This is a genomic window from Saccharopolyspora sp. 6V, from assembly GCF_020176785.1.
In the GTDB taxonomy this organism is placed as follows: Bacteria; Actinomycetota; Actinomycetes; order Mycobacteriales; family Pseudonocardiaceae; genus Saccharopolyspora_C; species Saccharopolyspora_C gregorii.
In genome coordinates this window covers 7,231-64,731 of record NZ_JAIUKB010000064.1, presented here as the reverse complement: position 1 = coordinate 64,731, position 57,501 = coordinate 7,231, and the positions used below count along the sequence as shown (strand labels likewise).

Sequence of the window (57,501 nt, the reverse complement as noted above, 5' to 3'; positions counted from 1 at the left end):
GAGCAGGTCGCCCGCGTTCCACTCGTCGAGTTGGTGCTCGCGGTGCGCGCGTTCCAGCTCGCGCAGTTCGGAGGCGACCGCGCGCACCGCGAAGTGGTGCCGGTAGGCGATGCGCCCCGACGCGGCGACCGAGCCGACCGGGATCGCCACGGCCAGCACCGAGACCGCCACCGGTGGTGCGAGCAGCACGATCCCGGAGATCGAGAGTCCGGCGAGGGCCACGTTCCCCGGACAGGTCCAGATCAGCAGGAGTCGTTGCAGGATGCGCGCTCGGTAGAGCTGTTCGGACAGCTCGCTGATGCGGCGCTCCCAGTCCTGCGGCTGGGTTTCCCCGGCGATGACCCCGCCCCCAATGATGCCCGTGCCCGCGTCCCAACGCTCCATCACATCGATCCTTCCGGCGTCACTGTGATCGAAGTAGTTCCCCAAGTACGACGACAATCGACCGGTCGGGTGATAGCTGATTGGGCTGATCGGCCTACACCCTGTTGCGCCATGTGATCACTGCAGGTCGGCCGGGAGGAATCTTCGCCGAAACCTGCCAGTGATAACAGCCGATGGCGCAAGTACTCAGTCGCCGCGACTACTCGCCCCGGATCGGGGCTCTCCACTGTGGCAGCGCACCCGTCCGGCCCAACCACGTGGGCCACGGTCGGCGCATCGCACCTGCCTGCTATGGGGCGCGGGGGCGCGTGCCGGGGGATTCCCCGGTGTCGCGGCGGCCGGTGTCGCAGGTGGTCCGGGGTGGCGCGGCGGAGCGGTGCGCGTGGTGCTCGGACCCGTTCGGATCCTGGTCTCGTCCGGTCTCGGCACGTATTTCGGGGCGCGGTTCGCGCATGGCTTTTCCGGGAGTTCCGAACGGGAGGTGGTGCCCGTCCGCGCGTCCCTCGCGCGGGCGGGGCCGATTCTGCCGGATTCGCCGTTCCGGCAGTTCAGTTCGGTGTGGCGGAATGCCCGAGGGCGGGCGGGACGATCTCCGCGGGCTTTCGTCGAATGCGCAATTCGGCGGCCGGTGGCGGGAATGGGTGGTCCCGCGCATTCCGGGAATGGACTGCTGCCGGGGGCCCGGGAAAGCCGGTCGCGGTCACGGCGGGCGCGCGGTCGCGGAGCCGACGGGGGAGGACGAAGAAAAGACCGCAGGTCCACCGGGGTGGTCCTGCGGTCTTCTCGGCGAGCCGCCTGAGGGAATCGAACCCTCGACCTACGCATTACGAGTGCGTCGCTCTGGCCGACTGAGCTAAGGCGGCGTTGCGGAGCAAGTGTAGCGGGTGGCCGCGACGGCCCGGCGAAGGGGTTGGCGGCCCGGTCGTGCGTCACCGGTTGCGCTGAAATCGGGCGTCACTCGGACGGGAGCCCGTCGTTGAGAGATTCGGTGACGCTCGTCACCACTTCTTCTAGGGAAGGCAGGTCGGATGCGATCAGCTCGACCGCTGCGTCGTTTCGCCGCCGCCACGACGGTGTCGCTGGCCGTCGCCGGGCTGAGCCTGCCCGCAGCGTTCGCGCAGACCACGCCGGTGCCGACGCCGGTGGACCCGGACCAGCCCCCGGCTTCCGAGGGGCCGGCCCAGCCGGGCCCGATCACGGCCGAGGTGGGCACCGGGATCGGCGTGCTGCGGGTGCTGCCCGGCGCGGTGCCGGGAGAGACGATCTTCGACGATCCCGCGTACGAGGACGCGCTGCGCAAGCAGGCGCTGCTCGAACTCGGGCTCGGGCTGGCGAAGTCGACGGCGAACTCCGAGGCGTACCTGGCCACCGAGCGCTCGACCGCCGAGGCCTCGCCGTTCGGCGCCGCGATCGGCGGGTACGCGCCGCAGGTACCGGGCGCGTCGGTCGCGCAGACCGCGGTGCCGGACCACGCCGAGCCGACGACCACCGGCGTGCAGCCGCCGCCGTCCCCGGCGGACGCGCTGGTGAAGCTGGGGCTGCTGGAGGGCAGCGCGCACGCCAGGTGGGACGAGCGGCTCGGACCGTGCGTCTCGCCGATCTCGGAGGCGAGCAGTTCGCTGGCGAGCCTGTCGGCGGTGAACGTGCTGCCCGCGCTGCCGGACACCCCGCAGCAGGACGGCGACCAGCACGCGGCGCTCGCGGGCGCCCCGGGGTCGCCCGCCCGGCTCGGCGGTCTGCTCTCCGGTGGGGGACCGACCGAATCGGGCGCGGGTTCGCTGGTGCACGTGCCGGACGCGGTGCGTGCGCACTCCAAGATCGAACTGGTCGACGTGCCGGGCTCGGCGGGCAAGGCGGTGCGGTCCACCTCCACGATGCGGCTGGCGAGCGTGCGGTTGCTGTCCGGCACGCCGCAGGAGCTGCGGGTCGACGTGGTGAGCGAGCCGACGCTGACCGTCACCGCCACCGGTGATCCGGCCACGTCCACCGTGGACTACGAGGCCCCGGTGCTGCGGGTGACCCAGGGCGGGCGGGAACTCGCGGAGCTCGACGCGGCGAACCCGCAGGCGGACCTGCCGATCGGGCTGCCGGGCGTGCCGGGCGAGCTGCCGGTCGTCGGTCCGGCGGTGAACGACCGCGTGCTCGACCTCGGGGTGCTGCGGCTGAGCATCGGCGAGCTCACCCAGGAGGCGAACGGCACCGAGCTGCGCGCCGGTGCGCGGATGTTCGACCTGAAGCTGCTGCCGGGCACGGCGCTCGGCATGCCGGACGCGGCGCTGGCGGAGGTCTCCTTCGGCGAGCAGACGGCCCGCGCCGGGGCACCGGCGGGCGGCGTGCACTGCGACGTGCCGCCGGCCCCCGCTCCCGAGCAGCCCGCGCCACCGGCGCAGGGCGCCGCCGCTCCGCCGCTGGCCAAGACCAGCGGTGCGTACTACACGATCCCGCTGTTCTGGACCGGGACGGGCCTGCTGCTGCTCGGTTCGGTGCTGGTGGCCGCGGTGCCGCGCCGCCAGGGGTGACCGCCGTCGTCCCCCGGCCCCGAACCGGGGGACGGCGACGGTGAGCCGCGGCTGCTCCTGCTGAGCTCGTGCGGCTCGGCCGGGTCCGGTGCGGGTGGCCTGCTCGGTGGAGCGGATCCGGGGCGCGGGCGGCGAGCAGCGCCCGCTTCGCCGGTCCGCGACGGGGCCGGGTCCGCGGGGGCGGCACCGCTCGGCCGGTCGTCCGGCGGCGTGGACCGCCCCCGGACGCGACGAAGGCCCTCCCCATCGGGAAGGGCCTTCGGGTTGCTCAGGGCGTCAGTGGTCGCCCTGCTCCTTGGCCCGCTCGTAGGACCGCTTGATCTCGGCTTCGGCCTCGGTGCGGCCGACCCAGGTGGCGCCTTCAACGCTCTTGCCGGGTTCGAGGTCCTTGTACACCTCGAAGAAGTGCTGGATCTCCAACCGGTAGAACTCCGCCAGGTGGTGGATGTCGCGCAGGTGCTCCTGGCGCGGGTCGTCGGAGGGGACGCAGATGACCTTGTCGTCGCCGCCCTTCTCGTCGCGCATCCGGAACATGCCGATCGCGCGCGCGGTGATCAAGCACCCTGGGAAGGTGGGCTCCTGCACCAGCACCAGCGCGTCCAGCGGGTCGCCGTCCTCACCGAGGGTGTCCTCGACGAAGCCGTAGTCGGCCGGGTACTGGGTGGCGGTGAACAACGTCCGGTCCAGCCGGATCCGGCCGGATTTGTGGTCCACCTCGTACTTGTTCCGGTTCCCCTTGGGGATCTCGATGGTGACGTCGAAGTCCACGCGGTTCCTCACTCGTTCTAGCCAGCTTGCTCGTCGAGACCGTGCCCGACCGTCCGGCCGCCGTTGCCAGGCCGGTCCCGCATCCCGGTCCCGTACATCGCCAGTGTCCTGACCTGCGATGATTTCGTCAGTCACCGCACGGCGTCACCCGAGGCCGAGCCGCAGGCTCACACGTCGGAGTGGCCGCCCGTGATGCGGCACGACCACGTCTAGTGTGGACCACGGCCGCGCGCCGAGCCCCACCGCAGTGCGGCAGCTCGCATCTGGCAGTCTTGCGCACCGTCGAGGAGGAAGCCCGTGCCCGAACCCCACCGCCTCAGGGGTGAGGTGTCCGAGCCCGATGCTGCCGAGCAGTCCTCGAACGCTTCAGCAGCAGGTTCGCCGGGCGACGAGCGGGGCGGCAACGCCGAGCGGCCCGAGCGGCAGCGGCTCGCGGAGAGCGAGGCGGAGGGGTTCCCGGTCGAGGACCAGGAGGCCGCCCCTCCCGCGCGCGGGAACGAATCGGAGCCTTCCGGCGATGGACAGCCGGTGAAGGACGATCGAACCGACTCCACCAGCGATGACGGCGCGGGAACCGCGGAATCCGGTGGGAACGCGGAATCCGGTGGCACCGCGCGGGCCGGTACCGGTTCCGCCGCCGCGGAGGAGGAGCGGTCCGCGGCCGAGCCCGGATCGGACGGCGATGCGGCGGGGAGCGCTGTCGCCGGGGCGATGAGCGGGGATGCGGCTGCGGATTCCGCCGACACCTCCGCCGAAGCGGGCTCGACCGGCGCTGAGTCTGCCGACGCCGACACCGACGCCACCGCCACCGCCACCGCCGACGCCGATTCCGCTGACGCCGATTCCGCCGACTTCGATGGTGACTCCTCCGAGGGCGATGCGGCAGTCGGTGGGACCGACGCTTCGCGCACGCAGCGGGACGGGGCCGGAGCGAGGGGTTCCGGGCGGGGTGCCGCCGACTCGAAGCCGGGCGCGCTGGACCAGACCGTGACCGGGCGGCTGCCCGAGGGCGACGCGGAGGACGACGGATCGGGTCATGCCGGAACGGGTGGCCCGAGTTCGGCGGACGCCCGCTCGGCGGACGCCCGCTCGGCGGACGCCGGTTCGGATGGCGCCGAATCGGATGGCGCCGAATCGGATGGCGCCGAATCGGATGGCTCTCGCTCGGCGGGCGCTGGATCGGATGACGCTGGAACGGACGGCGCCGGATCGGACGGCGCTCGTCCGGTGGACGCCGGGTTGGACGGTGCGCGCTCGGCGGACCCCGGATCGGACGGCGCCGGATCGGACGATGCGGGAGCGAGCCGGGCGACCGGCGGCGCGAGTGGATCGGCTGCCGCGGACGCGGGCCCCGCGGCCGACGAGCAGGACTTCCCGACGCAGGACCCCGAGGAACAGGGGGAAGGCTCAGCGGAGCGGGACGAGGCCCCGGCCGGCGGCGACGGCTCGACCGCGACCGGCGCCGCGCCGGCGGACGGGACCGGCTCTGCCTCGGTGGACGGGACCGGTTCCGCCTCGGTGGACGGGACCGGCTCTGCCTCGGTGGACGGGTCCGGCGGCGCGCCGGGCACGGGTCCGGGATCGACCGTCCGCGGCTCCCTGCGCGGCGACGTCCAGGCCGAACCGAACTCGATCAGCTCCCGGCCGGTCGGCTTCGTCGGCTCGGTGGAGCCCGAGGCCGGGCGGGAAGCCGCCGCGCACGACTTCTCCGGCTGGCAGACGACCGGGTCCCAGGTGACCGGGCGGGTCTCCGGTGTGCTGGACACCGCGTTCCGCGGTGCGGTCCCGGGCGCGGCGTCCGCGCCCGGTTCGGCTGACGACCGTTCGGACGCGGAAGCGACGGGACCGGGAACTTCGGGCGCGTCGTCCGAGGAGCGGTCCGCGGACGCGGCGGCCGAGCCTTCGGGTGACCAGCTCGCGGGTGACCGGCCTTCGGCTGACCACCCTTCGGACGGCTCGGTTGCGGACGACCGCCCCTCGGGCGCTCGGGGTCCGACGGATCCGGGTTCCGCGGACGCGGACCCGACGGCGGAGTCGGCGACGGCGGAGTCGGCGGAGCGGTCGGCCGCGCAGGAGCGCGCCGCCGGGCACGGCTCGACGACCTCGGCGCAGCGCGGGACCGCCGCGGACACCGCCGACGAGACGGCGAACGCCGAGGACGGGAACACCGGAGACGGGAGCACCGGAGACGAGCGGACCGGCGCGGCAGCGGAGCAGGCGGCCCCCGCCGCGGAATCCGATGCGGAGAGCACTGGCGGTGCGACCCGGCCGAGCAGCGGGAGCTCGGCGAGCACCGCCGACGCGGACGGTCCCGCCGACGCGGACGGTCCCGCCGACGCGGACGGTCCCGCCGACTCGGCGACCGGCGCCACGGCCGCTGCTGATCCGGCCGGCTCCCCGGCCACCGCGGACGGCCGCACCGGTGAGGACGCTGCCGGGGACGCGGACGGGGTGGACGAGGACGCACCGGGCCGGACCGATCGTTCCGCCTCGGAGGACGGCTCGGACCGGCCCGCGAAGCGGGCATCCGAGGACTCGGCCCCGGACCACCGGACCACCGCCGAGCGCGCCACGGGCCGCCAGGACACCGACCACCGGACCACCAGCGACCGGACCACCGACGACCAGGCCACCGATCACTGGACCCAGGACGGCTGGACCGAGGGCCGCTGGACTCAGGACGGCTGGGCTGCGGACGCCGGGACCACGGGCGACCGGACCACCGACGAGCAGACCACCGGCGAGCAGACCGTCGGTGAGCAGAAGGCTGACGAGCAGACCTCCGACGAGCGGACCACCTCCGACGAGCGGACCACCTCTGACGAGCGGACGACCTCCGACGAGCGGACCACCTCTGACGAGCGGACGACCTCCGACGAGCGGACGACCTCTGACGAGTGGACCACCTCTGACGAGCAGGCCACCGACGAGCGGGCCACCGACGAGCGGACGACCGAGCGCGCCGCGCCGGACTTCGAGGTGGCCGACCCGGAGCAGGCCGCCGCCGTCAGCCGGGCGGAGCCGGCGGAGGACACCGAGGCCACCGGGCCGCAGCAGCCGGCGACCGCGGCTGAGCCCCGGCCCTCCGAGACCGAGGCCGAGGGCGCCGGCGCGGCGGTGGACGTGCCGCTGGACACCGCGGTGGCCGCGCAGGCCGAGCTCACCGAGGACGTCGAAGCCACCGGCCCGCAGCGGGCGGTGCCCGCGGAGGCGCCGAGCTCCGAGCAGGACTCCGGCCGGACGGGCACGACCGAGCGCTCCGCGCCCGCGACGGAACGCTTGGACCGCAGCGCCCTCGCCGACCGCTCGACGACCGCGGACCGCTCGACGACCGCGGACGCCGACCGCTCGACCACCGCCGACCGCCCGGACACCACCGACGCCCCGGCCGCTCCCGGCCATCCGGCATCCTCCGGCGGCCAGGCCACCGAACCGGCCGAGCGGACCACCGACGTCGACCGCGACGCGACGGCCGACCAGGACGCGGACGCCACCCGCGGTACCGCCCCGAGCACGGACCGGGATCCGACCGCCGACACCGGCCGGCTCCCCGCCGTCGAGGACGGGACCGCCCGCGTCGACCGCCGCCGGGCGGCCGAGGAGCGGACCCGCGACGAGTGGCCGACCGCCGAGCAGGCCCGGGTCGAGGCGGAGCCCGAGGAGGCCGCGGACGACCGGGACGAGCCCGTGGACTCGGCGTTCTCCGCCGATGCGGGCGCCGCCCCGCCGTCATCCACCGATCCCCGGCCGCACGTCGAGCAGCCGCCCGCGGTGGACTCCGCGTTCACCGCGGATGCCGGGACGCCGATCGGGCCGCCGCCCGCCGAGCAGACCCAGCAGTTCCGGCGGATCGACGACACCCAGCAGTTCAGCCTGGCCGACCTGGAGCAGGAGGCTCGACGCCGCGAGCAGCAGGCTCCGAAGCAATCGGACCAGCAGGCTCCGAAGCAGCCCGGCGAGCAGCACGCTCCGAAGCAGCCGGACCAGCAGCAGGCCGCGAAGCAGCCCGACCAGCAGCAGCGCCCCCAGCAGGGTCGGCAGCCCCAGGACCCGCAGCAGCAGGGCCGCACCGAACCCCCGCAGGACCGCCCCGCCGACCGGCCGCGCCCGCAGGCGTTCGACCAGGGTCCGCCGACCACCCGGATCCCGATCGTCCCGCCCGCGCCGCAGCAGCCGTCGCGCCCGGTGCCCGGCCCTTCGGACGCGGAGCGCACCCAGCAGTTCCGCCGCCCCGACTTCTCCGGCCCGTCGCCCGGCAGGCAGCAGGGGCAGCAACCTCCGCCGCCGCGCACCATCCCGGTCGCGCCGCACCGCCCACCGCAACAGCAGCAGCCCCCGCAGCCGCAACGGCACGCGCAGCCGCAACGGCACGCGCAGCCGCAGGACTTCGCCGTTCCCGCGCAGCCGCCGCGGCCCCAGGAGCAGGCCCAGCCCGCGGAACCGCACGAGGACGAGCGGTACGACGGCTACGAGGAGCACGAGGACGCTCCCGCCGAAGCGGCCCCGGCGCCGCGGCGCAGGCGCGCCACGGTGCTGCTGGCGGTGTTGACCGTGGTCGTGCTGGGCGCGGGTCTCGCGGTCGGCGTCCCGGCGTTGATCAACGGGATCAGCGCCGCCCAGCTGGCCGATCCGCCCGCTCCGGTGCGGCTGTCCCCGTCGATCCGCCCGGTCGGGATGGACGCGCCGGAGCCGAGCGGTTCCGGCATCGAGGCGGCGGTCAGCGGCCCGCTGGCGAACCCGGTGCTGGCGCCGGTCACCGGTGCGGTCGTCGACGTGCGGTCCGGGAAGACGCTGTGGGAGCGGCAGCAGGACACGCCGATGATGCCCGCCTCCACCGGCAAGTTGCTCACGACCAGCGCCGCGATGCTGGAGCTCGACCACGACGCCCGGTTCACCACCGAGGTGGTGCGCGGTTCCCAGCCCGGCAGCGTGGTGCTCGTCGGCGGCGGCGACCCGACGTTGTCGACGATGCCCGCGGGCCAGGAGTCGGTGTACCCGGGCGCGGGCCGCTTCGACGACCTCGCCGAGCAGGTGCGGGCGGCGACCGGCGGCCAGGTCACCTCGATCCAGGTGGACAACAGCCGCTACCGGGGGCCGACGATGGCCCCCGGCTGGCTGCCCGGGGACGTCGGCGACGGGATCATGGCGCCGATGGAGTCCGTGATGGCCGACGGCGGGCGCACCGGCGACCCGACCGAGGAGTACGACTCGCGGACCCAGAACCCCGCCGAGCAGGCCGGTCGGGAACTCGCGCAGCGGTTGGGCGTGCCCGCCTCCGCGGTGTCCGAGGGGACCGCGCCGCGCGGCGCCCAGCGGCTCGGTGCGGTGCGGTCGGCGACGATGCGCAAGCTCGTCGAGAGCACGCTGATCCACTCGGACAACGTGCTGGCCGAGGCGCTGGGCCGCGAAGTCGCGATCAAGACCGGGAAGGAACCGTCCTTCGCCGGTTCGGTGCAGGCGGTGCGCGAGGTGCTGCAGCGCAACGGCGTCGACCTCACGGGCGTGCAGATGTCCGACGGCAGCGGCCTGTCCACGGAGGACCGCATCCCGGCGAAGGTGCTGGCCGGGTTGATGGCCACCGCCGCTGAACCGGAGCGCGACGGCGGCCTGCCCGCCAAGAGCGCGAAGCTGCGCGCGCTGCTCACCGGCCTGCCCGTCGCGGGCGGCTCCGGCAGCCTCGCCGACCGCTACGGCGACGGCGCGGGCCGCGGCTGGGTCCGCGCGAAGACCGGCACCCTTGACGGGGCGAACAGCCTGTCCGGGACGATCCTCACCGAGGACGGCCGGCTGCTGGTGTTCGCGCTGATGTCCAACAGCACCAGCCCGCCGACGCAGGTCCGGCCCGCGCTCGACGAGGTCGTCGCGGCCGTCCAGCAGTGCGGTTGCCGCTGATCGCGGGCTCGCACCGGGCTCGGCCAGCGGTGTCGCCGCTCGTCGCGACCGGAGTACGGTCGATTCCGTGACTCCGCGATCCGCGACGCTGCCGCCCCGACCGCACGGCCGGGACGGCGCGCAGCGCTCGCTCGACTGGGACCTGGCGGCCGCGACCGCGGGCCGGTTGATGCGCAGCGGACCCGACGTCCCCCGCGAGGACGCGGTGCACGCGGTCCGCTCGCTGCGCCGGGCCGGGGTGGCCGCCGAAACGCACGTGCGGGAGCTGACCGGGCTCGGCCTGGACCTGCCGGTGCTCGAAGGCGACGTGGTGGATCGGCGGGAGTGGGTGCGGGCCGCCGCGCAGGGCCTCTCCGAGCTGACGGGCATCGCGCTGCGCTCCCGCGGCACCGGTTCCGGCGACGATCCGCTCGGCGGGCTGGGTGCCCGGGGCGCGGGCGTGCAGGCCGGGCTGGTGCTGTCGTACCTGGGCACGAAGGTCCTCGGGCAGTACGACCCGTTCCTGCCCAGCGAGCGCGGCACCCGGCCCGGGCGGCTGCTGCTGGTGGCGCCGAACATCGTGGCCGCGCAGCGGGCGCTGGACGTGCCCGCCGACGACTTCACGATGTGGGTGTGCCTGCACGAGTCGACGCACCGGTTGCAGTTCAACGCGGTGCCGTGGCTGCGGGACCACTTCGCGGACAGCCTCGGCATGCTGCTCTCGGACCTGGATTCCTCCCCCGGCGAGCTGCTGGGCAGGCTGCCCGCGATCGTGCGCGGGGTGCGCGCCGGGCCGGACGCGCGGTCCAGCCCCGGCGTGCTCGGTGTGGTCGAGCTGCTGCAGGGGCCGCGGCAGCGCGCCGCGCTGGACCGGATCCTGGCGCTGTCCACCCTGCTGGAGGGGCACGCGGACCACGTGATGGACGCGGTCGGGCCGAGCGTGGTGCCCAGTGTGGCCACCATCCGCCGCCGGTTCACCGAGCGCCGCCAGGGCGGCGGGGTGCTGGACCGGCTGCTGCGCAGCCTGCTCGGCGTGGACGCCAAGATGCGCCAGTACGCGCAGGGCGCGGCGTTCACCCGGTACGTCGTGGACCGGGTGGGGATGGACGGCTTCAACGCGGTGTGGACCTCCTCGGAGCACCTGCCGACCCGGGCGGAGACCACCGATCCCGCGTCCTGGCTGCGCCGCGTCCACGGCTGACCGCCGCACCTGGGCTGCCTCGGTTGACCGCCGGGATTTCGGATGGCCCGGCTGAGCGCCGGACCTGGGGCCTGATACCGGGACCACTGTTCGCGGGCGGGCCGTTGACCTGGGTCGTGGCGCGCCGCGGGGGCCGCCGAGAATGGGCCGGTGACTCCTGGCCGATCCGAGCGCGCCGCGGGGCCCGCGCTGCTGGCCGTGCGGACCGCGGCCCGCGACCTCCTCGCCGCCCACCCCGCGCTGCGGGACGCACCGCTGGTGGTGGCGTGCTCCGGCGGTGCCGACTCGTTGGCGCTCGCCGCCGCCACCGCCCACCTCGCCCGCGGCCGCGGCCTGCGGGTGTGCGCGCGGGTCGTCGACCACGGCCTGCAGCGGGGTTCCGCCGAGGTGGCCGAGCGGGCCGCCGCGCAGCTCGACGAGCTCGGCTACACCGACGTGCGGGTGCTGCCGGTGCAGGTCACCGGCGGCGGTGGGCCGGAAGCCGCCGCCCGCCGCGCCCGGTACGCGGCGCTGGACGCGGACCGTCCGGACGGGAGCGCGGTGCTGCTCGGGCACACCCGCGACGACCAGGCCGAAACGGTGCTGCTGGGCCTCGGCCGCGGTTCCGGCGCCCGCTCCATCGCCGGGATGCGCCCGTGGTCGCCGCCGTGGGCGCGGCCGCTGCTGGACGTGCCGCGGGGGACGACCGAGCGGGCGTGCGCCGAAGCCGGGCTGACGCCGTGGCAGGACCCGCACAACGGCGAGAGCCGGTTCACGCGTGTGCGGTTGCGCACAGCGGTCCTGCCGCTGCTGGAGGACGTCCTCAACGGCGGTGTCGCCGATGCGCTCGCCCGCACCGCGCGCCAGCTCCGGGAGGACGCCGACGCCCTCGACGAGGTCGCCGCGGCGGTCCGTGCGCAGGTCGAACGGGGTGCGGGCCTGGACGCGCGAGCCCTCGCCGAGCACCCGCCCGCGCTCCGGCGCCGGGTGCTGCGCGGCTGGTTGCTGGAACGCGGGGTCGCCGAGGTCTCGGACGCGCACCTGCGCGCGGCGGACGCGCTCGCGGGCGCGTGGCGCGGTCAGGGCCCGCACGCGCTTCCGGGCGGCTTTGTGCTCCGCCGGACGCATGGCACGCTTCAGGTGGAACGTGGTGGACGGGGAACCGCCGGTCGGGTGATCGGCGGGTGAACGTCCGTCCAACAGCGAAAGGGGAAGCCGGTCCGGTGTACGACGGCGACATCGCTTCAGTGCTCATCACCGAGCAGCAGATCCGCGACAAGACGGCCGAACTGGCCGAGCAGGTCGCCGAGGACTACCAGGACGCCCAAGGGGGCGACCTGCTGCTGGTGGGCGTGCTCAAGGGCGCGGTCATGTTCATGACCGACCTGGCCAGGGCGCTGCCGCGGCCCGCGCAGCTGGAGTTCATGGCGGTGAGCTCCTACGGCTCGTCCACCTCGTCCTCCGGCGTGGTGCGGATCTTGAAGGACCTGGACCGGGACATCGCGGGCAGGCACGTGCTGATCGTCGAGGACATCATCGACTCCGGTCTCACGCTGTCCTGGTTGCTGAAGAACCTGACCGCGCGCAACCCCGCCTCGCTGGAGGTGTGCACGCTGCTGCGCAAGCCGGACGCGGTCCAGGTGGACGTGCCGGTCCGCTACGTCGGGTTCGACATCCCGAACGAGTTCGTCGTCGGCTACGGGCTGGACTACGCGGAGCGGTACCGGGACCTGCCGCACATCGGCACCCTGGACCCGAAGGTCTACACCTCCGGGCGGTGATCCCTCTTGCCGCTGGCCGGGCCGGGTGCGAGAAAGGTCCGGTTCCGATCCGGGGTAGGGTTGCCGACCTGCACAACGCTCGGCGTGGTGGCGCGCTCGCCGCGGCCGGTACGCTGGTCCGAGGGGGTTGACGGCGGCGACGGTTCGTGCGCCGTTCACCGGTGCCGTTGCCCGAAGTGAAGTCAGGGAGGGTCGAGGCCGACCGCCGGCCGCAAGTGAATGGACCTCAAGCGCCTGCTCCGTAACCCGCTGCTCTGGATCCTGGCGGTGTTAGCGCTGATCATGAGCCTCAGCGTGCTCTTCGACGAGACGAAGGCCTATCAGCAGGTCTCGACCTCCGACGCTCTCCGGCAGATTTCCGAGGGCAAGGTGGCCGAGGCGACCATCCAGGACAAGGAACAGCGGGTGCTGCTGACCCTCAAGCAGGGCCAGAGCTTCGCCAACAGCGACCAGCTGATGGCGCAATACCCCGCCGGTGCCACCGATGCGGTGGTCGACGACATCCGGCAGTCGAACGTCGACAAGTGGAACACCGAGGTCACCCAGGACTCGTTCTGGACGCAGATGCTGATCTACCTGCTCCCGATCGGCCTGCTGGTGCTGCTGCTCATGTGGATGATGAACAACGTCCAGGGCGGCGGGAACCGGGTGATGAACTTCGGCAAGTCCAAGGCCAAGCAGCTCACCAAGGACATGCCGAAGACGCTGTTCAACGACGTCGCCGGTGCGGACGAGGCCGTCGAGGAGCTGCACGAGATCAAGGACTTCCTGCAGAACCCCGGCCGCTACCAGGCACTGGGCGCGAAGATCCCGAAGGGCGTGCTGCTGTACGGCCCGCCCGGCACCGGCAAGACGCTGCTGGCGCGGGCGGTCGCCGGTGAGGCCGGCGTGCCGTTCTACTCGATCTCCGGTTCGGACTTCGTGGAGATGTTCGTCGGCGTCGGCGCCTCCCGCGTCCGCGACCTGTTCGAGCAGGCCAAGCAGAACGCGCCGTGCATCATCTTCGTCGACGAGATCGACGCGGTCGGCCGCCAGCGCGGCGCGGGTCTCGGCGGTGGGCACGACGAGCGCGAGCAGACGCTGAACCAGCTGCTGGTGGAGATGGACGGGTTCGACTCGCGCGGCGGGATCATCCTGATCGCGGCGACGAACCGGCCGGACATCCTGGACCCGGCGCTGCTGCGCCCGGGCCGCTTCGACCGGCAGATCCCCGTCTCGGCGCCGGACCTGCGCGGCCGCAAGGCCATCCTGGGCGTGCACTCGAAGGGCAAGCCGCTGGCGCAGGACGCCGACATGGAGGGCCTGGCCAAGCGCACCGTCGGGTTCTCGGGCGCCGACCTGGAGAACGTGGTCAACGAGGCCGCGCTGCTCACGGCCCGGGAGAACGGCCAGCTGATCACCGGTGCCGCTCTGGAGGAGTCGGTCGACCGGGTGATCGGCGGCCCGCGCCGCAAGAGCAAGATCATCTCGGAGCGGGACAAGAAGATCACGGCGTACCACGAGGGCGGGCACGCGCTGGCCGCCTGGGCGATGCCGGACGTGGACCCGGTCTACAAGCTCACGATCCTGCCGCGCGGCCGCACCGGTGGGCACGCGCTCGTCGTCCCCGAGGACGACAAGGACATGATGACCCGCTCGGAGATGATCGGGCGCCTGGTGTTCGCGCTCGGCGGCCGGTCGGCGGAGGAGCTCGTGTTCCACGAGCCCACCACCGGTGCCTCCAGCGACATCGAGCAGGCGACCAAGATCGCCCGCGCGATGGTCACCGAGTACGGCATGACCGCGCGCCTCGGCGCCGTCAAGTACGGCAAGGAGGAGGGCGACCCGTTCCTGGGCCGCTCCGCCGGGCAGCAGCCGAACTACTCGCTGGAGGTCGCGCACGAGATCGACGAGGAGGTGCGCAAGCTCATCGAAGCCGCGCACACCGAGGCGTGGGAGGTGCTCAACACCTACCGCGACGTCCTCGACGAGCTCGTGCTGGAAGTCCTGGAGAAGGAGACGCTGGTCCGCAAGGACTTGGAGCGGATCTTCGCCAAGGTCGAGAAGCGGCCCCGGATCACGGCGTTCAACGACTTCGGCGGGCGCACCCCGTCGGAGAAGCCGCCGATCAAGACCCCCGGCGAGCTGGCGATCGAACGCGGTGAGCCGTGGCCCCCGCCGGTCGAGACGCCGCGGTTCAGCGACCCGGTGCCCGGACCGAACGGTGCGGTCCCCGCCGGTGCCGTTCCGGCCGGTCAGCACAACCAGGACCAGCCGCACGGCCAGGGGACGGTGCAGTTCCCGCACCCGCAGGGCCAGCAGCAGCCTCCGCAGGGCCAGCAACCGCAGCAACCGCAGGGCCAGCAGCCGTACGGCCAGCAGCCCCCGCAGGGCCAGCAGCCCTACGGCCAGCCCCCGCAGGGGCAGCCGGGCCAGTACGCCCAGCCGCAGGCGGTGCCGCCGAACTACGGCGCCCCGCCCGGCTGGACGCCGGCGACGGCCCCGGGCGGGACCGGTCAGCAGCCGTACCAGCAGTGGGTCCCGTCCTGGGAGCGGCCGCAGCAGCAGTCCGCGGAGCAGAACCCCGCGGCCGGTGCGCAGCAGGCCCCGCAGGCGGGTGCGGCCCAGCAGCAGGACGCGGCGAACGCCGGGTCCGCCGAGCAGCAGTCCCCGCAGCGGCCCCCGGAGTCCCAGCAGTCCCCGGACCCGGAGCAGCGGGGAGAGGACAAGGGCGAGAGCGGTCGCTGAGCGCCCGAGCGACAAGACCGGAAGAGGGGGGCCGTCGCACGTCGGCGGTCCCCCTCTTCGGTGCGGTGAGCCGGTGGAGGAACGACACGTGACCAGCAGTCTCGGTGAGCAGCCCGGGCAGGACGACGCCCCGGGCGGTTTCGAGCGGCCCGCATTCGACCAGGAGCGCGCCGCGGCGGCGATCCGGGAGCTGCTGCTCGCGGCCGGGGAGGACCCGGACCGCGAGGGCCTGCGGGACACGCCCGCGCGGGTGGCCCGCGCCTACGAGGAGTTGTTCGCCGGGCTCTACACCGACCCGGACGCGGTGCTGGACCGCACCTTCGACGAAGCGCACGAGGAGCTCGTGCTGGTCCGCGACATCCCGATGTACTCGCAGTGCGAGCACCACCTGCTGCCGTTCCACGGGGTCGCGCACATCGGCTACATCCCGAACGAGAAGGGCCGGGTCACCGGCCTGTCGAAGCTGGCGCGGCTGGTCGACCTGTACGCGAAGCGCCCGCAGGTGCAGGAGCGGTTGACCTCGCAGGTCGCCGACGCGCTGGTGCGCAAGCTCGAACCGCGCGGCGTGATCGTCGTCGTGGACGCCGAGCACCTGTGCATGGGGATGCGCGGGGTGCGCAAGGCCGGGTCCACCACGACGACGTCCGCGGTGCGCGGCATCTTCCGCAGTTCCGCCTCCTCCCGGTCCGAGGCGCTGTCGCTGATCAGAGGTTCCTGATGGGTGCGCTCCTGCCGAGGCCACCGCGCTGCGCCGTGATGGGCGTGCTGAACGTGACGCCCGATTCGTTCTCCGACGGGGGCCGCTACCTCGACGTGAAGGCCGCGGTGGAGCACGGCGTGGAGATGTTCGAGCTGGGCGCGGACATCGTCGACGTGGGCGGTGAGTCGACGCGTCCGGGCGCGGACCGGGTCGCCGCGGCCACCGAGATCGAGCGGGTGCTGCCGGTGGTGGCGGAGCTCGTCGCCGCCGGGGTGCCGGTGAGCGTGGACACCACCCGCGCCGAGGTCGCGGCCGCCACCGCCGCCGCGGGCGCCGCGATGATCAACGACGTCTCGGGCGGGCTGGCCGATCCGGACATGGCGCGGGTCGCCGCGGACACCGGGCTGCCGTGGGTGCTGATGCACTGGCGCGGGCACAGCAAGGACATGGGTTCGCTGGCCTCCTACGGCGACGTGGTCGCCGACGTGCGCTCCGAGCTGCTCGCGCAGGTCGACGCGGCGCTGCGGGCGGGAGTGCGGGAGGACGCGATCGTGCTCGACCCCGGCCTGGGCTTCGCGAAGACCGGGGAGCACGACTGGGCGCTGCTGCACCGGCTGGGCGAGTTCGTGGCCCTGGGGTTCCCGGTGCTGGTGGGCGCGTCCCGCAAGCGCTTCCTCGGCGGGCTGCTGGCCGGCGCGGACGGCGAGCCGCGCCCGGCGGCGGGCCGGGAGACGGCGACGGCGGCGGTGTCGGCGCTGGCCGCGGACCGCGGCGCGTGGGCGGTGCGGGTGCACGACGTGCGGAGTTCGCTGGACGCGGTCGCGGTGGCCGCGGCCTGGAACGCGGGAGGGACCGTTGGCTGACCGGATCGCGCTGACCGGGTTGCGGGTGCGCGGCAACCACGGCGTGTTCGAGCACGAGAAGCGGGACGGCCAGGAGTTTCTGGTCGACATCACCGTGTGGGCGGACCTGGCGGGCGCCGCCGCCGCCGACGACCTGGCGCAGACGCTGAACTACGGCGAGCTGGCGCAGCGCGCCGCCGACGTCGTCGCGGGCCCGTCGCGCGACCTGATCGAGACGGTGGCCGCGGAGATCGCCGACGGCATCATGGCCGACCACCGGGCGCACGCGGCCGAGGTGACGATCCACAAGCCGTCCGCGCCGATCCCGCTGACCTTCGCCGGCGTGGCGGTCACGATCCGCCGGTCGCGGCGCGCGGCCCGCGGCGGCGCGGCGTGAGCCGGGCGGTGCTGTCCCTCGGGTCGAACCTGGGGGACCGGCTGGCGCACCTGCGGTCCGCGGTCGCCGGGTTCGGGGACGCGGTCGAGGCCGTGTCGCCGGTGTACGAGACGGCGCCGTGGGGCGTGGTGGACCAGCCGGACTTCCTCAACGCGGTGCTCGTGGTGCGGGCCGACGGCGTCGACGAGTGGGGCTGGTTGCGGCGCGGCCAGGAGCTGGAACGCGCGGCCGAGCGGGTGCGCGAGCAGCGCTGGGGCCCGCGCACCCTCGACGTGGACGTGGTCGTGGTGGACGGCGTGCGCAGCGACGAGCCGGAGCTGCTGCTGCCCCACCCGGGGACCCCGGAACGGGCGACGGTGCTCGTCCCGTGGGCCGTGCTGGAACCGGACGCGGTGCTGCCCGGGCACGGCCCGATCGCCGAGCTCATCGCGGCGTTGCCCGCCGCGGACGTCGCGGCCGTGACCCGCCGCGACGACCTCCTGCTCCGCCCCTGATCCGCAGGTGGACGGCCCGCCGGCCGCGGGACCGTCCACGGGGTCAGAGCGCGCGCACCGCGTCGGCGAGCCAGCGGGTCTGGCGCTCCGTGGTGGGGTGCGGCGGCCACTCGTTGATGATCGCGAGCAGTTCCCAGTAGCGGGACATCCGCTCGTCGTAGGGCTTGCCGAACTCCGCGGCGAGCTCGGCACGGCCCGCCGCGTCGTCCGGTGCGCCGCGCTGCTCGGCCCACAGGGCCGCCCCGCGCTCGCCGATCTCCCGGCCGCGGGCGGAGCCGGGAGCGTGCCCGGCCTCCTGCGCCTCCCGGATGGCGTCGAACAGCGCCCACCACTGGGCGGCGTGCTCCTGCTTCTGCACCGGGGGCGACTGCTCGCCCGCGGCGCGCTGCGCGGCCTGCTGCTCCCACAGCGCGCGGACCGCGCGGCGGAAGTCGTCGTCGGAGACGAGCTCGGCGAGCTCGATCCAGGCTTCCACCTGCTCGGTGCTCGGGTCGTCCGGCAAGGCCGGTTTCGCCGAGCGCATCCAGGCCGCGAACTCGGCGTCCACGTCGAGACCGCCGATCGTCCAGTCCCAGAACTCGTCGATGATCCGGTTGCGCTCGGCGTCGGACATCGTCGCCAGCTTGTGCATGAGCTGCACCTCTTCGGTAGGTCCGTCCAGTCGCACGACCGCCCGCAGCACGGCGCGGCGGGTCCGCAGCAGCCGCAGCTGGTCCTCCAGTAGGTCCAGCTGGGCCTCGGCGAGCCGCCGCACCGTGGTCTCCGCGGCCAGCACCCGGCGCACCTCGTCCAGCCCGGCGCCCAGTTCGCGCAGGGTGCGCACCAGTTCCAGCTTCGCGATCGACTCCACGTCGTAGAGCCGGTAGCCCGCGTGCGTGCGGTCGGTGGGCGGCACGACACCGCTGTCGGAGTAGAAGCGGATGGTCTTCACGCTCAGCCCGGTCCGCCGGGAGAGCTCTCCGATCGTGTAGCGCTGCGCGTCGTCCACGTCCCAGACCCTCGACCCTCCAGCCGGTGGAGGCTCAAGCCCCTTTTCCGGACCGGGTGGCCCACCGGCTGCCGCCGCCCGGTTCGCGCGTTCTGCGATGCTGGGATCGTGGCACCACGGCAGCAAGAGCGGATGAAGTTCACCCCGGCGCGGCAGCTGGTCGCCGCGGCGCTGGTCGCGGCGGTCCTGGCCTACGCGGGCGCGAGCTTCGCGTACGGCGGGTTGCCGCGGCTGCCCGCGCTGGCGGGCGCGACGCTGCTGCTGATCGCGGTGGTCGACGTGCTGCTGGCGGTGACGCTGCGGCCGCGCATCAAGCGCAAGCCCGGCACCGAGCCGGTGGACGCGCTGCCCGCGGCGCGGGCGGTCGCGCTGGCGAAGGCGTCCTCCATGGCCGGTTCGATCATGGGCGGGGTGTGGCTCGGGCTGCTCGGCTACCTGCTGCCGATCCGCGATTCGGTGCAGGCGGCGGGGGAGGACACCACCGCGGCGGTGATCGGCCTGATCAGCGCGGTGGCGCTGGTGGCCGCGGGGTTGTGGCTGGAGCACTGCCTGCGCAATCCCGACGACCCGGACGAGCCGTACGACGACGAGGGCTGAGCACCGGCGCGGAACGCGGTGATTCCTCTTGCACGGCAACGAATCGCTGCTCCGTTCGGCGGCCGTGGCGTGGGCCGCCCCGACGAACCGGGGATGGCCGCGTTCCCTGCGGGTCTCGATCGGATAAAGGCCGGGTACCGTGTGGTCATGTCCGACTCCGCCCGTTCCGCAGCCGCTGATCAGCGACCGTCGGTGCTGTGGGTCGGTGCCCTCGTCCTCGCCGCCGCCGCGACCGCGATCCTGGTGCTGAGCAACGATTCCCGGGTGCTCAAGCTCGGTCTGGTCGCCGCGCTGTGGGCGGCGCTGCTCGGTGCGTTCGGCGTCGCGAAGCTGCGCGGCAAGGCCACCGCGGCCGCCGAGCGGGAAGCGGAGCGGCAGCGCGTCTACGAGCTCGAACTGGAGCGGGAGATCGCCGCGCGCCGCGAGTTCGAAGCCGCGGCCGAAGCGGAGGCGCGGCGCACCGCGGCCGCCGAGTCGGACGCGGAGATCCAGGCGCTGAAGGCCGAACTGCGCGCCCTGCGGGAGAACCTGGAGCACATGCTCGGCGGGGACGTCCTGTTCGAGCGGGTCGCGCTGCGCGCCGAATCCACCCGCGTCCGCTCGCTGCCGGAGCGTCCCGCGACCGGCGAGCAGCCGCGGATCGTCGGCGACACCGGCACCCACCAGCGGGTCGTCGGCGACACCGGCGTGCAGCCGCGGGTCATCCAGCACCCCGACGGGCGCGGCAGGCAGCTGCCCGCCGCGCACCAGGGCCAGGTCGAGCAGCCCGCCGAACCCGTCCCGCAGCCGCTGGTGGAGCAGCCTCCGCCGCGGCCGTCGAAGTCCCGCAAGTCCCGGCCGCCGCACGGCAGGCCCGCGCCCCGGCAGGCCGCCGCGGCGCGCCGCCCGCAACCGCCGCACGTCGGCGCGCAGGGCGCCTGGCCAGAGTCCACTTCGGACCGGTTGCGCCCGGTCCGGCCCGAACCGGAACCGGCCCCGCAGGCGGCGGAACCCGGGCCGCAACCGCCCACCGACCCGACCCCGGCGCAGCCCGCCCCGGCTCCCGGGCCCGCCGCTTCCGACGCCCCGGACGCCGAGGCCGCGGACCGGCGGCTGCCGACCAGCGAGGTCCCGGCGGGAGCGCACACCGAGGGCACCTCGGTCACCGACCTGCTCGCCGCCTACGGCGACTCCGGCGAGGGCCGCGAGTCCAAGCGCCGCCGCAGGCGCCGCGGCTGATCGCCGTCCCGGGCGGCACCCGCGCCGCCCCGGTGAACGGCCCACCCGCCTGATCCGCCCGGTCCAATCGCCCGGTCACCTCGCGGGAGTCCGCCGGGCGAGCGGTGCTCATCCGCCCCCAGGCGGTGCGGGCGCCGGAGGCCGCGTTCTAGGGTTTCGGACGTGTCCACACCTGATCTTCCCGGTCCTGCGCCCGACCTCTCCGGTGCGCGCAGGTTGCAGACCCGCAAGCATTCCGCGGTCGGCTGGCCGGTGGCCGGGCTGCTGCTGCTCGGCATCATCGGCCTGGTCATGGTGGGTGTCGCGACCTCCAGGGTGGGGGTGCTGCCCGCCCTGGTGGGCGCGCTGGCGGCGCTGATCCCGGTCGGCGTGGTCTTCGCCGCGATCGTGTGGATCGACCGGTGGGAACCGGAGCCGCCGATGCTGATGCTCGGCGCGTTCCTGTGGGGCGCCGGAGGTGCGACGGGCTGCTCGCTGCTGCTCAACGACTCGGTGATCGGGCTGGGCGAGCTGCTGTTCGGGCCGAGCGACCACGTGTTCTTCGAGCGGGCGCTGATGGCGCCGCTGGTGGAGGAGGGCGCGAAGGCGCTGTTCGTGGTGTCGCTGTGGTTCTGGCGGCGTTCCGAGTTCAACGGGCTCGTCGACGGCATCGTCTACGCGGGCCTGACCGCGGCCGGGTTCGCGTTCACCGAGAACATCCTGTACTTCGGCAAGGCCTTCTCCGAGGGCGGCTGGGGCAACGCGGCGGGTGGCGTGATCGCCGTGTTCATCCTGCGCGGGGTGCTGGCGCCGTTCTCGCACCCGCTGTTCACCTCGATGGTCGGGATCGGCATCGGGCTGGCCTCGCGGACCACGGACACGACGAAGCGGCTGCTGTGGCCGGCCGGCGGGTTCGTGGTGGCGGTGCTGCTGCACGCGGCGTGGAACGCGTCGACGCTGCTGGGCGGCACCGGCTTCCTCAACGTGTACTTCCTGATCATGCTCCCGATCTTCGCGGGCACCGGGTGGCTCGTGGTGTGGCAGCGCAAGCGGGAGCAGCGGATCGTCGCCGACCAGCTTCCGGTGCTGCAGCGCGCCGGACTGATCCCGCGCAGCGAGGTGGAGATGCTGGCCTCGCTGGCGGGCCGCCGCGGCTGGCAGCGCAAGGTCCGGCAGAGCGCGGGCGCGGAACCGGCGAAGGCCGTGCGGGACTACCAGATCGCCGTGACCGAGCTGGCGTTCCTGCAGCACCGCGCCGCCGAGGGCCGCACCACCAGCGCCGTCCGCCGCGCCCGCCGGGAGAAGCTGATCGAGGAGCTGAAGGCGGCGCGCCGGTCCGCGGTCGGTTCGCAGGACGCGTTCCAGACGGCGCGGGTGAAGATCCACGAGCTGACGCAGAGCGTGCGCCGTCCGGGCGCCCGCCCGCAGCGCCCGGTGGATCCCGTCCGGAACCCGGCCGCGGCACCGCAACCGGATCGCGCCGGAGCCCGTCCTCGGCCGGACCTCGCCGGTGAGCAGCGGCGCCCCGCCCCGCGGCAGCAGCCGGTTGGGCGTCCGCAGCAGGCCGCGCCCCGCAGGCAGCCGAACCCGCCACCCACCCCGCCCAGGAACGCCCCGCCGCACTCGGGCGACCGCGGCGGCACCCCGCCGCGGAGCTGATCGGCGCGTCCGCGCGGACCGGGTGGTTCTCGCCACCCGGCGAGTCGCGGACGCCCGGCGGCGGGCTACTCTCGCGCTGCTGTCCGGTACCCGCTGCGGGACTGGAACGGTTGGGAGGACGACGTGTCGATGTCTGGCGGACGTCCACCAGGTCGAGGCGCGGGACCCCGGCTCCGGGTCGGAGTGGTGTCCGCGGGCCGGGTGGGTGCCGTGCTCGGAGCGGCGCTGGCGCGCGCCGGGCACGAGGTCGTGGCGGTGTCCGCGGTGTCGGACGCCTCGCTGCGCCGAGCCGAGGAGCTGCTGCCCGCGGTACCGGTGCGCCCGCCCGACGAGGTCGCCGACGCCGCCGACCTGGTGGTGCTCGCGGTTCCCGACGACGTGCTGCCCGGCCTGGTGCGCGGCCTGGTCGCCACCGGCTCGCTGCGCTCCGGGCAGATCGTGCTGCACACCTGCGGCGCCCACGGCGTCGCCCCGCTGGAGCCCGCCGCCGAGCTGGGCGTGCTGACCTTGGCGCTGCACCCCGCGATGACCTTCACCGGCCGGGCCGAGGACGTGGAGCGGCTGGCGACGGCCTGCGCCGCGGTGACCGCGCCGGACGACGAAGCGGCGTGGAACGTCGGCGAAGTGCTCGCGCTGGAGCTCGGCGCGGAACCGGTCCGCGTCCCCGAGCACGCCCGGCGGCTCTACCACGCGGCGCTCTCGCACGGCGCGAACCACCTGATCACCCTGGTCAACGAGTGCGCGGACCTGCTGCGCGCCGCCGGGATCGAGATCCCGGACCGGGTGATGGCCCCGGTGCTGTCCGCCTCGCTGGACAACGCGCTGCGCTTCGGGGACCGCGGCCTCACCGGTCCGGTGTCCCGCGGTGACGTGGGCACGGTCCGCGCCCACCTGGGTTCGCTGCGGGAGTCGGCGCCGGAGATGGTCGCCGGGTACGCGGCGATGGCGAGGCGGACCGCCGCCCGCGCCGAGCAGGCCGGCCTGCTCGACGCCCGGTCGGCCACCGAAGTGCACGAGGTACTCGACGAGGAGCAGCGATGACCACGGCCGACGGGGTGGGCGCGGGCCCCGGGTACACCGCGCGGGAACTCACCGTGCACCGCCGCCCCGCGGAGCTGGCGAAGGTGACGCGGGCGCTGCGCTCCACCGGCCGCCCGATCACGCTGGTGCCGACGATGGGCGCGCTGCACGAAGGCCACCTGGAGCTGATCCGCGCGGCCCGCAAGGTGCCCGCCGCGGTCACCGTCGTGTCGATCTTCGTGAACCCGCTGCAGTTCGGCGCGGGCGAGGACCTGGACCGCTACCCGCGCACCTTCGACGCGGACCTGGAGCTGTGCCGCGCCGAGGGCGTCGAGCTGGTGCTGGCCCCCGAGCCCGCGGACATGTACGCCCCGGACCGGCAGGTCGGCCTCACCGCGGGCCCGCTCGGCGAGCAGCTGGAGGGGGCGAGCAGGCCCGGGCACTTCGACGGGATGCTCACCGTCGTCGCGAAGCTGCTCGGCATCGTGCGCCCGGACCTGGCGCTGTTCGGCGAGAAGGACTACCAGCAGCTGGTGCTGGTGCGCCGGATGGCGCGGGACCTGAACCTCGACGCGAAGATCCAGGGCGTGCCGATCGTGCGCCAGGCCGACGGGCTCGCCCTGTCGTCGCGCAACGCCTACCTGGACGCCGAGCAGCGGCGGGCCGCGCTGGCCCTGTCCGCGGCGATGGCCGCCGGGGTGCACGCGGGCCGGTCCGGCCCGGAGGCGGTGCTGGCGGCGGCGCGCGCCGCGCTGGATTCCGAACCGCTGGTGGCGGTCGACTACCTGGAGCTGCGGGACACCGAGCTGGGCCCGGCGCCCGCCTCCGGCGAAGCCCGGCTGCTGGTGGCGGCCCAGGTCGGCGGCACCCGGCTCATCGACAACGCGCTCGTCCAACTCGGCCCGGTGGAGTAGCAGGGCCCCCGATCCTTCCGACCGCCTTCCGGCGGTGAGGGGAGTAGTTCGATGTTCCGCACCATGCTCAAGTCCAAGATCCACCGCGCCACGGTGACCCAGGCCGACCTGCACTACGTCGGCTCGGTGACGGTGGACGCGGACCTGATGGACGCCGCCGACCTGCTGGAGGGCGAGCAGGTCGCGATCGTCGACGTCACCAACGGCGCCCGGCTGGAGACCTACGTGATCACCGGCGAGCGCGGCTCCGGCGTGATCGGCATCAACGGGGCCGCCGCGCACCTGGTGCGGCCCGGTGACCTGGTGATCCTCATCGCCTACGGGGTGATGGACGAGATGGAGGCCCGCTCCTACCGGCCGAAGGTCATCTTCGTGGACGCCGACAACGCCGTGCTGGAGCGCGGCACCGACCCGGCCGCGGCCCCCGCGGACTCCGGCCTGGTCAGCGGTGCCGCGTCGGCGGAGACGGACGACGCCGCGAAGCTGGACGCGCTGCTCGCGGCCCCCGAGGCCTGACCCCGCTCCGACCCCGGGAGGTACGCCGGTGCTGCTCGCGCTGGACGTCGGTAACACCAACATCACCCTCGGCCTGTACGACACCGGCTCCGAGGATCCCCGCGGTGGCCTGGTGCGGGACTGGCGGATGCGCACCGAACCGCGGATGACGGCCGACGAGATGGCGCTGACCGTGCGCGGGCTCCTCGGCGAGCACGCCGAGCGGATCACCGGCATCTCGGCGCTGTCCACGGTCCCGGCGCTGCTGCGCGAGCTGCGCGTGATGCTCGGCCGCTACTGGGACGGGGTGCCGCGGATCGTGGTGGAACCGGGCGTGCGCACCGGGGTCCCGCTGCTGGTCGACAACCCGAAGGAGGTCGGCGCGGACCGGGTGATCAACACCCTCGCCGCGCACCACCTGCACGCGACGAACTGCGTGGTGGTCGACTTCGGCACGTCCACGAACGTCGACGTGATCTCCGCGAAGGGCGAGTTCCTCGGCGGGGCGTTCGCGCCGGGGGTGGAGATCTCGCTGGACGCCCTCGCCTCGCGGGCCGCGCAGTTGCGCAAGGTGGAGCTGACCCGGCCGCGGTCGGTGATCGGGAAGAACACGGTGGAATGCCTGCAGTCGGGCATCCTGTTCGGTTTCGCCGGACAGGTCGACGGGCTGGTGCGGCGGATCGTGGCCGAACTGGGCTCGACCCACGGCGGGACGGCGGCGGTGCTGGCCACGGGTGGCCTGGCGCCGCTGGTGGTCGCCGAATCGCAGACCATCACCCACCACGTGCCGGACCTGACGCTGCTGGGCCTGCGGCTGGTGTACGACCGCAACTTCCGCTGATCCGGCCCCCTTTTCCCGCCGCCGGGCTCCGCGGCGGGAAAGCGGATTCCGGATGTCGCGGCCGTTAACGGCTCACGAGTGCTGCCCGGCGACCCGATACTTCTTGTCGGCTTGCCGGAACAGCGCGATGTCCAGCGCGGGGAGTGCGCGGCGGCCGAGGTCCCGGCCGGTGAGTGCGCACTTTCTGCTTGCCGATGAGTGCGGAATGACGCGGACGCGGAGTGCGGGAATGGCCCGGTGACATCGTTGATGTAGTGCGCCGGAGTCGGTATCGGCCGCTCGATCCGCTTCCGGTGGAGGTCCGGAATGACCCGATCCGGGGAGACGCCTGGTTTTTTCCTCGGCGGGGTGAGTGCGTTTGTCGAGAGGCTGCGCTAACCTGACCGTGACAATGTTCGGTGAAGGCTTCGATGACGGCTATTCTTGGTCAGCTGGCCAAACTCTGTCGAACTCCATCAGGCCGGTCCCGGGGCGGCTTGCCCTCCCGCGCTCCGGCCGACGAAACCGGCGGAAGCCGAAGGGCTCACTGCAAGGTCGACCGGAGAGTCCGGTGGGGCGTTCGGATTGCGCGGCTCCGCCGGGTGGTTCAGCAAGGGCAGTCGGGTATGGCCCGGGTCGAGCTGCGGACCCGGGAAGCTCTCGGCAGAGAGGTCTCGGCGGTGGTCGTGCCGTCATCGGCGTTATTCGCAGAAACTCCGGGGAGGACTGCCACCATGGCGCAGAAGGTTACGGTCACGCTCGTCGACGATCTCGACGGCGGCCAGGCCGATGAAACGGTCGAGTTCGCGTTGGACGGCGTCTCGTACCAGATCGACCTTTCCAACGACAATGCGAGCGAGCTGCGCGACGCGCTGTCCGGCTACGTCTCCAGCGCGCGTCGCGCGGGCGGGCGGAAGAAGCCCGGCCCGCGCCCCGCTGCGGCCGGTCGCGCCGCGGGCGGCTCCACCAGCGCGGATCGGGAGCAGAACCAGGCCATCCGGGAATGGGCCCGCAAGCGCGGCCTGAAGGTCTCGGACCGCGGCCGGATCCCCGCGGACATCGTGGACCAGTACCACAAGGCGAACTGAAGCCGTGCGGACGCGCACAGGGGGCGCCGGGAATTCCCGGCGCCCCCTGCGCGTTGCCGGAGCCGCTCCGCGGCGGGCTTCCGCGGCGGTTCCGCGATCCGGTTCGGCCGCGGAACCCGGCATCGGGTTCCCCAGCACCTGATCCGCCGCATCCGATCCGGGTTCGGCCCGCTCCACCGGATGCCGGATCCGGATTCTTCCCGGCGGGCCCGCCACCGATCCGATGTTCGTTCGCGCCAGGAATGCTGATGAACCGCCGCGACCGGCCGCGGCCCGTTCCCGGATCGGAATGCCGCGGCCGATGCGCGGCCGAGTCCCGTTCGCCGCGGGTCCGGTTGGTCGCGCCCGAACGTTCCGGCCGGGGCCTCGACTGTTTGCGCGCGCCGGTGCCGCCGCTGGGCGGGCCGATGATGTTCCGCGCGTTCGGCCGCCGATTCTCGCTCTCTTCCGCGTCCGGGTGCGGGCGTTCCGCGTCGATTCCGCGAACGTCCGCCTGCCGTCCGGGGTATCCGGTCGCCCGCGCGGTGAAATCGGAGCCGGCGGTGTTCGTGAACGGGATTCACGAGCCTGATCCGTTCGGCGCTATCGCCGGGATTTCATCCGTCGAGCGCCCGTGGTCGCCGCAAGATTGCCGGGTGGCGGACTCGGTCGATCCGCGCAGGCGAGGGAAAACCCTCGAAGATCGGCTTCCGGAATCGATGCGGAACGCGGGAAATCGGTTTCCGATCGGAGGTTCCGGCGGGCTCGCACCCGTCGTCCTGGTCTCGGCGGAGTGATCGCGGCGTGACGCGGAGTACGTCCGCGAGCTCCGGAGAATCGGTCCACCCGCCGGGACCCGTCGGCTAGCCTTAGGTCGGCCTAACCTAACTTGGGGCCGAGTGGCGGAACCGGACGACGTGGGAGTGGGACCTTGAGCCGCAGCGGAACCGTCGGGAGCCCGCCCGGCACCGAGCGCGATGCGCCGGAAGCACCGGCCGCGCGGCTCGGCGCGCGCCGCAGGCGCAGGCTGCTCGGTCTGGGCGTGCTGCTCGGCGTGCTCGTGGTCAGCTGCGCGCTGAGCATCGCCGTCGGCGCCAAGTCCATCCCGCTCGGCGACGTGTGGACCGAGCTGGTCGCGCCCGCGGGCTCGGAGAACGCCCTGATCATCTGGGAGCTGCGGCTGCCGCGCACCGTCGTCGGCGTGCTCGTCGGCGCCGCGCTCGGGCTCGCCGGCGCGCTGATGCAGGGGCACACCCGCAACCCCATCGCCGACCCCGGCATCCTCGGCATCACCCAGGGCGCGGCGCTCGCGGTGGTGCTGGCGGTGTACGCGTTCGGCATCAGCAGCCTGTTCGGCTACATCTGGTTCGGCTTCGGCGGGGCGCTGCTGGGCGCGCTGGCGGTGTTCGCGATCGGCTCGATGGGCCGGGCCGGCGCCACCCCGGTGACGCTGGCGCTCGCGGGCATGGCGATCAGCGCGCTGCTGCAGGCGCTGACCTCGGCGCTGGTGCTCAGCGACCAGCAGAGCCTGGACACCTACCGGTTCTGGAAGGTCGGGTCGATCGCGGTCACCGATCCCGCGGTCATCTGGCAGGTGCTGCCGTTCCTGGTCGTCGGGCTCGTGCTGGGGCTGGCGAACTCGACCGGGCTCAACGCGCTGTCGCTGGGCGACGACGTGGCCCGCGGTCTCGGGCACCGGGTCGAGGTGACCCGGCGGCTCGGCGTGCTGGCGATCGCGGTGCTGGTGGGCGCCTCGGCCGCGGTGTGCGGGCCGATCAGCTTCGTGGGCCTGGTGGTGCCGCACATCGCGCGGTTCTTCACCGGCGCCGACCACCGCTGGCTGCTGCCCTTCGCGGCGCTGATGGGCTCGTCGCTGGTGCTGCTCGCGGACATCGCGGGCCGGTTTGTCGCGCGGCCGGCCGAAGTCCAGGTCGGGGTGATGCTGGCGATGGTCGGCGCCCCGTTCTTCATCGCGTTGGTGCGGCGCAGGAAGCTGGTGCGGCTGTGACTCAGGTTCTCGACGCCCCCGGACGACGGGTCGCCGGTCGGCGACCGCTGCGGGTGGGGCCGGTCTCCGGGGTGCTGCGGCCGCGGCCGCTGCTGGTGCTGCTCGGCGGGCTGGTGGTGCTGCTGGCCTGCGTGCTGCTGGACATCGGGCTCGGCGAGTACCAGCTGAGCCCCGGGCAGGTGCTGGTCACGCTGTTCGGCGGCGGCGACTACGCCGACCACTACGTGGTGTTCGGGCTGCGGATGCCGCGGGCGCTGACCGCGGTGCTGGTGGGCGCGGCGCTGGGCCTGTCCGGCGCGATCACGCAGGCCGTGGCGCGCAACCCGCTGGCCAGCCCGGACATGCTCGGCATCACCTCCGGTGCCGGGGCCGCCGCGGTCGCGGTGATCGTGTTCGGCGGTACCGCGGGCGCGCTGGGCGGGTTCGCCGAGGCCGTGGGCCTGCCGATGATCGCGCTCGCCGGCGGGCTGGTGGCCGGGCTCGCGATCTACGGGCTGGCGTACCGCGGCGGGGTCGACTCGTACCGGATCGTGCTGGTCGGCGTGGGCGTCACCGCGCTCGCCGGGAACGCCATCTACTGGCTGCTCACGGTGGGCGACGTGAACGACGCCGGGCGGGCGATGGTGTGGCTGACGGGCAGCCTCAACGCCCGCGGCTGGGACCACGTGGTGCCGACGGCGATCGCGCTGGCCGTGCTGCTGCCGCTGACCCTGCTGGGCGCGCACGCGCTCGGCGCCCTGCAGTTCGACGACGACACGGTGCGCGGCCTCGGCCTGCGGAGGGACCTCTCGCGCGGCCTGCTGCTGCTCGCCGCCGTGGTGCTGGCCTCGATCGCGACCGCGGCGGCCGGTCCGGTGCAGTTCGTGGCGCTGGCGGCGCCGCAGATCGCGCTGCGGCTGTCCCGGTCCGCGCGACCACCGCTGGTGTCCTCGCTGGTGTTCGGCGGCGCCCTGGTGGTGGCGGCCGACCTGCTGTCCAGGACGGCGTTCGGCGCGGCGGAGATGCCGGTGGGCATCGTCACCGCGATCTTGGGCGCGCCGTACCTGATCTACTTGCTCATCCGTCGGTACCGGGAGGACCGCGCATGACCTCACCCGTGTCCACACCCAGCCAGGAAGCGGCCGGTGCCGGGCGTCGGCAGCGGCTCCAGGGCGAGCGGCTGCGGCTGGCCTACGGCGATCGGGTCGTCGTGGACGGCCTCGACATCGACGTGCCGGACGGCACCATCACCGCCGTGATCGGCCCGAACGGTTGCGGCAAGTCCACGGTGCTGCGGGCGCTGGCCCGGTTGCTGGCGCCGCAGAGCGGGCAGGTGCTGCTCGACGGCAAGCAGATCCACAAGATGCCCACCAAGGAGGTCGCGCGCGTGCTCGGCCTGCTGCCGCAGACGCCGCAGGCGCCGGAGGGGCTCACGGTGGCGGACCTGGTCGCGCGGGGCAGGCACCCGCACCAGGCCTGGTACCGGCAGTGGTCCTCGGACGACGAGCAGGCTGTGGCGGAGGCGCTGGAGCTCACCGGCATCGGCGACCTCGCCGAGCGCGCGGTGGACGAGCTCTCCGGCGGCCAGCGCCAGCGCGCCTGGCTGTCGATGGCGCTGGCCCAGGGCACCGACCTGCTGCTGCTGGACGAGCCGACGACGTACCTGGACCTGGCGCACCAGGTGGAGGTGCTGGACCTGGTCGGCCGGTTGCACGACGAGAGCGGCCGCACCGTGGTGATGGTGCTGCACGACCTGAACCTGGCGGCCCGCTACGCGGACCGGCTGGTCGCGATGCGCGACGGTGCGATCGTCGCGCAGGGCGCGCCCGACGAGGTGCTCACCGAGGAATTGCTGGCGGACGTCTTCAGCCTGAACGCCCGGGTCATCCCCGACCCGGTGACGGGTACGCCGATGGTGGTACCGATTGGTGGCAGAGCGGCGTCCACCGTGCGAGATTGAGTCGACCGTGGCCACCTGAACGAGTGGACGAGCGCCGCGGCTCCGGGTCTTGTTCGCGCTCAGCGGACATCGGCCCCCACTCGGGTCAGAGCGGAATGCCGCAGGTCGGCAGCTCGTTGGACGACAGGCAAGGCGGCGAACGGGTGCGGCGGGCTGCCAGCGGGTCCGGACTCCGCCGGGGTGCGGCTACTACAGTGGACCCCAGAGTGCTGAACCCTTCGCGGGCATCGGCGAGCAGGAGCCGTGTCCCGGTACAACACCGCCGGCGCAGCAGTCAGGGAGTGCGAATGTTCGAGAGGTTCACCGACCGCGCGAGGCGGGTGGTCGTCCTGGCCCAAGAAGAGGCCCGGATGCTCAACCACAACTACATCGGCACCGAGCACATCCTCCTGGGCTTGATCCACGAGGGTGAGGGTGTCGCCGCCAAGGCGCTGGAGTCGCTGGGGATCGCCCTGGAAGGCGTGCGGCAGCAGGTCGAGGAGATCATCGGCCAAGGCCAGCAGGCCCCCAGCGGTCACATCCCGTTCACCCCACGGGCCAAGAAGGTGCTGGAGCTGTCGCTGCGGGAGGCGTTGCAGCTCGGCCACAACTACATCGGGACCGAGCACATCCTGCTCGGGCTGATCCGCGAGGGCGAGGGCGTCGCCGCCCAGGTGCTCGTCAAGCTCGGCGCGGACCTGAACCGGGTGCGCCAGCAGGTGCTGCAGCTGCTGTCCGGGTACCAGGGCAAGGAGCCCGCCGAGGCCGGTGGCCGCGGCGAGGGCACCCCGTCGTCGTCGCTGGTCCTGGACCAGTTCGGCCGGAACCTGACGCAGAGCGCCCGCGAGTCGAAGCTCGACCCGGTCATCGGCCGGGACAAGGAGATCGAGCGCATCATGCAGGTGCTCTCGCGGCGCACCAAGAACAACCCGGTGCTCATCGGCGAGGCCGGCGTCGGCAAGACCGCCGTCGTCGAGGGCCTGGCGCAGAAGGTCGTCAAGGGCGAGGTGCCCGAGACGCTGAAGGACAAGCAGCTCTACACGCTCGACCTGGGCTCGCTGGTCGCCGGTTCCCGCTACCGCGGTGACTTCGAGGAGCGCCTGAAGAAGGTGCTCAAGGAGATCAAGACCCGCGGCGACATCATCCTGTTCATCGACGAGATCCACACCCTCGTCGGAGCGGGAGCGGCCGAAGGCGCCATAGACGCCGCGAGCATCCTCAAGCCGATGCTGGCCCGCGGTGAGCTGCAGACCATCGGTGCGACCACGCTCGAGGAGTACCGCAAGTACGTCGAGAAGGACCCGGCCCTGGAACGCCGCTTCCAGCCGATCCAGGTCGGCGAGCCCTCGCTGGAACACACCATCGAGATCCTCAAGGGCCTGCGCGACCGGTACGAGGCGCACCACCGGGTGTCCATCACCGACGGCGCGCTGGTCGCGGCCTCGACGCTGGCGGACCGGTACATCAACGACCGCTACCTGCCGGACAAGGCGATCGACCTGATCGACGAGGCCGGGGCCCGGATGCGCATCCGCCGGATGACCGCTCCGCCGGACCTGCGCGAGTTCGACGAGAAGATCGCCGACGTGCGCCGGGACAAGGAGTCGGCCATCGACGGCCAGGACTTCGAGCGGGCCGCGCGCCTCCGCGACGAGGAGAAGACCCTCCTCGGGCAGAAGGAGGAGCGCGAGACCCAGTGGAAGGCCGGTGACCTGGACGTCGTCGCGGAGGTCGACGACGAGCAGATCGCCGAGGTGCTGGCCAACTGGACCGGCATCCCCGTCTTCAAGCTCACCGAGGAGGAGACCACCCGTCTGCTCCGCATGGAGGACGAGCTGCACAAGCGGATCATCGGCCAGGACGACGCGGTCAAGGCCGTGTCCCAGGCGATCCGCCGCACCCGCGCCGGGCTGAAGGACCCGAAGCGTCCCTCGGGCTCGTTCATCTTCGCCGGTCCGTCCGGTGTCGGTAAGACCGAGCTGTCGAAGGCGCTGGCCGAGTTCCTGTTCGGCGACGACGACGCGCTCGTGCAGATCGACATGGGTGAGTTCCACGACCGCTACACCGCCTCGCGGCTGTTCGGCGCCCCTCCGGGCTACGTCGGCTACGAGGAGGGCGGCCAGCTCACCGAGAAGGTCCGCCGCAAGCCGTTCTCCGTGGTCCTGTTCGACGAGATCGAGAAGGCCCACCAGGAGATCTACAACACGCTGCTGCAGGTGTTGGAGGACGGCCGCCTGACCGACGGCCAGGGCCGCACGGTGGACTTCAAGAACACGGTGCTGATCTTCACCTCGAACCTCGGGACCCAGGACATCTCGAAGGCCGTGGGCCTCGGGTTCTCCGCGGGCAACTCCGCCGACTCGAACTACGAGCGGATGAAGTCCAAGGTCCACGAGGAGATGAAGAAGCACTTCCGTCCGGAGTTCCTCAACCGGATCGACGACGTCATCGTCTTCCACCAGCTCACCGAGAACGAGATCATCCAGATGGTCGACCTCCTCGCGGGCCGGGTGGAGAAGGCGCTGCGGGGCAAGGACATGTCCCTGGAGCTGACGACGAAGGCGAAGAAGCTGCTCGCCAAGCGCGGCTTCGACCCGGTGCTGGGTGCCCGGCCGCTGCGCCGCACCATCCAGCGCGACATCGAGGACCGGCTGTCCGAGAAGATCCTGTTCGGCGAGATCGAAGCCGGCCAGATCGTCATCGTGGACGTCGACAACTGGGACGGCGAGGGCAAGGACGACGAGGCGGTGTTCACCTTCCGCGGTGAGCAGAAGCCGTCCACCGTCCCGGACTCGCCGCCGGTGGACCTGGCGTCCTCGGGCGGTTCCGCGGAGGAGTCCTCGCGGGAGGACAACTCCGAGGAGTGACCCCGGATCCCTGATCCGAACGCGGCCCCCGCACCACACCGGTGCGGGGGCCGCTTCGCGCTCGGCACCGGTCGCGGCGGGTTCGGGCGGGCGGGTCGTCCGATCCCGTTGGGCGAACGGTCCGTTCACCCGTCTTCGTCGTCGATGTCAGGGGGTGCGGCGTCGGCCGTGGCGAGGATGCCGCCGGCGGTGCGGACGGCTTCGGCGAGGAGGTCGAAGCCGCGGCGGGTGCAGCTGAGGACGAGTTCGTTCCGCCCTTGGAAGATCAACGTGATGTTCCCGGTGGGCGGGTCGTACTCCTTCGAGCGGCTCGCCGACCTGCAGGCCGACGCCGGCGCGATCGGCTTCTACGACACCGGGATCGTGCCCGGCCTCGCGCAATCCGCCGACTACGCGCGAGCGGTGTTCACCGCGTGCGACGGGATCTGGTGGCCGTCCTCGGCGGCGGAGGTCCAGCGCCGGCTGGACTTCCGGCTCGAACAACAGCGACGCGTGTTGGAAGCCCCCGAACCCAAGGACATCGCGTTGGTGCTGACCGAAACGGCCCTCGACCAGGTCGTCGGCAGCCCGGAGGTGTTGCGCGGCCAGCTTGAGCACCTGCTCGGACTCGGTGCGCGGGATGACGTCACCGTTCAGGTCGTCCCGCGCAGCGTGCCGAACAACCCCGTGCTGGGCGAAGGGCTGATCACGCTGGACTTCGGTGCGGCAGCGCCGAGGATCGCTTTCAAAGGTAGTCATGCCCCCGCGACCTACTACGATCATGAAGAGGACACGACACCGATGTTCCGCGCGATGGATCGCTTGCGAGAACTGGCGTCTTCTCCGGAGGAGTCGGTCGTGCTCCTGTCCGAGAAGTTGAGGGGCGTGCAGTGATGGACTACGACACCGGTTGGTTAAAGAGCTCGCGCAGTTCCGGCACCAGCAACATGTGCGTCGAGGTGCGGTTGACTGCGCGGGGCGTGCTCGTGCGGGATTCGAAGGACCCGGAGGGCGGGCGGCTCGACGTCGGGCACGCCGCTTGGCGCCGGTTCCTCGCCGAGCTGCCGAGCGTCGACTGAGCAGCGCCGTCGAGGCGAGTGACCCGCCCAGGGCGGCTGGGTGAACGGGCCGTTCACGTGGCGGCGGGTCCCTCGCGAGGTCAGCGGATGCGGGGGAGCTGCTGGGTGGGGATCTCGTCGGCGGAGATGCGGGGGAGTTCGTCGGTGATGTCGTCGGCCGCGTCCTGCTCGCGGCGGTCGCGGCGGAGGCGGGCGACGACGAAGTAGATGAGGGCCACCACGACCGCGCCGACGACGACCTTGGAAACGATCCCCGCGTACTCCTCGACCAGGTACCAGTTCTCGCCGAGCAGGTAACCGGCCACCACGAACAGCGTGTTCCAGATCAGGCTGCCCAAGCCGGTGAACAGCACGAACGTCGGCAGCGCCATCTTCTCCACGCCGGCGGGCAGCGAGATGAAGCTGCGGAACAGCGGGATCATCCGACCCAGGAACACGGCCTTCACCCCGTGCTTCGCGAACCAGGCCTCGGTGCGGTCGACGTCGGCGACCTTCACCAGCGGCAGCCGCGCGGCGATCCGCCGCATCCGGTCCCGGCCGAGCGAGGCGCCGAGCCAGTACAGGACGAGGGCGCCGACGATCGAGCCGATCGTCGTCCACAGCACCGCCGAGACGATGTTCATGTCGCCCCGGCTGGCGGCGAACCCGGCCAGCGGCAGGATCAGCTCGCTGGGGATCGGCGGGAACACGTTCTCCAGCGCGATGATCAGACCGGCGCCGGGGCCGCCCAGGGTCTCCATCACGCTGACGACCCAACCGGTGAACCCGGTCGGCTCGGCGGCGGCAGCGGCCAGTGCGGTCGAGTGCATCGAGGCTCCGAACATCGGCGGGGAGGGAGGTCGGCAGGGGTCTCGGTGGGCAGCGCCCGTGCTGGGCGGCGGGGCCGGTCGCTGAACCGCCGGTTCACGCCGACCGCGCCCGCGCGCCGAGCGGAACCGCTGGGCGCGAATCATGCGGTATGTCCGTTGTTCCATGATTCCAGCACGGTGGGAGTGCTTCCCTGTGATCCCCCTCGCACGGCCGCTCCACCGGTCGCCGCGTTGCTGTGGACAACTGCACTTCCTGTGGATGGAGCTGTGGACAACTCGGGGACAGGTCCGTCGTCGGGAGGACCGCCGGGCGGGCCGGTGCCGACGATCGCCGTCCCTCGATCGCGGCGTGGCGAAGGAGGTGCCGCTGACCTGTGGAAACGTGGTTCCCGGTGTGCTGCGGTCCGGGGTGCGCGATCCGGCCGCCGCGGTGTCCTCGCAGCTCAGCAAGGCTGTTCCGGGTTGTGGATCAGCTGTGGGTGATCCGCCCGATCCACCGAGTTGTCCACAGGCCGGGCGGCCCGGTGCACACCCGGCTCGACCTGCGCCGCCCCGGCCCCTGCGAAGCTGGGCGGGTGCGAGTGGCGATGCTGGGACCGTTCCGGCTGCGCGCGGCCGACGGCGAACCCGTCGAGGTCGGCGGGCGGCGGGTCCGCGCCCTGATCGCCCGGCTCGCGCTCGACGCGGGACGACCGGTGCCCGCCGACACGCTCATCGCCGACCTCTGGGGCGCCGCGCAACCGGCCGCCGCTGTGAACGCGCTGCAGACGCTCGTCTCCCGCGCCCGCCGCGCCACCGGGGACCTGCGGCTGACCTCCACGGCCGCGGGCTACGTCCTGGACGTCGCGGGCGACGACGTCGACGTGCACCGGTTCGACCGGTTGGTGGCGACGGGCCGGGCCCGGCTGCGCTCCGGCGAGGCCGCCGGTGCCGCCGACGTGCTGCGGGAGGCGCTGGCGCTGTGGCGCGGCGACCCGCTCGTCGACGTCGCCGACGCGGCGTTCGCGGCCCCCCACGTCGCGCGGCTCGACGAAGCCCGGCTGGGCGCGCGGGAGGACCGGATCGAAGCGGACCTGCGGATCGGCAGGCACGCGGACCTGATCCCCGAACTGGACGGGCTCTGCGCGCGACACCCGCTGCGCGAACGGCTCATCGCACTGCGGCTGCGGGCCCTGCACGCCGCCGGTCGCCGCGCCGACGCGCTCGCCGCGTACGAGGCGCACCGCTCCCGGCTCGCCGGCGACCTCGGCACCGACCCCTCGACGTCGTTGACCGCGCTGCGCGCCGAGCTGCTGCGCGACGAGCCCGCGCCGCCGCCCGCCCCGGCGGCGCACCAGGCCCTCCCGGTCCGGCTGAGCAGCTTCGTCGGGCGCGAGGCCGAGATCGCGCAGGTCGGCGCCGCGCTCGCCCGGTCCCGGCTGGTCACCCTGTTCGGCCCGGGCGGGGCGGGCAAGACGCGGCTGGCCACCGAGATCGCCGCCGAGCTCACCGGCCACCGGGTGTGGTTCGCCGAGCTCGCGCCGGTGCGCGACGGGGGTGACCTCACCGCGGCCGTGCTCGCCGCGCTCGGCATCCGCGAGACCCGGCTGCTGGAGGCACCGCAGTCGCACGGCGCCGCCCGCCTCGCCGAGGCGCTCGGCGCCGAACCGGCCGTGCTCGTCCTCGACAACTGCGAGCACGTCATCGAGGAGGCCGCCGGGTTCGCGCACGAACTCCTCGGCCGCCGCCCCGAGCTCCGGGTGCTCGCCACCAGCCGCGAACCGCTCGCGCTGCCTGGGGAGGAACTGCTGCCGGTGGGGCCGCTCGCCCTGCCCGCCGACGGGACGGACCCGGCCGCGGCGGCCGCCGTGCGGTTGTTCGCGGACCGGGCCGCCGCCGCGAGCCCCGGGTTCGAGCTCACCGAGCGCACCGCGCCCGACGTCGTCGAGGTGTGCCGGCGGCTCGACGGCATCCCGCTGGCCATCGAACTCGCCGCCGCCCGGCTGCGGTCGATGCCGCTGCGGCAGATCGCCGCGCGGCTCCACGACCGGTTCCGGCTGCTCACCGGCGGGAACCGGGCGGCGATGCCGCGGCACCGCACGCTGCGGGCCGTCGTCGAGTGGAGCTGGGACCTGCTCGACGAGCGGGAGCGGCGGCTCGCGGCCCGGATGGCCGTGTTCACCGGCGCGGTCCGCGCCGAATCGGTGACCGCGGTGTGCGCCGACGACGAGCTGCCCGCCGCTGACGTCTTCTACGTGCTGTCCTCGCTGGTGGAGAAGTCCCTGGTGACCGCGGTCGAGAACGGCCGCTACCGGATGCTGGAGACGGTGCGCGCCTACTGCTGGCAGCGCTGCCTCGACGACGGAGCGGCCGACCGGGCCCGCGACGCGCACCTCGCCCACTTCCTCGCCGTCGCCGAAGAGACCCAACCGGGCCTGCACGGGCCCGAGCAGCTCGACCTGATGGACCGGCTCGACGCCGACCACGACAACCTGCTGGCCGCGCTGCACCGGGCCGTCGACGCGGGCGACGCCGACCGCGGGCTGCGGTTGGTGGCCGCGCTGTCCTGGTACTGGTCGATGTCCGCGTGGAGCGAGGAGGTGCTCGCCCGGTTCACGGCCGTCGCCGAGCTGCCCGGCCCCGCCGCACCGCAGGCCAGGGCGGTGGTGCGGCTCGGACGCGCGCTGGCGGGCACCGGCGACGGCTGGTTCGAGCAGGTGCGGGACGGTGCCGTCGCGGCGGCGGAGAGCGGGGCGATGCACCGCTACCCGCACTCCGTCCTACTGGAGGCGGGGGCGTGGCTGTTCCTCGGCGAGTTCACCGAGCTGCGGCGCGTCGTCGAGCTCGCCACCGCGCACCCCGACCCGTGGGTGCGGGCCACGGCGGTGTTCGAGCAGGCGATCAGCGCCGAGCACGGCGGCGATCCGCGGACCGCGGAGGAGCACATGCGCACCGCGGCGGACGCGTTCCGCCGGATCGGCGATCGGTGGGGGCGGGCGCAGAGCATCAGCAGCCTCGCCGGCTACCGCTCGCTGCGCGGTGATCACGCGGGCGCCATCGACCTGCTGGCGGAGGCGCTGGAAACGATCCGGCAGCTGCGCTCCGACGTCGACCTGGTCGCGATCATGGTGCGCATCGGGGTGGAGCGGGTGCGGGCCGGGGACTTCGGCCGCGGTCGCGCCGAACTGGAACGGGCCGGGGAGATCGCGGCGCGCGGCAGGCCGTGGTTCGCGGTGTGGGCGTTGACCGGCCTCGCCGAATGCGCGCGGCTGGAAGGCGGACCGGACGAGGCCGAGCGGTACCTGGACGAGGCGGACCGCATCGGCACGGACGAGCAAGAAGGCGCCCTGCTGCGTCCGGCACTGCTGCGGCAACGCGCCGGGGTCCTGCTCGACCGGGGGCGCCCGGACGAGGCTCCGGCGCTGCTCGCGAAGGCCCTCGACGGCGGTGCCGGCATCCGGAGCGCGCCGGAGGCGGCGGCCGTCGCGGAGTGCGCGGCGCGCTGGCGGTGGAACGCCGGCGACCAGCCCGGGGCGGCGCGGCTGCTCGGGCTGGCCGTCGCGCTGCGCGGCGCCCTCGACGAAGGCGACCCGGACGTGCGCCGGACCCGGGACGGCCTGGCGTCCACCGGAGAACCGCACCGGGCGGTGTTCGACGCCGCGACGGCGCAGCCGAGGGCCGCGGCCCTCGCCGAGCTCCGCTCCGCACTGGACCGCGACCAGCGGTGAAGCCGGGCGGGAGACCCCCCGAGAGCCTCCCGCCCGGCGGGCTCACACCCGCTTCCGGTAGGCCCACATCGCCAGCGGGAAGAACACCGCCGTCAACACCACCATCCAGATCACGGTCGCCGTCAGCGGCCCGGCCACCGGCCCGCCGATCATCAGCCCGCGCGCGGTGTCCGCCAGCTGCGTCACCGGGTTCACCTGCACCCACGCCTGCAGCCAGCCGGGCATCGTCTCCGTCGGCACGAACACGTTGCTGCCCATCGTCAGCGGGAACATGAACGCCATCGCCACGCCCGGCAGCGCCTGCTGGCTGCGGATCAGCATCCCGAGGAACACCGTGATCCAGCACATCGACAGCGCGAACGCCAACGCGACCAGGAACGCGGCGAACGCCTGCAGCGGCCCGGTCTCGATGCGGAACCCCATCAGCGTCGCCACGGCCAGCAGCACCGCCACCGACACCACGTAGCGCACCACGTCGCCGAACACCGCCCCGATCAGCGGCGCCGAGCGGGCGATGGGCAGGCTGCGGAACCGGTCGAAGACGCCCTTGCTGATGTCGGTGTTGAGCTGCATCCCGGTGCCGAGGCTGCCGAAGATCATGTTCATCGCCATCACACCCGGTAACGTCTGCTGCAGGTAGGCGCCGGTGTCCTGGGCGATCGCACCGCCGAACAGGTACACGAACATCACCAGGAACAGGATCGGCTGCAACGTGACGTCCAGCAGCCCCTCCGGCGACTTGCGGATCTTGAGCACGCTGCGCCCGGCGAGCGTCAGCCCGTGCCGCACGGTGCGCAGCGGTCCGATGCGCTCCTGCGGCGGCGGGGACGGCTCGGCCCCGGTGCCGCGTTCGATCGTGCTGGTCATGCTGCGGTCCCCTCCTCCGCGGCGGGCTTCCCGGTCAGGGCGAGGAACGCCTCGTCCAGGCTGGGCAGCCGCAAGGCCAGTTCATCGGCGGTGATCCCCGCGTCGTCGAGCCTGCGGACCAGGGCCGACAGCAGCACCGGATCGTCCACCGGGGCGGTGATGAGGCCGCCCTCGTCGTCGGTCGCGGGCTGCACGCCGGTGAGCTCGGCGACGATGCGCCGCACCTCCGGCACGTCCTCGGCACCGCTGGGCCGCACCTGCAGGGTCTGCTTGCCGGTGCGCCGCTTGAGCTCGTCGGCGCGGCCCTCGGCCACCACCCGGCCGTGGTCGATCACGCTGATCCGGTCGGCGAGCTGGTCGGCCTCCTCCAGGTACTGGGTGGTCAGCAGCACCGTGACGCCTTCGCCGGTGAGCCCGGTGACCATGTCCCACACCTGGTTGCGGCTGCGCGGGTCCAGCCCGGTCGTCGGCTCGTCCAGGTACAGCACCTCCGGCCTGCCGACGATGCTCGCCGCCAGGTCGAGCCGCCTGCGCATGCCTCCCGAGTAGGTCTTGATCGCGCGACCGCCCGCGTCGGTGAGCCCGAAGCGCTCCAGCAGCTCCGCCGCGCGCGCCCGCGCGTCCCGCCGGGACAGCTCCAGCAACCGGCCGATGAGCACCAGGTTCTCCACCCCGGTCAGCTCCTCGTCCACCGACGCGTACTGCCCGGTCAGCCCGATGCGGCCGCGCACCGCCACCGCCTCCCGATGCAGGTCGCGCCCCGCCACGGTGGCCCGGCCCGCGTCCGGCCGCAGCAGCGTCGCCAGGATGCGCACCGCCGTCGTCTTGCCCGCCCCGTTCGGCCCCAGCACCCCCAGGATCGAGCCGGTCGGCGCGGCCAGGTCGACGCCGTCGAGCGCGGTGGTCGCGCCGAAGCGCTTCACCAGGCCCTCGGCCTGGATCGCATAGGACATGCCGCCTCCTCGATTCGTTATGCTCCCCACCATCGGGGGTGGCGCTGACAGCGCGCGCACAGCGCGCTGGCAGCGCGGGTGAGCCGCACGACATCGGGGGTGCTGGATGGGCGCGGCGGTCGTCGAACCCGACGCCGGATCCGCGCGCAGGAGCGGATGCGCCACCGCGCTGTTCCTGCTGGCCGTGCTCGGCACCGCCGCGTGGGCGGCCCCTGTGCTGCTGGGGTTCGACACCGCGAACCGCTACCTGATCGCGCTGACCGCGACCCTGCCGTACGCCGTGCCGGTGGGGGTGGTGCTGACCGTGCTGGGCCTGGCGCTGCGCCGGTGGCTGAGCACGCTGCTCGTGGGGCTGCTGTCGGTGGTGCTGGCGGTCCTGGTGCTCCCCCGGGCGATCCCGGACTCGCCGACGCCGGTGCAAGGTTCACCGCTGCGCGTGCTGTCGGTCAACCTGTTTTTCGGCCAGGCCGACGCGGAACGGGTCGTGGACCTGGTGCGGGACGGGCGGATCGACGTGCTCAGCCTGCAGGAGCTCACCCCGGAGGCCGTCGCCGCGCTGGACCGGGCCGGGCTCGCGGCACTGCTGCCGCACCGGGTGCTGCACAGCGGACCGCGGGCGGACGGCAGCGGCATCGCCTCCCGGTTCCCGCTGCGCGAGCTGGCGCTGGTGCCGCCGACCTCGCTGGCCCAGCCGTCCGCGCTGATCCGGCTGCCGGGCGGCCGCGAGGTCGAGTTCGTCGCGGTGCACCCGCTCTACCCGATGGGCGCGGACACGGCCGGTCGCTGGCGGCAGGAGATCGACGCGATGCCGCGGCCGCCGGGGGAGCGCGCCGCGCCGCGGATCCTCGCCGGGGACTTCAACGCGACGCTGGACAACTCGCCGCTGCGGGCGCTGCTCGGCGGCGGCTACTCCGACGTCGCGGAGGTCACCGGGGACGGGCTGGCCCCGACCTGGGGTGCGGGCTGGACGCCGCGCGTCACCATCGACCACGTGCTGGTCAGCGAGGGCCTGGTGGCGCAGGGCTACCAGGTGCACGACGTGCCCGGCAGCGACCACCGGGCGATCAGCGCCCACCTGGTGGTCTCTGGCTGAGGCTGCGCCGGACTCGTCCTGCTCCGGGGGCGGGGTGGCGGAACCTCAGTGGCTCCGCCACGAGGGAAAAGCCGTCCTCGCGAGAATCCCGCTGAGAACCCGCGGGTGGTCCGGAAGCGTGCGTGGTCGGCGGCTCAGCGCTTCGCGCTGACGGGAAGCGGGCACGATCTGCGGTGGCGCGGTTCTGCTCGCCGGGTGTTGTGCTCGCAGTGGCGGGCGGTCACGCGTTGAGCGCGGCGTCGATGGCGCGCAGGGCCGGTAGCGCCGGTTCCGGGAGGGACAGGCCGCGACCGTGCCGCACGTCGGGTTCGCGCGGGTTGATGCGGATCAGCGCGCCGGAGGCGGCCGAGGCCAGTTCGGCGTGCCTGCGCACCGTCGGCACCGCGGTGCCCGCGCCGAGCTCCACCACCACCAGCCGTGCCGCCCGCAACGAGCGCCGCCACGCCTGCAGGGCGTCCAGCCGCGGCTGCGCGTCCCCGGCGACCCAGCTCCAGTCCCCGAACATCAGGATGTTCGGCCGCGCCGTGCCGCCGCAGTTCCGGCAGGCGGGCAGCGGTGGTTCCGCGCGCATCGTCGCCGGATCGACCCGCACCGAGACGTCGGCCGCCGACCACACGTCGTCCGTGCACGGTTCCAGGCACTGCAACCGGTGGATGCTGCCGTGGCACTCGGCGACGTGCTCCGGGGCGAACCCGTCCGCCTGGAACTGGCCGTCGACGTTCGAGGTGAACACCCGGGCGCCGAGCGGCATCCGCCGCGCCCACCGGTGCAGGATCGCGAAGCCCTCGTGCGGCACCGTCTCGCGGTACAGCCCCAGCCGGTGCCCGTAGAAACCCCACGCCAGCTCGGGGTCCTCGGCGAAGTGCACCGGATCGGCCACCTCGACGAAGCTCAACCCGAGCCGCTCGTACGGCGGGTACGCCCGCCAGAAACCGGTGTCGCCGCGGAAGTCCGGGAGCCCGGAGTCGACGCCGATCCCGGCGCCCGCGCACACCAGCAGCGCTTCCGCCCCGGCGACGGATTCCGCCGCCGCGGCGATCGCGTCCGTGCTCACCGCGCTCCTCCACCTCGAATCCCGGGCGGGCGCGGCGCCCGCCCGGGAGGTCGCTCACGCGTCCTTGTGCTTGGCCTGCACGACCTCGAACTCCAGCAGGCTGGAACCGGTGGCGACGGTGTTCTTGTGCTCGCCGGAGTGCGCGGCCTTCGCCGGACCCTGCGCCCAGTTCTGGAAGTCCTCTTCGGACTCCCACTTCGTGTAGACGAAGTACCGGTTGTCGCCCTGCACGGGCCGCAGCAGCTCGAAGCCGAGGAACCCGGGGGAGTCCTCCACCGAGCCGTGGCGCCCGGCGAAGCGCTTCTCCAGTTCGGGGCCGGAGCCCTCGGGGACCTCGATCGCGTTGATCTTCACAACAGCCATGCACCCAGCCTACGGGCCCGCACGGGGCATGACGAGCAGCGCAGCGGGGCTCACAGTTCGAGCTGCGGGTGCAGCCTGCCGATCGTCCACGTCCGGTGCCGCAGCACCACCAGCGACGTCAGCACCAGGAACCCGACGAGCACGCCGCCCAGCACGATCGCGTCCCGCGCCAGGTGCGCGGGCTCGCCACCGGTGAACGCGACCCGCAGGCCGTCCACCAGGTAGCTCATCGGCAGCACCGCGTGCAGCGCCTGGAACGGCGCCGGGGCCGTCTCCACCGGGTACAGCCCGCCGGATGCGGTGATCTGCACCAGCAGCAGCGCCACCGAGACGAGCCCGCCGACCACGCCGAACGCCGCCCGCAGGAAGTGGTTCACCGCGGTGAACGCGGCCGCCGCCAGCGCGACCAGCCCCACCGCCGAAGGCAGGTCCACCGGGTCCAGCCCCAGCCCCAGGTCCATCGCGCCCAGCAGCACCAGCCCGCCGATCACCCCGAGCACCGCCGCGGGCAGCAGGCCGCCGACGGCGATCGACAGCGGATTGGTGCGCCCGCCCAGCGCCCGCTGGTTCAGCGGGGTGAACAGCAGGTAGGCGAACAACCCGAACACCCACAGCGCGATCGCGAAGAACAGCGGCGCCACCCCGCGCCCGTACACGTCGGCGGAGTTCAGCGTCGTCGCCCGCACCGCCGACGGCGTGCCCAGCTCGGAGGAGGCCCGCGCGACCTCCGTCGGCCCGGCGGGCGGCATCCGGTCCAGGCTGTCCCGCACCTGGTCGGCGAGTCGCCGCGCCCCGTCGTTGAGCTGCCCCGAGCTGGTCTGCGCGACACCGATGTTCGCGACCAGCGCGTTCACGCCCTGGGTGAGCCCGCCGGAGCCGCCGGTGAGCTCCGCGGAGGCGAGCCGCAACCGGCTCGCGGGCTCGGCGAGGTCGTTCGCCGCCTCCTGCAGCGGTGCCAGCTCGTCGCGCAGCGCCAGCGCCCGGTCCTGGGCTTCGGCGGCGGAGCGCTGCGCGTCCCGCGCCGTGCCGTCGAGCGCCGAGGTGGTGGAGGCGAGCCGCCGCGCGTCGGCCAGCGCGGACCGGTACGCGGGATCGTCGGCCAGGCCCGGGTGCCGCTGGGCCAGCTGCTCCAGCGCCCCGGCCGATCCGCCTGCCTGCCGCTGGGCCGCCGCGGCCCCGCCGGAGATCGAATTCAGGTCGGCGACCGCGGAGGAGCTCGCGTCCAGCAGCGCATCGGTGGTGGCGGGCAGCTGCTGCCCGGTGAAGTCGGTGATCGAGGACAGCTTGTCGTCGAGCTCGGCGGAGGCAGCCGCGACGTCCCGGACCCCGCCGGACACCCGGCCCGCGCCGTCCCGCACCCCGCTGAGCCCGCGGGCCAGCGCCCCGGTGCTCTGCTTGCTCAGCTGGGTGCCCTGCACCAGCTGCTCGGAGACCTCCGACGCGGTGCCGAGCTTGCCGCGCACCTCGCCGAGGTCGCCGTACAGCCCGCGCGCGTAGGCGGCGTACGCGGCGGCGTTGATCTGGTTCTGCAGCTCGTAGCGCGCCGCGTCCGCCATGATCCCGGCCAGGTGACCGTTGGCGTCGTTCCTGGTCAGCAGCACCGCGGGGCGCTGCGGGGAGCTGCGCGTGGACTGCGCCAGCCGGGTGCTGAAGTCCTCCGGGACGCGGATCGTGAAGTAGTAGCGGCCGTCCTCCAGCCCGCTGCGCGCGGTGCCCGCGTCGACGAAGTGCCACTGGAACGTGTCGGTGGTGCGCAGCTGCTGCACGAACTGCTCGCCGGCGTTGATCTGCTCCCCGTTGTGGTCGGCGGGCCGGTCGGAGTTGACCACCGCCACCGGCACCTGCGCGGTCCGCCCGTACGGGTCCCAGTTGGACCACAGGAACAGCGCGCCGTACAGCAGCGGGACGAGGATCAGCACGGCGGGCGCGAACCGGCGCCACGGCCCGCGGAAGCGCCGCAGCTCCAGCCACGCCAGGTAGATCGCCTTCATCGGAGGTCCTCGCCCGCGGTGGAGCTGAACAGCGGCAGCCCGCCGGTGTCGTCGCCGAAGTCGACGACGTTGTACGGCAACCGGATCAGCACGTCCGCCTCCGAACCGGGTTCGGTGGCGCTGGCCAGCACGGTCGTCCCGGTGTCCGCGACGGCCCGCAGCGCCGACCACACCCGGTTGCGCCCGGAGGGCAGCAGCCCGGCGGTCACGTCGTCCACCACGATCCCCGGCGGGCCGCCCGCGGTGGCGAGCGCGATCGCGAGCAGCAGCCGGTCGTCCGGGTAGAGCTCGTCGATCAGCGCGGCCCGGTCGACGTCCACCCCGACCAGCGCCAGCGCCCGGTCCACGTCCTGCGCGCTGACGCGGGCGGTGATGCGGCGCTCCCGGACGGCCTCCCGGACCCGGAGCCTGCCGTCCAGCTCGAAACCGGGGGAGAGGCGGGCGGGGACGACGACCTTGCGCACCAGGCCGGCGCGGCGCGGGGCCTCGTCGATCTCGATGCGCCCGGCGACGGTGCGCAGCCTGCCGGACAGCGCGAGCAGCAGCGAGGTGCGGCCGGTGCCGCCCTCGCCGAGGACGACGGCGAGTTCGCCCGGGTACACGCGGGCGTCGACGTTCTCGAAGACGATGCCCTCCGGTCCGGTGGCCGTGATCCCGCGCGCCACGATGCTCACGCCTTCGACGTCCATCTCGCTCCTCACGCCGCGTGACAGGATGCCGGTCCAAAGTGGCCCCTCACCTGGGCGGGAGCAACTCGGGCGAGCACCCCTCGTAGTCCACAGTGGAGGGATCGACTTCGCTGGTGGGCGGGGTTCCGCGAGTCCGTGGGCGGGCGCTCGGACGGCCGCGGATCACCCGTTCCGGGGCCGGGGCGCGGGCCGTGCTCCGCGCTCGGCGGGCATCGACCGGCGCTCGGAGAGGCGGATCGGGGGCACCGCTGATCGAGCGCCCGGTGCTCAGCGCGCGACGAGCACGTCCGCGGTGCCGTCGCGGGAATCCAGCACCGCGACCTCGGCGACGGCCGCCCGCACCGGTTCCGCCGAGCGCAGCGCGTCGAACCCCGCGGTGAGCTCCGCGCCGCCCAGCGCCGGGGTCAGCGCGCAGTGCGGGATCCAGGCCCCGGGGAAGTGGTACGCCGACGGGTTCGACACCCGGCCCGCCAGCACGTCGTGCACCGCCGAGTGCACCGCCAGCAGCTCCGCGTCCACCACCGCCGTCAGCAGCAGCACCGCGTCCTCGCCCGGGAACGTGCCCAGCGTGGAGAACCACAGGTCCGGCAGGAACAGCGACCGCAGCTCGGCGCGCAGCGCCGCGCGGGCGGCGGCCGGGATCGAGCTCGCCGACGCCAGCACCACGCCCGGGCGGCCGTCCAGCACCGGAACCCGCGCCGCGGCCGCGTTCTCGCGCAGCGCCCGCAACCGCCGCTCGGTCGCGTCGTCGAAGAACACGGTCAGCGCCTGCGCCATCGGTTCCGCCCTCCGGGCCGTCGTCGCCGGGAGGCCCGGCCGGTCGCTCAGTGCTCGCCGGGGAGGGCGAAGCGACCGTCGTCGGTCTGCTCCAGCAACCCGTCCACCAGCAGCGAATCCAGGCAGCGGTCCCGCTGGCCCGCGTCCTGCCACACCGCGTCGAGCGCGGCGCGCGGCACCGGGCCCTCCGTGCCGCGCAGCACGTCCAGCAGCTTGCCGCGCACCTGGCGGTCCGTGCCCGCGAACTTCTGCACCTTCTTCGGCGGCCCCGTGTAGGCCGGGCGACCCGCGTGCTGCCACGCGCAGTCCGCCGCGATCGGGCAGCGCTCGCAGGCGGGGGAGCGGACCGTGCACACGACCTGCCCCAGCTCCATCAGCGCCGCCGAGAGCCGGGCCGCGCTCGCGTCGTCGGACGGCAGCAGCGCGTCCACGTCCGCCAGGTCCCGCTTCGTCGACGGCGGGCCGGCATCGCCCGCGCCGTGCACCGCGCGCGCCACCACCCGGCGCACGTTGGTGTCCACCACCGGGGCCCGCCTGCCGTAGGCGAACGCGGCCACCGCGCGCGCCGTGTACGCGCCGATGCCCGGCAGCGCCAGCAAGGTGTCCACATCGGACGGAACGACGTCGCCGTGGTCGGCGGCGATCACGGCCGCGGCCTGGTGCAGCCGCAGCGCTCGCCGCGGGTAGCCGAGCTTGCCCCAGGCGCGCAGCACCTCCGCCTGGGTGGCCGCGGCCAGGTCGGACGGGCGCGGCCAGCGCTCCAGCCACTCCTGCCAGATCGGGGCGACCCGGTTCACCGGCGTCTGCTGCAGCATCGTCTCGCTGACCAGCACGCCCCAGCCGGTGACACCCGGCGCGCGCCACGGCAGCGGGCGGGCCTCGGCGGCGAACCAGTCGGTCAGTTCGGTGGGGTCCCAGGCGATCGTCGTCATCTCGGATTCGATCCTGCCACCACTCCACCGGGGCACGCGCGCCGCCCCGAGCCCGTGCCTGCGTCACCTGAAGGGGTTGCAGAACGCGACTGATCAACCGCACCAATACACCTGATCGGGGCCATTGGCATTGGGCCGTTCGGCGGGATCACCGGGTTACTGTCGGGCGGTGCTGGATCCCATCGGACCGCTCCCACGCGAGGTGTACTGGCGACGCCGGGCACTGGCAGTCGGCGTGATCCTGCTGGTCACCGCCCTGGTGGTGTGGGGGATCGTCGTCCTCGCCGGAGTCCTGGCCCCGCGCGCGTCCGCGCCCGTCCCGCAGGCCGCACCATCACCGGCCGCCCCGAACGCGGCCGAACCACCGCCCGCGCCGAAGGCCCCGCCGCCACCGCCCGCGTGCGCCGACCAGGACCTGCGGATCGCCGCCGAACCGGCCCGCCCGAGCTTCCCCGCGGGCGAACCCGTCGAACTCCGCATGATCGTCACCAACGCCAGTTCCCACGCCTGCGTCCGCAACACCGACCGGATGCTCCGCGAAGTGGTCGTGTCCACCGAGAACGGCACCAGGTTCTGGTCCAGCAACGACTGCCACGTCGAATCCACCAACGAGAAGCCCCTGCTGGAACCCGGGAAGTCCGTGCGCAACGAGATCCGGTGGACCGGCGTCGCCTCCACCCGCGACGCGAGCCCCGCCCAGTGCGCCGCCGAACGCGACACCGCCCCCGCGGGCGCGTACGTGGTCGGGGCCCGGCTCGACCGCATGGTCAGCGAACCCGCGCCCTTCCGCATCACCGGCTGAGGCCGTCCCCGCTGATCAGAGGTGGCGGCCCGCTTCGGCCAGCCGGCCCAGCGAGGCGCGGAGCGAGCGGGCGCGGGCTTCGCCGATGAACTCCACCTCGCACAGCTGCGGGACGTCCGCGGCCAGCAGCGCCTGCAGGGACCCGAAGTGCGCCACCAGCTGCCTGCGCACCGCGGGCGGCAGCCGCGGCACCCGCGCCAGCAGCCGGTACCCGCGCGGCCGCAGCGGCTGTTCCAGGTCCTCCGTCCCGTCCGGGTAGCCGAACGCCCGCGCCACCGCCGTCAGGTCCAGCAGCGCCGTCGCGTCCAGCTCCGCCAGCGCCGCGTCCACCTGCTCCGTCGTCGGCAACCCGCCCGCGGTCGGCAGGTACTCCTGCACCACCAGCTCCCGGTCCAGGTCGATGCCGCCGACCAGCTCGTCCAGCTGGAGCTCGATCAACCGGCCGTCGCTGCCCAGCTCGACGACCGCGCCGCCGATCTCGTCGGAGATGCGGCGCACCATCTCCAGGCGCTGCACCACCGTCATCGCGTCCCGCAGCGTCACCGCGTCCGCCACCTCCAGCGCGGACAGGGTGTGCGTCACCTCCGCCAGCCGCGCCGTGTAGCGCTCCAGCGTGGCCAGCGCCTGGTTCGCCCGGGACAGGATCTCCGGCGAACCCGACAGCACGTGCCGGTAGCCGTGGATGTAGACGCTGACCAGGCTCATCGACTGGCTCACCGACACCACGGGGTGGCCGGTGTGGATGGCGGTGCGCTCCGCCGTGCGGTGCCGGGTCCCCGACTCGTCGGTGGGGATCGTCGGGTCCGGGACCAGCTGCACGTTGGCCCGGAGGATGCGGGTCCCGTCGGTGGACAGCACCACGGCACCGTCCATCTTGGACAGCTCGCGGAGCCGGGTCGCGCTGAACCCCACGTCCAGCCGGAAGCCGCCGTCGCAGATCGACTCCACGGTCGCGTCGTGGCCCAGCACGATCAGCGCCCCGGTGCGGCCGCGCAGGATCCGTTCCAGCGCGTCCCACAGTGCGGTCCCCGGCGCCAGCCACGCCAGCGTCGTCCGCAACGACTCGGGATGACCATCGGCCACGACTCCCCCCTCAGCTGCCTGTTCTCGAACTCCTGGTGCGATCGGGTCGGTGTCCGGCGCCTGCTGCCCGCCCGGCGCCTGGTGCCCGGCGTCCGGCGGTGCGGTCCGCGGCTGCGCCGATGGTCAGCGGGAGCGCAGGGACTTCAGCGCCGTCTTGATGTCCGGCACCTCGGTGGCCCGGATGCCCGGTGGCAACCGGCCCGAGTCCGGCGGCACCAGCGCCCGGTCGAAGCCGAGCCGCGCGGCCTCCGCGAGCCGCCTGCCGACCCCGCTGACCCGGCGGATCTCCCCGGCCAGCCCGACCTCGCCGATCACCACGATGTTCGGCGGCAGCGGCACGTCCAGCGCGGAGGAGGCGACCGCCAGCGCCACCGCCAGGTCCGCGGCGGGTTCGGTGACCTTCATGCCGCCGACCGTCGCCGCGAACACCTCCTTCTCCCCGGTGCGGATCCGGCCGCGCTTGTCCAGCACCGCCAGCGTCATCGACACCCGGGCCGAGTCCAGGCCGCTCACCGCACGCCGCGGGATCTGCATCTGGGTGGGCGCGACGAGCGCCTGCACCTCCGCCAGCAGGGGGCGCTTGCCCTCCACCATCACGGTGACCGCGGTGCCGGGAACCGCCGCCTCCTGCCGGTTCAGGAACAGCCCGGACGGGTCGGTGACCTCGGCGATGCCGTCGTCGCGCTGCTCGAAGCAGCCGACCTCGTCGGCCGGGCCGAACCGGTTCTTGATGCCGCGCAGCATCCGCAGCGCCGAGTGCCGGTCGCCCTCGAAGTTGAGCACCACGTCCACCAGGTGTTCCAGGGCCCGCGGGCCCGCGACCGCGCCGTCCTTCGTCACGTGCCCGACCAGGACCACCGGCAGCCCGCGCTCCTTCGCCAGCGCGACCAGGCCGGAGGTCACGGCGCGCACCTGCGTCACGCCGCCGGGGGTGCCGTCCACGTCGGGCGACTGCACCGTCTGCACCGAGTCCACGATCAGCAGCCCCGGCTTGATCGCGTCCACGTGCCCGAGCACCGCCGACAGGTCGTTCTCCGAGCCCAGGAACAGCTCCGGGTCCAGCGAGTTCGTCCGCTCCGCGCGCAGCCGCACCTGACCGGCCGACTCCTCGCCCGTGATGTACAACGAGGGGCCGCCGGTGCGGGCCGCGGCCCAGCGGTGCGCGACCTCCAGCAGCAGCGTCGACTTGCCCACCCCGGGCTCACCGGCGAGCAGCATCACCGCGCCCGGCACGATGCCGCCGCCGAGCACCCGGTCCAGTTCCGCGATGCCGGTCGGGACGGCCCGCGCCGAGTCCAGGTCCACTTCGCCGATGGGGCGGGCCGCGCTGGACGGGGCGGCCGCGGACAGCTTCGCCAGCGCGGGCCGCGCCGGGGCCGCCTCCTCCACGGTGTTCCACTCGTGGCACTTCGGGCAGCGGCCGACCCACTTCGCGACCTCGTGACCGCATTCGGCGCAGCGGTAGGCGGGACGGGCGTTCTTGGTAGGCACGGGGCGAGGCTATAAGCCGGGCCCGACGGGACCCGTGCCGACACACGCCCGCGTGTCGGCGCCCGCCCGGCGAGCAGGCCCCGGACGCAGCGGAGGCCGCCCCCGACGGGACGGCCTCCGGCTGCTGTTCGAGCTGGGTGTCAGTGGTGCGATTCCTCGCCACCGGTGTCCGGTCGCGGGGTGGAGTCCTCCCCGATCGGGACCTGCACGGTGAGCGGGCCCGCCTTCTCGAACACGAAGGTCACCGGGACGGTCACGCCGGGCGTGATGTCCTGGGTGAGGCCCTTCAGAGTGATCGAGACCTCCTGCTGATCCGGGGTCGCGGAGCCCTCCGCGCCGTAGGCGTGCAGCGCGGACCGCGACGGCAGGGTGCGGTTCTTGGCGACGTCGACGGAGGCCGCGTAGGTCGAGGAGGCCTCGACCAGCTTGTCCGCCTCGGCGCCGTCGTTGATCAGCACGGCGGCCAGCGGAGCGGAGGCGCCCTTGGCGTAGCGGGTCCCCGTCTCCGGGAAGGACAGCGTCGCGTTCCGGACGCCGATGCCGCCGGCGTCCCCGCTGCCGCCCGCGACGGCGGCGACCTGCGTGTCGGTCTCGGTGACCTGCCCGGCGCTGCATCCGGCGAGCGCCAGGACGGCGCCCAGGCCGAGGGCGGCCGAGGTCAACCGCACGCGGAAGGTGTGGTGCTGAAGGCGGCTCACGGTGGCAGTGTCCTTCCTGATAGCCGGACGACCGCGATGGAGCTTAATGGTCCGCTCCGGAGGACCAGTAGGCAGACCCCACATCGGCCCCCGGTCCGGGGTCGTGAACCGTGTTCGGAAGGTGTCCACAGTGGATCAAAAGGGGGCGCCGGAGACCCCCGGGAAGCATGCCCGGAGCCTGTTTGTCAACCCCCGATCGCGTCCTGACCTGCGACGACGGACGGGAGCCGGTCGAGGCTCGGTTGCCGCGCATGCTAAGCTGGGCGCAGCGAAAGGGGCAGAGGACACATGGTTTTCAAGGTCGGAGAGACCGTCGTCTACCCGCATCACGGTGCCGCGCTCATCGAAGCAATCGAGACCCGTGTGATCAAGGGCGAGGAGAAGCAATACCTCGTCCTCAAGGTCGCGCAAGGTGACTTGACCGTTCGAGTTCCCGCTGACAACGCCGAGATCGTCGGCGTTCGGGACGTCGTCGGTCAAGAGGGTCTGGACCGCGTCTTCGACGTGCTGCGCGCCCCGCACACCGAGGAACCGACTAACTGGTCCCGGCGGTACAAGGCCAACGTGGAGAAGCTCGCCTCCGGCGATGTGAACAAGGTGGCCGAAGTGGTGCGCGACCTCTGGCGGCGCGAGAAGGACCGTGGCCTGTCCGCGGGTGAGAAGCGCATGTTGGCCAAGGCCAGGCAAATACTGGTCAGCGAATTGGCGCTGGCCGAGGGCACCGACGAGGGCAAGGCCGAGTCCCTGCTGGACGAAGTTCTCGCCACGGCCGTGTGATCGGCGGGTTCTGCTCAACGTGACGGTGGTGGCCCTCGTTCCGGCCGCCGGGCGCGGTGTGCGCCTCGGTGCCGGGATGCCGAAAGCACTGGTCCAGGTCGCGGGCCGATCTCTGCTGGTGCGCGCGGTCGGTGGTCTGCTGGACTCCGGGCGCGTGCACCACGTGGTCGTCGCCGCCCCGCCGGACCAGATCGACGTGGTCGAGCGCGAGCTCGGCGAGTTCGACGCGGCGGCGGTGCACGTGGTGGCCGGTGGTGCCGACCGCACCGAGTCCGTCCGCCTCGCGCTCGCGGTCACCGAACGGGCCGTGCCCGACGCCGACGTGGTGCTGGTGCACGACGCGGCCCGCGCGTTCACCCCGCCCGCCATGATCGGTGCCGTGGTGGACGCCGTGCTCGGCGGTGCGTCCGCGGTGATCCCGGTGCTGCCCGTCGCCGACACCATCAAGCAGGTCGACGAGGCCGGTGCGGTCACCGCGACCGTCGACCGCTCCCCGCTCCGCAGCGTGCAGACCCCGCAGGGCTTCCGGCCCGGCGTGCTGCGCGCCGCCTACGACGCGGCCGGGGGCGCCGCCACCGATGACGCCGGGCTCGTGGAGCGGGCCGGTGGCGAGGTGCGCACCGTGCCCGGTCACCCGAACGCGCTGAAGATCACCACCGCCTTCGACCTGGCGGTCGCCGAGTCGGTGCTCGCCGTCGAACCGATCGGAGAACTCCGGTGACCGGACCGCTGCCGAGGATCGGCCAAGGCGTCGACGTGCACCCCGTGGAAGCCGGCCGGGAGTGCTGGATCGCCGGCCTGCGGTGGCCCGGCGTCGACGGGTGCAGCGGCCACTCCGACGGGGACGTCGCCGCGCACGCGCTGTGCGACGCGCTGCTGTCCGCGGCGGGGCTCGGCGACCTGGGTGCCGTGTTCGGCACCGGCGGTGATCGCTGGGCCGGGGCGCACGGTGCGGAACTGCTCACCGAGGTGGTGGACCGGATCACCGCCGCCGGGTTCCAGGTCGGCAACGCCACCGTGCAGGTCATCGGCAACGCGCCCCGCATCGGCAAGCGCCGCGAGGAAGCCCAGCGGGTGCTCTCCGAGGTGCTCGGCGCGCCGGTGTCGGTGTCCGGCACGACCAGCGACGGGCTCGGGCTCACCGGCCGCGGCGAAGGCATCGCCGCCGTCGCCACCGCATTGCTCTTCCCGGCGGCTTGACCAGCACGTCCGGTTAAATCTTCCCCACCTGGGGGTCAAGTCGGGGAAAGGTCCGGGTTCGCACCCTGGTCGTACCGCCCGCCGCGGGTCATGCTCGACGCATGGTGATCGAACGCAACCGCTGGGTGCGCAGGGCCGTGGTCGGCCAGCCCGTGATCGCTTGGCCCTGTTCGCTGCTGCTGTGGGCGGCCGGTGGCGCCGCCGCGCTCGTCCTCGCCGCCGCCATCCTGTGGATCAGCACCGCCTCGTGCGTCTTCGGCATTCTCGCCCCCCCTCCACCACGACGACCCGATCCCCGCCGACCGACTCACCTCCGGCACGTCCTGACCTCGATCGGAGCCCGATCTCCTCGACCGCCGCCGCGCCGGTGGAACCCTGCGGGGTGATCAGCGGGAGCCGGCCCGGCCCGGCGGCTCCGGCCGGTCTCGCGCGCCGGCGCCGCCACCGCGCCGGGCGGCTGGGCGCGGTCCTCGTCGGACGGCAGGACGTCGCACGCGGCGCGGATCCGGGTGGCCCGCTCCTGCCGCGCGCGGTGCTCGGCCACGTCCGGGCTGCGCGGCCGGTGGGCGCGGTGCGCCGCGTCGGCGACCGGTGGTGAGATCGGCCGCAGCGGCGGGAGCGGGCGCGGCGCGGCCCGTAAGGTGGCCGGGTGAGCTTGCGCGCGGTGTTCTTCGACTACTCGGGCACGTTGTTCCGGCTGGAGCAGGACGCGTCCTGGCTCGCCGGGCTGACCGACGGCAGCGGTGATCCGCTGACCCTGGAGGCGCAGACCGAGCTGCTGCGCAGGCTCACCGCCCCCACCGGTCGCGTCGTCGAGTTCGAGCCGGAGTTCCAGGAGGCCTGGGACCAGCGCGACCTCGACCCGGAGATGCACCGCAAGTCCAACATCGAGGTGCTGCGGCTCTCCGGCGTCAGCACCGCGGAACAGGCGGAGGCGCTCTACGCCCGCCTGGTGGACCCGCTGTCCTGGACGCCGTACCCGGACACCGCGGAGGTGCTGCGCGGGCTGCGCGACGCGGGCGTGGGGATCGGCGTGATCAGCAACATCGCCTTCGACATCCGCCCGGCGTTCGAGAAGCTCGGCGTGTTCGACCTGGTCGACGAGTACCTGATGTCCTACGTCGAAGGCGTGATCAAGCCCGACCCGAAGCTGTTCCTGCGCGCCTGCGAGCGGCTCGGCGTCGAACCGGCCGAAGCGCTCATGATCGGTGACAGCGAGGAGGCCGACGGCGGTGCGGCCGCGATCGGCTGCGCGGTGTCCATCGTGGAACCGCTGCCCACCGCGCAGCGGCCGGACGCCCTGCTCGCGGCGGTCGCGGAGCACGGCGTGCTGCCCGCCTCGCCCGCGGGGGCGTGAGCACCGCGACCGGATCTCCGGCGGAGCGCACAGCGCGAAGCCTTGACGAGCAGGCCCCTGTCGTGGTTCACGATCGGAGGACCCCCGTACCATCGAGGCGTGAGCCTGCACCTGCATGACACCGCGACCCGCACGACGCGCGAATTCCACCCGCGCTGCGACGGAGTGGCGTCGATCTACGTCTGTGGGGCGACGGTGCAGGGCGTGCCGCACATCGGTCACGTGCGCAGCGGGCTCGACTTCGACGTGCTGCGCCGCTGGCTGCTGCACACCGGGTACGACGTGCGGCTGGTCCGCAACGTCACCGACATCGACGACAAGATCATCGCGAAGGCGGGGGAGGCCGGCCGTCCCTGGTGGGAGTGGGCCGCCACGCACGAGCGCGCCTTCGAGAGCGCCTACGACCGGCTCGGTTGCCTCCCGCCGTCCGCGCTGCCCCGGGCCACCGGGCACATCGGGCAGATGGTCGAGCTGATCCAGCGGCTGATCGACAAGGACCACGCCTACCCGGCGGGCGGCGACGTGTACTTCTCCGTCGGCTCCTTCGCCGCGGAGTACGGGCGGCTGTCCGGTCAGCGCCTCGACGAGGTGCAGCAGGGCGAGCACGCCGCCGCGGGCAAGCGCGACCCGCGCGACTTCACGCTGTGGAAGGGCGCCAAGCCCGGCGAGCCGAGCTGGCCCACGCCGTGGGGCGACGGCCGCCCCGGCTGGCACCTGGAGTGCTCGGCGATGGCCACCTACTACCTCGGCGCCGAGTTCGACATCCACGGCGGCGGCCTGGACCTGGTGTTCCCGCACCACGAGAACGAGCTCGCCCAGTCGAACGCCGCGGGGGACCCGTTCGCCCGCTACTGGCTGCACAACGCCTGGGTGACGATGAGCGGCGAGAAGATGTCGAAGTCGCTCGGCAACACCATGAGCATCCCGGCCGTGCTGGAGCGGGCCCGCGCGTGCGAGCTGCGCTACTACCTGGTTGCCCCGCACTACCGGTCGACGGTGGAGTTCTCCGAGGAGGCGCTGCAGGAAGCGGTCGCCACCTACCGGCGCATCGAATCCTTCGTGCATCGGGTCGCGCAGCGCACCGGCGGCGTGGGGCACGGGGACGTGCGTCCCGAGTTTGCCGCGGCGATGGACGACGACCTGTCCACGCCGCAGGCGGTGGCCGCGGTGCACACCACGATCCGCGAGGGCAACGCCGCGCTCGACACCGGTGACGACGAGGCCGCGCGCGCCGCGGCGGCCTCGGTGCGCACCATGACCGACGTGCTCGGCTTGGACCCCCTCGCCCCGCAGTGGGCCGAGGAGTCCGGCGCGGACGACGCCGCGCGCCGAGCACTCGCAGAGCTGGTCGACGGCCTGCTGGAGCAGCGGCAGAAGGCTCGGGCGGAGCGCGACTTCGCCACCGCCGACCTGCTGCGGGACCGGCTGCTGGCTTCCGGCGTCGCCGTCGAGGACACACCCGACGGTCCGTTGTGGACACTCAAGGACGGGTGAACGAACGTTGGCAGGCAACGACAAGCGCCGTGGGGCGACCCGCAAGCCGGGAACCAAGAAGGGGATGGTGAAGGGCTCCGGCGGCCAGCGCCGCAAGGGCCTCGAAGGCAAGGGCCCCACCCCCAAGGCCAAGGACCGGGTTCCGCACCCGGCGAAGAAGCGCGCCGATGCCGCCAAGGCGCGCACCGAGCAGCAGAACCGCAGGCAGCGCGAGCAGCGCGAACTGCCCGAGATGGTGGCCGGTCGCAACCCGGTCGCCGAATGCCTCCGCGCCGGCGTGCCCGCCACCGGGCTGTACGTGGCGCAGGGCATCGACACCGACGACCGGGTCAAGGACGCGGTGCGCAACGCGTCCGACCGGGGCATCTCGGTGATCGACGTGCCCCGCACCGAGCTGGACCGGATGACCGGCGGCGCCATGCACCAGGGCCTCGTGCTGCAGGTGCCGCCGTTCAAGTACGCGCACCCGGACGACGTGCTCGCGCACGCCGCCGACTCCGGCCGGCCGCCGCTGCTGGTGGCGCTGGACGGGGTCACCGACCCGCGGAACCTGGGCGCGGTGATCCGCTCGGCCGCCGCGTTCGGCGCGCACGGCGTGATCCTCCCGCAGCGGCGCAGCGCCGGGATGACCGCCGTCGCGTGGCGCACCAGCGCGGGCACCGCGGCGCAGCTGCCGGTGGCGATGGCCGTGAACCTCACCCGCACCCTCAAGGACCTCAAGAACGAGGGCCTGATGGTCGTGGGGCTCGACGCGGACTCCGACATCACCTCCGACGAGCTGGAGCTCGCCGGCGGCCCGCTGGTGGTCGTCGTCGGCTCCGAAGGGCGCGGGCTGTCCCGGCTGGTGCGGGAGACCTGCGACCAGACGGTGTCGATCCCGATGGCCGGGCAGGTGGAGTCGCTGAACGCCTCCGTCGCGGCCGGGGTGGTGCTGGCCGAGGTGGCGCGGCGCCGCCGCATCAAGCCGGTCACCTACTGATCGTCCGGTGGGGGGGCGCGGGGGGGGGGCGGGCGCGCCCCCCCCCCCGCCCCCCGCGGGGGGGGCGCGGGGGGGGGGCGGGGGGGGGGGGGGGGGGGCCCCCCCGCGCGGCGG

51 protein-coding genes and 1 tRNA gene (1 of these 52 only partly in view) are annotated in these 57,501 nt (G+C 73.6%); 34 read left to right on the top strand and 18 right to left on the bottom strand.

Annotation, left to right across the window (positions count from 1 at the left end; all coding sequences use genetic code 11):
* Together LCD35_RS13725 and LCD35_RS13720 are read right to left on the bottom strand one after the other, a co-directional pair.
* A protein-coding gene (locus LCD35_RS13725) for a DUF4231 domain-containing protein (protein ID WP_224959736.1) crosses the window boundary here: on the bottom strand, positions 1-384 show its beginning. The gene continues 450 nt to the left of window position 1, outside the view; the window shows 384 of its 834 coding nt (coding positions 1-384); it begins with the start codon at positions 382-384; its stop codon lies beyond the left edge, outside the window.
* Positions 385-1,173: 789 nt separating this feature from the next.
* Positions 1,174-1,247, bottom strand: a tRNA-Thr gene (locus LCD35_RS13720).
* A 165-nt stretch (positions 1,248-1,412) separates the two neighbouring features.
* Here LCD35_RS13720 and LCD35_RS13715 point away from each other — a divergent pair.
* Positions 1,413-2,903: a hypothetical protein gene (locus LCD35_RS13715; protein ID WP_224959734.1), complete on the top strand. Its 1,491-nt coding sequence runs from the start codon at positions 1,413-1,415 to the stop codon at positions 2,901-2,903.
* 276 nt (positions 2,904-3,179) lie between these two features.
* On the opposite strand, the gene LCD35_RS13710 is transcribed toward LCD35_RS13715, so the two are convergent.
* Positions 3,180-3,671 (bottom strand): inorganic diphosphatase, encoded by a 492-nt coding sequence (locus LCD35_RS13710; protein ID WP_224959732.1) that lies wholly within the window; start codon positions 3,669-3,671, stop codon positions 3,180-3,182.
* A gap of 327 nt (positions 3,672-3,998) precedes the next feature.
* On the opposite strand from LCD35_RS13710, the gene dacB reads away from it, so the two are divergent.
* The 9 genes from dacB to folK all read left to right on the top strand — a co-directional run bounded on the left by dacB (position 3,999) and on the right by folK (position 17,663).
* The gene (gene dacB, locus LCD35_RS30475) at positions 3,999-9,563 is read left to right on the top strand and encodes a D-alanyl-D-alanine carboxypeptidase/D-alanyl-D-alanine-endopeptidase (RefSeq protein ID WP_225044290.1); all 5,565 of its coding nucleotides are present in this window, start codon (positions 3,999-4,001) and stop codon (positions 9,561-9,563) included.
* A gap of 88 nt (positions 9,564-9,651) precedes the next feature.
* Positions 9,652-10,743 carry a zinc-dependent metalloprotease gene (locus LCD35_RS13700; protein ID WP_255614902.1) on the top strand — a complete coding sequence of 364 codons (1,092 nt, stop codon included), beginning with the start codon at positions 9,652-9,654 and terminating at the stop codon, positions 10,741-10,743.
* A gap of 150 nt (positions 10,744-10,893) precedes the next feature.
* A complete protein-coding gene (gene tilS / locus LCD35_RS13695) occupies positions 10,894-11,910 on the top strand; it encodes a tRNA lysidine(34) synthetase TilS (RefSeq protein ID WP_225044288.1) in 1,017 nt (338 codons plus the stop codon).
* Between the two features lie 35 nt (positions 11,911-11,945).
* The gene (gene hpt / locus LCD35_RS13690; protein WP_224959724.1) at positions 11,946-12,503 is read left to right on the top strand and encodes a hypoxanthine phosphoribosyltransferase; all 558 of its coding nucleotides are present in this window, start codon (positions 11,946-11,948) and stop codon (positions 12,501-12,503) included.
* Between the two features lie 219 nt (positions 12,504-12,722).
* Entirely contained in the window at positions 12,723-15,230 is a 2,508-nt protein-coding gene (ftsH, locus tag LCD35_RS13685) for an ATP-dependent zinc metalloprotease FtsH (RefSeq protein ID WP_224959722.1), read from the top strand.
* An 88-nt stretch (positions 15,231-15,318) separates the two neighbouring features.
* Positions 15,319-15,948 (top strand): GTP cyclohydrolase I FolE, encoded by a 630-nt coding sequence (gene folE / locus LCD35_RS13680; RefSeq protein ID WP_224959720.1) that lies wholly within the window; start codon positions 15,319-15,321, stop codon positions 15,946-15,948.
* Positions 15,948-16,793 (top strand): dihydropteroate synthase, encoded by an 846-nt coding sequence (gene folP, locus LCD35_RS13675; RefSeq protein WP_224959718.1) that lies wholly within the window; start codon positions 15,948-15,950, stop codon positions 16,791-16,793. Before folE ends, folP begins: the two co-directional genes overlap by 1 nt.
* Complete coding sequence (gene folB, locus LCD35_RS13670) at positions 16,786-17,169, top strand: dihydroneopterin aldolase (protein ID WP_225044287.1); 384 nt, start codon at positions 16,786-16,788, stop codon at positions 17,167-17,169. Before folP ends, folB begins: the two co-directional genes overlap by 8 nt.
* Positions 17,166-17,663, top strand: coding sequence for a 2-amino-4-hydroxy-6-hydroxymethyldihydropteridine diphosphokinase (folK, locus tag LCD35_RS13665; RefSeq protein WP_224959715.1), 498 nt, complete (start codon positions 17,166-17,168; stop codon positions 17,661-17,663). Before folB ends, folK begins: the two co-directional genes overlap by 4 nt.
* Positions 17,664-17,706: 43 nt before the next feature.
* Here folK and LCD35_RS13660 read toward each other — a convergent pair whose 3' ends face one another.
* Positions 17,707-18,651, bottom strand: coding sequence for a MerR family transcriptional regulator (locus tag LCD35_RS13660; RefSeq protein WP_225044286.1), 945 nt, complete (start codon positions 18,649-18,651; stop codon positions 17,707-17,709).
* Positions 18,652-18,783: 132 nt separating this feature from the next.
* Between LCD35_RS13660 and LCD35_RS13655 the strand changes: the two genes are divergently transcribed.
* From LCD35_RS13655 to LCD35_RS13595, 13 genes are all read left to right on the top strand, one after another.
* Positions 18,784-19,248 (top strand): DUF3180 domain-containing protein, encoded by a 465-nt coding sequence (locus LCD35_RS13655; RefSeq protein ID WP_224959748.1) that lies wholly within the window; start codon positions 18,784-18,786, stop codon positions 19,246-19,248.
* Positions 19,249-19,395: 147 nt separating this feature from the next.
* Positions 19,396-20,466 (top strand): DUF6779 domain-containing protein, encoded by a 1,071-nt coding sequence (locus LCD35_RS13650; protein WP_225044285.1) that lies wholly within the window; start codon positions 19,396-19,398, stop codon positions 20,464-20,466.
* A 162-nt stretch (positions 20,467-20,628) separates the two neighbouring features.
* Entirely contained in the window at positions 20,629-22,104 is a 1,476-nt protein-coding gene (locus LCD35_RS13645) for a PrsW family glutamic-type intramembrane protease (protein ID WP_225044284.1), read from the top strand.
* 129 nt (positions 22,105-22,233) lie between these two features.
* Positions 22,234-23,145, top strand: coding sequence for a Rossmann-like and DUF2520 domain-containing protein (locus LCD35_RS13640; RefSeq protein WP_225044283.1), 912 nt, complete (start codon positions 22,234-22,236; stop codon positions 23,143-23,145).
* Positions 23,142-24,038 carry a pantoate--beta-alanine ligase gene (panC, locus tag LCD35_RS13635; protein ID WP_224963151.1) on the top strand — a complete coding sequence of 299 codons (897 nt, stop codon included), beginning with the start codon at positions 23,142-23,144 and terminating at the stop codon, positions 24,036-24,038. Before LCD35_RS13640 ends, panC begins: the two co-directional genes overlap by 4 nt.
* A gap of 51 nt (positions 24,039-24,089) precedes the next feature.
* Complete coding sequence (panD, locus tag LCD35_RS13630) at positions 24,090-24,554, top strand: aspartate 1-decarboxylase (protein WP_224963147.1); 465 nt, start codon at positions 24,090-24,092, stop codon at positions 24,552-24,554.
* Positions 24,555-24,582: 28 nt separating this feature from the next.
* Complete coding sequence (locus LCD35_RS13625) at positions 24,583-25,374, top strand: type III pantothenate kinase (protein WP_224963149.1); 792 nt, start codon at positions 24,583-24,585, stop codon at positions 25,372-25,374.
* 713 nt (positions 25,375-26,087) lie between these two features.
* On the top strand, positions 26,088-26,441 hold the full coding sequence (locus LCD35_RS13620; protein ID WP_184483511.1) for an Lsr2 family protein: 354 nt from the start codon (positions 26,088-26,090) through the stop codon (positions 26,439-26,441).
* A gap of 248 nt (positions 26,442-26,689) precedes the next feature.
* Positions 26,690-27,217: a hypothetical protein gene (locus LCD35_RS13615; protein WP_224967452.1), complete on the top strand. Its 528-nt coding sequence runs from the start codon at positions 26,690-26,692 to the stop codon at positions 27,215-27,217.
* A gap of 134 nt (positions 27,218-27,351) precedes the next feature.
* Entirely contained in the window at positions 27,352-28,428 is a 1,077-nt protein-coding gene (locus LCD35_RS13610) for a FecCD family ABC transporter permease (RefSeq protein ID WP_374108076.1), read from the top strand.
* A complete protein-coding gene (locus LCD35_RS13605) occupies positions 28,425-29,516 on the top strand; it encodes an iron chelate uptake ABC transporter family permease subunit (RefSeq protein ID WP_224959471.1) in 1,092 nt (363 codons plus the stop codon). The genes LCD35_RS13610 and LCD35_RS13605 overlap by 4 nt, the downstream gene beginning before the upstream one ends.
* The gene (locus LCD35_RS13600; RefSeq protein WP_224959474.1) at positions 29,513-30,367 is read left to right on the top strand and encodes an ABC transporter ATP-binding protein; all 855 of its coding nucleotides are present in this window, start codon (positions 29,513-29,515) and stop codon (positions 30,365-30,367) included. Before LCD35_RS13605 ends, LCD35_RS13600 begins: the two co-directional genes overlap by 4 nt.
* 287 nt (positions 30,368-30,654) lie before the next feature.
* The gene (locus LCD35_RS13595; protein WP_224959476.1) at positions 30,655-33,213 is read left to right on the top strand and encodes an ATP-dependent Clp protease ATP-binding subunit; all 2,559 of its coding nucleotides are present in this window, start codon (positions 30,655-30,657) and stop codon (positions 33,211-33,213) included.
* 125 nt (positions 33,214-33,338) lie between these two features.
* On the opposite strand, the gene LCD35_RS13590 is transcribed toward LCD35_RS13595, so the two are convergent.
* The gene (locus LCD35_RS13590; protein ID WP_225044282.1) at positions 33,339-33,482 is read right to left on the bottom strand and encodes a hypothetical protein; all 144 of its coding nucleotides are present in this window, start codon (positions 33,480-33,482) and stop codon (positions 33,339-33,341) included.
* A gap of 4 nt (positions 33,483-33,486) precedes the next feature.
* Here LCD35_RS13590 and LCD35_RS13585 point away from each other — a divergent pair, with 4 nt between their 5' ends.
* Together LCD35_RS13585 and LCD35_RS13580 are read left to right on the top strand one after the other, a co-directional pair.
* Positions 33,487-34,086, top strand: a complete 600-nt coding sequence (locus tag LCD35_RS13585) for a DUF5753 domain-containing protein (protein WP_225044281.1) — start codon at positions 33,487-33,489, stop codon at positions 34,084-34,086.
* The gene (locus LCD35_RS13580) at positions 34,086-34,271 is read left to right on the top strand and encodes a DUF397 domain-containing protein (RefSeq protein WP_225044280.1); all 186 of its coding nucleotides are present in this window, start codon (positions 34,086-34,088) and stop codon (positions 34,269-34,271) included. The genes LCD35_RS13585 and LCD35_RS13580 overlap by 1 nt, the downstream gene beginning before the upstream one ends.
* Before the next feature lie 80 nt (positions 34,272-34,351).
* On the opposite strand, the gene LCD35_RS13575 is transcribed toward LCD35_RS13580, so the two are convergent.
* Positions 34,352-35,080 (bottom strand): DedA family protein, encoded by a 729-nt coding sequence (locus LCD35_RS13575; protein ID WP_224959480.1) that lies wholly within the window; start codon positions 35,078-35,080, stop codon positions 34,352-34,354.
* A gap of 587 nt (positions 35,081-35,667) precedes the next feature.
* On the opposite strand from LCD35_RS13575, the gene LCD35_RS13570 reads away from it, so the two are divergent.
* Entirely contained in the window at positions 35,668-38,787 is a 3,120-nt protein-coding gene (locus tag LCD35_RS13570) for a BTAD domain-containing putative transcriptional regulator (RefSeq protein WP_224978135.1), read from the top strand.
* Between the two features lie 42 nt (positions 38,788-38,829).
* Here LCD35_RS13570 and LCD35_RS13565 read toward each other — a convergent pair whose 3' ends face one another.
* The gene (locus LCD35_RS13565; RefSeq protein WP_224959484.1) at positions 38,830-39,654 is read right to left on the bottom strand and encodes an ABC transporter permease; all 825 of its coding nucleotides are present in this window, start codon (positions 39,652-39,654) and stop codon (positions 38,830-38,832) included.
* Entirely contained in the window at positions 39,651-40,607 is a 957-nt protein-coding gene (locus tag LCD35_RS13560) for an ATP-binding cassette domain-containing protein (RefSeq protein WP_224959486.1), read from the bottom strand. Before LCD35_RS13560 ends, LCD35_RS13565 begins: the two co-directional genes overlap by 4 nt.
* Before the next feature lie 106 nt (positions 40,608-40,713).
* Here LCD35_RS13560 and LCD35_RS13555 point away from each other — a divergent pair, with 106 nt between their 5' ends.
* The gene (locus tag LCD35_RS13555) at positions 40,714-41,700 is read left to right on the top strand and encodes an endonuclease/exonuclease/phosphatase family protein (protein ID WP_225044279.1); all 987 of its coding nucleotides are present in this window, start codon (positions 40,714-40,716) and stop codon (positions 41,698-41,700) included.
* Between the two features lie 220 nt (positions 41,701-41,920).
* On the opposite strand, the gene LCD35_RS13550 is transcribed toward LCD35_RS13555, so the two are convergent.
* From LCD35_RS13550 to LCD35_RS13525, 6 genes are all read right to left on the bottom strand, one after another.
* Entirely contained in the window at positions 41,921-42,754 is an 834-nt protein-coding gene (locus LCD35_RS13550) for a Sir2 family NAD-dependent protein deacetylase (RefSeq protein ID WP_225044278.1), read from the bottom strand.
* A gap of 54 nt (positions 42,755-42,808) precedes the next feature.
* Positions 42,809-43,117: an antibiotic biosynthesis monooxygenase gene (locus LCD35_RS13545; protein WP_224959492.1), complete on the bottom strand. Its 309-nt coding sequence runs from the start codon at positions 43,115-43,117 to the stop codon at positions 42,809-42,811.
* 50 nt (positions 43,118-43,167) lie between these two features.
* Complete coding sequence (locus tag LCD35_RS13540) at positions 43,168-45,108, bottom strand: YhgE/Pip family protein (RefSeq protein WP_225044277.1); 1,941 nt, start codon at positions 45,106-45,108, stop codon at positions 43,168-43,170.
* Entirely contained in the window at positions 45,105-45,797 is a 693-nt protein-coding gene (locus LCD35_RS13535; protein WP_224959496.1) for an ATP-binding cassette domain-containing protein, read from the bottom strand. Before LCD35_RS13535 ends, LCD35_RS13540 begins: the two co-directional genes overlap by 4 nt.
* 267 nt (positions 45,798-46,064) lie before the next feature.
* Entirely contained in the window at positions 46,065-46,574 is a 510-nt protein-coding gene (locus LCD35_RS13530; protein ID WP_224959498.1) for a 2'-5' RNA ligase family protein, read from the bottom strand.
* 47 nt (positions 46,575-46,621) lie between these two features.
* Positions 46,622-47,506, bottom strand: coding sequence for an A/G-specific adenine glycosylase (locus LCD35_RS13525; RefSeq protein ID WP_225044276.1), 885 nt, complete (start codon positions 47,504-47,506; stop codon positions 46,622-46,624).
* 169 nt (positions 47,507-47,675) lie between these two features.
* On the opposite strand from LCD35_RS13525, the gene LCD35_RS13520 reads away from it, so the two are divergent.
* Positions 47,676-48,308, top strand: coding sequence for a hypothetical protein (locus tag LCD35_RS13520; protein ID WP_224959502.1), 633 nt, complete (start codon positions 47,676-47,678; stop codon positions 48,306-48,308).
* Positions 48,309-48,323: 15 nt separating this feature from the next.
* Here LCD35_RS13520 and disA read toward each other — a convergent pair whose 3' ends face one another.
* The 3 genes from disA to LCD35_RS13505 form a co-directional block, all read right to left on the bottom strand.
* Positions 48,324-49,391: a DNA integrity scanning diadenylate cyclase DisA gene (gene disA / locus LCD35_RS13515; RefSeq protein WP_225044275.1), complete on the bottom strand. Its 1,068-nt coding sequence runs from the start codon at positions 49,389-49,391 to the stop codon at positions 48,324-48,326.
* Between the two features lie 123 nt (positions 49,392-49,514).
* Entirely contained in the window at positions 49,515-50,882 is a 1,368-nt protein-coding gene (gene radA / locus LCD35_RS13510; RefSeq protein ID WP_224959506.1) for a DNA repair protein RadA, read from the bottom strand.
* A 140-nt stretch (positions 50,883-51,022) separates the two neighbouring features.
* Positions 51,023-51,580 carry a copper chaperone PCu(A)C gene (locus tag LCD35_RS13505; RefSeq protein WP_224959508.1) on the bottom strand — a complete coding sequence of 186 codons (558 nt, stop codon included), beginning with the start codon at positions 51,578-51,580 and terminating at the stop codon, positions 51,023-51,025.
* A 288-nt stretch (positions 51,581-51,868) separates the two neighbouring features.
* On the opposite strand from LCD35_RS13505, the gene LCD35_RS13500 reads away from it, so the two are divergent.
* From LCD35_RS13500 to ispF, 3 genes are read left to right on the top strand one after another with little or no spacing between them, the layout of a single operon-like run.
* Positions 51,869-52,357, top strand: a complete 489-nt coding sequence (locus LCD35_RS13500; protein ID WP_184483481.1) for a CarD family transcriptional regulator — start codon at positions 51,869-51,871, stop codon at positions 52,355-52,357.
* 19 nt (positions 52,358-52,376) lie between these two features.
* Positions 52,377-53,078 (top strand): 2-C-methyl-D-erythritol 4-phosphate cytidylyltransferase, encoded by a 702-nt coding sequence (gene ispD, locus LCD35_RS13495; protein WP_224967460.1) that lies wholly within the window; start codon positions 52,377-52,379, stop codon positions 53,076-53,078.
* Entirely contained in the window at positions 53,075-53,557 is a 483-nt protein-coding gene (gene ispF, locus LCD35_RS13490) for a 2-C-methyl-D-erythritol 2,4-cyclodiphosphate synthase (protein WP_224959512.1), read from the top strand. Before ispD ends, ispF begins: the two co-directional genes overlap by 4 nt.
* Before the next feature lie 88 nt (positions 53,558-53,645).
* On the opposite strand, the gene LCD35_RS13485 is transcribed toward ispF, so the two are convergent.
* Positions 53,646-53,819, bottom strand: a complete 174-nt coding sequence (locus LCD35_RS13485; RefSeq protein ID WP_225044274.1) for a hypothetical protein — start codon at positions 53,817-53,819, stop codon at positions 53,646-53,648.
* 387 nt (positions 53,820-54,206) lie between these two features.
* Between LCD35_RS13485 and LCD35_RS13480 the strand changes: the two genes are divergently transcribed.
* The 3 genes from LCD35_RS13480 (at position 54,207) to rlmB (ending at position 57,387) form a co-directional block, all read left to right on the top strand.
* Entirely contained in the window at positions 54,207-54,914 is a 708-nt protein-coding gene (locus LCD35_RS13480) for an HAD family hydrolase (RefSeq protein WP_224959518.1), read from the top strand.
* Positions 54,915-55,013: 99 nt separating this feature from the next.
* Positions 55,014-56,408 carry a cysteine--tRNA ligase gene (gene cysS / locus LCD35_RS13475; protein WP_224959520.1) on the top strand — a complete coding sequence of 465 codons (1,395 nt, stop codon included), beginning with the start codon at positions 55,014-55,016 and terminating at the stop codon, positions 56,406-56,408.
* A gap of 7 nt (positions 56,409-56,415) precedes the next feature.
* A complete protein-coding gene (rlmB, locus tag LCD35_RS13470; protein WP_224959522.1) occupies positions 56,416-57,387 on the top strand; it encodes a 23S rRNA (guanosine(2251)-2'-O)-methyltransferase RlmB in 972 nt (323 codons plus the stop codon).
* Positions 57,388-57,501: the final 114 nt, after the last annotated feature.

Coding starts and splice junctions, on each gene's coding strand:
- ftsH (WP_224959722.1), top strand. CDS start 12,723: ATGGACCTCAAGCGCCTGCTCCGTAACCCGCTGCTCTGGATCCTGGCG.
- LCD35_RS13595 (WP_224959476.1), top strand. CDS start 30,655: ATGTTCGAGAGGTTCACCGACCGCGCGAGGCGGGTGGTCGTCCTGGCC.
- LCD35_RS13580 (WP_225044280.1), top strand. CDS start 34,086: ATGGACTACGACACCGGTTGGTTAAAGAGCTCGCGCAGTTCCGGCACC.
- LCD35_RS13525 (WP_225044276.1), bottom strand. CDS start 47,506: ATGACGACGATCGCCTGGGACCCCACCGAACTGACCGACTGGTTCGCC.
- panD (WP_224963147.1), top strand. CDS start 24,090: ATGTTCCGCACCATGCTCAAGTCCAAGATCCACCGCGCCACGGTGACC.
- LCD35_RS13545 (WP_224959492.1), bottom strand. CDS start 43,117: ATGGCTGTTGTGAAGATCAACGCGATCGAGGTCCCCGAGGGCTCCGGC.
- LCD35_RS13560 (WP_224959486.1), bottom strand. CDS start 40,607: ATGTCCTATGCGATCCAGGCCGAGGGCCTGGTGAAGCGCTTCGGCGCG.
- LCD35_RS13570 (WP_224978135.1), top strand. CDS start 35,668: ATGCTGGGACCGTTCCGGCTGCGCGCGGCCGACGGCGAACCCGTCGAG.
- LCD35_RS13565 (WP_224959484.1), bottom strand. CDS start 39,654: ATGACCAGCACGATCGAACGCGGCACCGGGGCCGAGCCGTCCCCGCCG.
- LCD35_RS13555 (WP_225044279.1), top strand. CDS start 40,714: ATGGGCGCGGCGGTCGTCGAACCCGACGCCGGATCCGCGCGCAGGAGC.
- LCD35_RS13585 (WP_225044281.1), top strand. CDS start 33,487: ATGTTCCCGGTGGGCGGGTCGTACTCCTTCGAGCGGCTCGCCGACCTG.
- panC (WP_224963151.1), top strand. CDS start 23,142: ATGACCACGGCCGACGGGGTGGGCGCGGGCCCCGGGTACACCGCGCGG.
- LCD35_RS13615 (WP_224967452.1), top strand. CDS start 26,690: ATGAACCGCCGCGACCGGCCGCGGCCCGTTCCCGGATCGGAATGCCGC.
- LCD35_RS13655 (WP_224959748.1), top strand. CDS start 18,784: ATGAAGTTCACCCCGGCGCGGCAGCTGGTCGCCGCGGCGCTGGTCGCG.
- LCD35_RS13540 (WP_225044277.1), bottom strand. CDS start 45,108: ATGAAGGCGATCTACCTGGCGTGGCTGGAGCTGCGGCGCTTCCGCGGG.
- LCD35_RS13715 (WP_224959734.1), top strand. CDS start 1,413: ATGCGATCAGCTCGACCGCTGCGTCGTTTCGCCGCCGCCACGACGGTG.
- LCD35_RS13485 (WP_225044274.1), bottom strand. CDS start 53,819: ATGCCGAAGACGCACGAGGCGGTGCTGATCCACAGGATGGCGGCGGCG.
- LCD35_RS13620 (WP_184483511.1), top strand. CDS start 26,088: ATGGCGCAGAAGGTTACGGTCACGCTCGTCGACGATCTCGACGGCGGC.
- LCD35_RS13600 (WP_224959474.1), top strand. CDS start 29,513: ATGACCTCACCCGTGTCCACACCCAGCCAGGAAGCGGCCGGTGCCGGG.
- LCD35_RS13535 (WP_224959496.1), bottom strand. CDS start 45,797: ATGGACGTCGAAGGCGTGAGCATCGTGGCGCGCGGGATCACGGCCACC.
- LCD35_RS13640 (WP_225044283.1), top strand. CDS start 22,234: ATGTCTGGCGGACGTCCACCAGGTCGAGGCGCGGGACCCCGGCTCCGG.
- LCD35_RS13500 (WP_184483481.1), top strand. CDS start 51,869: ATGGTTTTCAAGGTCGGAGAGACCGTCGTCTACCCGCATCACGGTGCC.
- LCD35_RS13650 (WP_225044285.1), top strand. CDS start 19,396: ATGTCCGACTCCGCCCGTTCCGCAGCCGCTGATCAGCGACCGTCGGTG.
- LCD35_RS13575 (WP_224959480.1), bottom strand. CDS start 35,080: ATGCACTCGACCGCACTGGCCGCTGCCGCCGCCGAGCCGACCGGGTTC.
- LCD35_RS13530 (WP_224959498.1), bottom strand. CDS start 46,574: ATGGCGCAGGCGCTGACCGTGTTCTTCGACGACGCGACCGAGCGGCGG.
- folP (WP_224959718.1), top strand. CDS start 15,948: ATGGGTGCGCTCCTGCCGAGGCCACCGCGCTGCGCCGTGATGGGCGTG.